Genomic DNA, 43,635 nt, shown 5'->3' with positions numbered 1-43,635 from the left:
CTTGGATTAACTTGATTACATCTTGGTCAGGATAAGCCTCATAGATATTTTCCACCTGCAATGCAGTTAGAACTTGTTTTAAGAAAGCTCTCTGTCCCTCTATTGTTGTAGGAAGTTCCTGCTTAATCGACTCTAACTGATACCCAAAACCATACTTAGGGTCTTTGTATTCTGTTAGTCTTGCCGTATAAGACGCTCCTATTTCTAATTCGGGCATTGAACCCTTAGCTGTGATGTTCCCATAAGAGTTAAGTCTTACCTTGTGAATATCCTCAAAATCTACTGTGAATGAGTAAATGCCAAATGATGAATCCTCATTGTAATACAATCTCTTTTCGGGTGTTACGGCTAACTCTAACACCTCTTCCATCTAACCTCTCCCTTCAAATTTCCATAATACTACGTTATTTTATCATTATTTTTTACACTTGTCAAAGTGTGGTTTATCCATTATTTATTACACCTGTATAAATAGGAAGGGAAGCAACCCGTCGGCTACTTCCCTTATAAGATGTTTAAAAATGTTAAGTTAAATATATCATTCAAGACGTACAAAGTCAATACGTTATAGGAGAAAAGTTATTCCCTTTTACTTTTTCGTTATTTTATACATTTAACGCATTGACAATGTATTATAGTTGTCCTATAATTAACTTATCGGACATAACGATGACACTTAGACGTAAGTGTAACGGAATAATAACTAGGAAAAATGGAGATGTTTAAAAATGACAGCAACAGTATTAGAACTACACACAGGACTTAAATCAGAAAACGAACGTATCACCAATTCAATCGAGACATTCTTAGAAGGTAAAGGTTTAAAGAGTGCAAACACGAAGACTACATACACTAAGTCAATCAGTCAATTCTTTGAAGATACAAGAGGTAAGAAGCTAGATGAACTTGTAATGACTGATTTAATATTCACATTCGAAGAAGTACAGAACTATCAAATCGCTTTAACTAAAGTGATGAAGGATAAAGAAGGCAAAGTAAGAAAGTATAAGAACAAAACGATTAACGGCAAGATTGATGCTGTAAGAAGTTTATATAAATACCTAATGTCTAACGACTATCCTGTTAAGCGTGCATGGTTTGATATTGACAACCTAACTGAGTTTGACTCTGATAGTTACTCAGTTATCACTTGGGAGGTTGCAGAACAATTCATCAATGCAGTTAAAGGACATAAAGACGGAGAAGTGAAGTCTCTACTAATCGAATTAGCAGTTGTAACAAGCTATAGATTGGATTCTATGCTTGAAATGACGTGGGATTGCTTTGGTGAGAAAAATGGCGTTAAATGCGTAAAAGTACTAGGAAAAGGACAAAAATGGGACGAAAAACCAATAAAAAAGGAACTTTTCGAGCGCTTTATGGAGTTAAAAAAACAGTCTGATTCTGATAGAGTATTCCCTTCGAATTTATACGCTAGAGCAGTAACAAGAATGATGGATAAGCTAAAAAAAGAATTGGGAATTGTTGATAAGAATCTAACGTTTCATAGCTTCAAGAAGTGTGGAATGTATGAGGTAAATGTTATTACTGGCGGAGATATTAAGGAGATTCAACGCCAAGGTAATCACTCTTCTGAGTTAACGCCTCTTAAATTCTATATGGAGCAGAGTAAAGACTTATCTCAGATGCCATGTCTACAGATTGGTGAGCAAGTTGATTTATCACCATTAGAGAGTTTAGATAAGGACGAATTAATTAAGTTGATTATGAATAGCGGTCGTGATGTACAAACAAAGTTAATGCAAACTTTTGAGGCAACAGAACAAAATTAAAGGGAGCTAATATCAGCTCCCCTTACCCTTTTATATGATAGAATCCACGTCTTGCTTTCTTGATTCTTTTGTCTTTAGTTAATACATTTAATAGGCTATCTCTCAATGAGGCTTGGTCTACACCTTTATATTGCTCAGTCAATACATTGAAAACATCATCAAGTAAAACAGCTTCCCCACCGTTTAACGTTAGTATGATTTGATACACTGATTCCGCAATTTCTTTTGGAGTTATTGTCGGACGCACTTCTTCTTTCACCTGTTCCATTACAACTTTAGCGTCCTCTTCATCCATTTCTCTTAGTCGTTCTATCATTTCTTTTCTACGGTCATCTAATCTCATCTTTTCTTTTTCTATGGCAATTAAACTCATCTTTATAGCCATTCTTTCATCAAACACTTCACTCATGTCGTCACCTCTGTTCATTATTATTGACACTTGTCATGTATGAGAACGTCAAATACACCCCTCAGACTTGTCAGATTGATTCCTAAGAGGAGTTTTTCTACTCTGAATATATTTAGCTATAACTCTCATACTAACTCCCTATGAGGCTAGTATACACTCTATATGAAGTTGGAGTTATCGGTCTGTGTATCTATCAATTCTTGACAAGTTTGTTTTAACGTATCTATAACCCTACGTAACACACATCCATACGTCCAAATAGTTTTGCACTCACCCCGACGAGAAACAACGTTACACGTTATTCTCGTGCGTCTGAGGTATACTCTGTAATGATTAAATCGTACAGAGTTACAAACAAACCTACTCCCCACTGACTCTATTATATTAAAAACCGACAACTTGAACAAGTCGTACCAGTTAATTTTTTAATAGGTTAACATTTGAGAACGACTATTAATAAAAAGATATACTTTATATATTATTATTAGTTATATATATAATATTTATTAAATAATTAATAGTAATATATATACATCTCTCTTTATTATATGTCAGTCTCAAATGTTAACCTATTAGATTTTAAATCTCTAAAAACAAAAATAAAGCAAGGGAAACCCTCACTTTATTACGAGATAGATATTTGGACAATGACGACTACTGTCAGCGATTGTCTCTCTTTTAACAGCTAAGTACCCTTTCGTTTCTAGCAGTGAAGTGTATTTTCTAATCGTCCTCCTGCTCATTTTTAATACTCCTGTCATATAATCGTATGTACTTTGCATGTATCCTTTTCTAATACCGTTCTGATATTTTATAAATCCGTAAATCAAGAAGCCTACACAGCCTAATTCTTTGTCTTGGACAATAGACTTGAACACTTCAAAATCAACAGAATGAGTATACTCTACTTGGTAGAAAGTACCGTCCAGTACCCCCTCTTCATACCGTGTATGTGCGAGTAAAGGCGATTTGACTTTTATGCCTCGATATGATATAATATTCTTATTCGGAATATTCTTACGAATGTCACTAGCAGTTTCGAAGTCAAAGAGATTACCTTCCTCGTCGAAGATAGCTCTGACAGGATACTCACTAGTGCTTTTTGTGTATCCGATGCTATCAAGAATACCATTATCCTTAATAATGCTGTTTACAGTTTTGTTGTCAGGGTTGTAGCCTAAAAACTCCTTAATCCTCCGTTGGCTTACAAATTCGTTGTTATCATCAAAATGCAAGCAGTACTTGTACAGGAAATTAATATACGTATAATATGAATAAGCAAACCCGAACTTACTAGCGTTCGTGAAATGGCTCGAAAAGTCCTTAAAAATTTCATTAGGTAAATACACAATCATGTTGACTAACACCAATCCTCTCGTTGTAATAGGTTAACATTTTGTACATTTTATACTAATGTAAAAAATAATGAATGTCAATATTTATTAATATAAAAATTAATGATATAATGTGATTGCAATACATTGCGTCGTTAGAAAGGATATTACACTATGAAATACACAGAGCGAGATACTGGTAAATCAGTTAACTTACACGAAGAACTTGGAATCGACATGTTGCAGGTATCAAATACTGTACTAACGTTCAACCAGTTCCATGAATTTAGTAACCTGCTGTTCCTCGGAATCATGAAAAAAATGCAAAAGATTCAATGCAAACTCCATTTGACCTGTGAAGGTGCAGAATTTGAATCAACTCATTTTGAAGCGAAAGAAGATAACGGACATCACTTATTCTTCGTCGGAGATGATTTAGTTTCTGCTCGTGAGATTAGTTCGATGGATATGTTCTATAACTTACATAAAGAGTTCGTGATTAGACTGTATTACCTCTCAAAGAGCGTCAAAAAATACATTCTATTGCGCTTCATTCCCATCAAATCAGTCCGTAAGCAGTTGATTGCAGAGTCAGACAACAGATTTAATAGCACTTTGGATATGTCAAAGCTGACTAATAATCCATTGAGAAAAGCGATTCGTGAGGCTCAAGTTGATGCAATCATAAAGCCACAACCAAAGCTAGATGGAAGTCGTAGAATGCCCGTCATGTTTAGAGGTTACTGGGCTACTGAATCTGAGCAGTTGAAGCCAAATAATTTTGAGCTAGATAAGGATACCCACATTGCAGAAGCGTTGATGCAATAGCGGAAATTGTTTATTACACCCCCCTCCCCTCGTCGATTTAGGCGTGGGGTATTGCTGTATCTAGAGATAATTGAGTCAGCCAATCGGACAAAAAATGATTTTGCGAAATTAATAGAATGCAAATATAAAATTATCAGCCATTTGGTTATCGAGTTAGCTAACAGTTGAAGCCAAAATCGAAGTGAATCAAAGTTTAATAGATTCGAAATTAATGCTTGTGAGAGCTGAGAAATAAAATGTAAGCCAAAATGATAGAATTGAATACGGAATTTAGCTAACGATGAAGCCTAAAATAAGGGAAATTTTAAGGAGTCATCGTTTTTATTTATGTATTATAAGATTGAAAGCAGATGAATCGGTTGGTTATCGGACAAAATTGAGGTTTGAGTTGAGAGCAAAATAATAGATAAATAAGCGGTTTAGCGATAGCGTTTCGATAGCATCCGAATATAGGGTAAAATCGGACAAAATAATAGGAATTGCAATGAAATTGGCTGACATCGAGTCACCACAGAAAAGTGGGTCTAGGTGATGTACAGTTGCGGGGCGGTTCTATTGGTGATGTCGGTTTGCGATTGTAAACTATCCCCCGTCCTATAACTTTACTTGTGGGACACTCGGCTTTATGGGTGTCGTGGTTCGGCTCGGTTGAGCTTGTTGGCGTCGCTCGTCCCCGTGGTCGTCGGCTCGTCGGCTCGGCTCGGTTGGTCGAGATTTTGCCCACGATATTGCAAGCGATTTGCCCACGGTTGGCGGTTGGGTTTGAGATTCGCCACGGGTTACGGTTGCATGTCGGTCATCGGTTGCAATATAACATATGTCCATCTGTCGAACACTATATCAGCAAATTTGCCACAATATGCCACGCTGACATTTGCTCTCTGAGGCGATTATCTCCTGCGGCACGTACTACCACCTTACTAACTCTCTCAGAATTGCCCACAGGGAATAGCGAAACTCCTAAAAATTTGCCACATAATACCATCACTATAATTATGTGTGTCTTGTGCATGTGTGGGTTGGTCGGCTCTGCCTTGCCTTGGTTGGGTTGGCTTGTCTCACCTGTTATGTGTACATGTCTTGTCATGTCCTTGTGTCTGTCGCTCTCTCTTGTCGTGTCGTGCCTTGTGCCGTTGGCTCGCTTGCTTGTGCGTGTGGTGTGCGTGCGTGTGTGCGTCATGCTGTCATGTGTTGGTGTGGTCGTCTTGGTGTGGTGTGCTTGTGTCATGTGTATGTAGTGTTATACATATGGTGTTATGATATGGTTATGTGGTGCGGTTCTCCTGTTGGTTTCTGTATGGGTAATAGGGTAGGTTATACAGTGGGCTTATATGATGGGCTTGTATGGGGATGTATCAATACAACAACGATAGATAAGGAGTAACAGTCTAACTCTATTCCCTTCCATTATCTCGGTTGTTATTGTCTCACTTATTCCATCTATCTATGAGCATAGCAAAAGAGACAGTGACACTCACATCACTATCCCTTTCCGATTCCTCTTATTCTCTTGTCAATCGCTCGTGTGGTGTCATACACATGTTAATGAATGTTCTATCACTGTATGATATGGAAACATCTACCCACATAGCAGAGGAGATATAAACCTTTATTCTCGGTTGGTCTTTCAACACTATATTATGATTGTTCCCGATGAAGATGATTTGCTCCATCTTGCAGTACTTGAATCCCTTCTCTTCATACGCTACTGTAAACCCGTTTGTTAAATATGCCGTTCCTTTTACTGCATTAAATAACCTACTATCTTTTAACACGTCTAACACCTTGTATAACGTCCTTTCACTCACTTCTATACCATTGGATTCCAACTCAGCTAAAGTGATGTTGTCATGTCCTTCTAGTGCGTCTGTCACTGCCTTGATTGCTTGTGTTGTTGTTGTGATTGGGCTTAATGTCGTCATGTTGTTCTGTCTCCTTTTATTTCCATCGGTTTATTTTCCTGTTTTTTAATTATCAGATATTTCACAAATCAAAAATGATTTATAACTTTATGTAATTCTTTTCCAATCTATCAAGGAAATCAATTTGCTTTTTCGTTTGGCTGATTTTACGATTAATTTTATAGTTGGTAATCAATCTTTTAATTCTAGAAATCATTTTCCATTTCTCCTTTTAGTTGGTCGGGACTCGTGAGAGTCCCAGTTTTTTGATTTTTATTTTCGATTAATTCCAAAAGTCAGATTTTACCCAACTACCATCTTCAGCTTGAACATATCCATCTTTATTTCTATTTTCATCATTCAAATCATTTTCACGAAAAATCTCATCTGAATTATCATTTTCAACTTTTTGAATATCGACAATTCTGTCAGTTGTGTTCAATAAATTCATAGCAACATTAATTTTGTCACCTAGTTTGTAAGTACCATTATTTTCTAAAACCATTGTGTCATTGGGGTTAAATTCATTTACTAGGAAAATATATTCATCATTGTTAAAATCGTTAATTCCCTTTTCATTTGCATCTGTTACAATGTAAGTATTTTGAACCGTTGACATGTTTTGCACATAAACTATTTCAATGTCATCATGGTTAAATTGTACTATTACATTTTGCCCAACCATCGGGATATGATAGTCCATTTCCTCAGCGTTCGCATAAACAAAATCAGTGTCATCATGAATGTTATCCAGTTTGTAATATCCGTCCTCTGTTTTCTCTCCGTTGTATTTAAATTCTTGCATGAAAATGAAATCCTTATTTGTATCATGAGTAGAACGTGCAACCGTTTTGCTTTCCTCTGCTTTTACATTACTGATAATTTCTAAATCCATTGATAGAAAACCTAATCCTAAAATTGCTCCGATAATTCCAATTCCAACCATTTTTTTGATAAACTTTTTCATTTTAATTTCTCCATTCGTTTTTTATTTTTCACTTGACTTTCATTATTTTTTACATTTGTTATTTTTAAAAGAAAGAAATAGTTTGAACCTTTCGAGCGTGAATCAAGATTAACTTTCCATTTACTACCATCATCATTTTAATTTCTTGTACTCGTGTAATTGTTAACATTTTTAAACATCTCCTATTTTTCATTATTTTTTATACCTGTCTCCTCTCGATTGAAAGGAGACAAGCGTCTTTATTAGTTGAATCTTGCTTTTAACTTTACAACCTCGGCTGTAAAATCATTTTCTAACTTGTTCAAGTCACTTCCAACTTTCGAAAATGATAAACCTTTCATTCGAGCGTTGTACCATTGTACTCCGTCCTTTACTGTTAATTCCGTGATGTAAATGTGTTCGTTCTCTCTTACTATTTCTTTAGTCATTTTCCATTTCCTCCTAGTTTGTTTGTCTCAACTACCTTACATTTAATATTTTACTAAAAAACTAGTACACTGTCAATGGATTTTCAAAAATAGTTTATTTATTTTTGTTTCTATTAATGATAACGCTGAGAAGCCTCAGATTCGCCTGTATGCGTTTCTATCCTTCTTATGTGTAATCACATTAGATAACAAACCAGGACAAAAAGCATACTTTTTTCAAAAAATCAAGACTTGTTTTTCATTATTTTTTACATTTATAAAGAATTTCTTTGGCGTGGTCAATCCACTCCGCCAAACACTCACAAGATATATTATCAATTTCAGAAAACTCTGTTTTGTTCTTGTTATAAGATTGCTGAATTTTACTAAATTGAATCATCACTAAATTTTTATCCAGTAATGACAATTCGCTCATATGGTACATTCTGACATCAACAGTCTTTTGCAGAGTCCAAACCGCTTCTAATTTATGGTTTGTTAATTGCTCTCTCACTTGATATAAGCCGTTTGCAAATTGTCCCAATTCGTAAATTTCATTATTATGTCGAACCGCTAAACGGTTTTCAAATTTGATAATTTTACGTTTTAAAATCTTCCCATTAATCAGGACGTTAATTACCATATTGCTAAAGATATTATTATTCACGTACTCTTTAATGAAAGAATAAATTCCATCTTTCTTAGTTTCGTCTACAATCCCCATTGCACGATAAGAAGTTTCAAAAAGTACTACACGATATTTGTTATCAAGGTTATAAGCGTTACCGCCTTTTTGTTCGCCTGTGATATCATCTTTAATTAGAACATACTCATTTTTTAAAACTGGCTTTTCGATTACTACTGTTAAATTATCTGTCATTTTTAAACATCCTATTCTATAAGTTATTTTTGGTTTGTCTCATCAGCATGTAAAGAACCACTTTACATGGACGGGACTCGAAAGTCCCGTTTCGACTTGTGGGAACGTCTTCCCTACATTTGTTATTATAAATGATAACAAATGTATATGTCAATCATTATTTTTTTCATTTGTATCAATCGGGAAAAATTCACCTTTTGTAATCTTGTTTCTAATTGCTTCAATACTAACTGGTACTAGAAGTGGAGAAAACAACCCAATCAGAATAATAAATGCATCCAAAATTTGATTTAACATTTTTAAACACCTTTTTCCTTTAGATTTTTGTAAGTCGTTTGTTCAACTACCTTACATTTAATATTTTACTAAAAAAGAAGTCCACTGTCAATGCATTTAATTAAAATATTTTATTATTTTTTACATTTGTTACGAATCTTTGATTGTAACACTTTTCCCGCTTTTTTCTAAAAAGTTTATAGATTCCCTCAAAGCGGTTTCGGCACTTTCATAGACTACACTTCCCAGTACAAGGCTTATGTATCCATCATGAGCATCGCCACCAATCCAATTTTCAGAACTGGAAATCTCATAATCATAACCGCCACACTCAAGAACAACCTCCATTCCATCTTCTAGCATTTCCACGGCTTCTTCAAATTCAATTGTCATTTTTCATTCTCCTTTTGCTAACCTAATGTTATTATAAATGATAACACATATTTTTGTCAATCATTATTTTTTATACTTGTTACTCATATGTACCGATTGTTAGTTTTAGCGTTTTTTTCTCCATATCAATTTCATATTCACTATAAGAGATTTCAGCCGTTAAATGATTGTCAAGGACAAAATCCTCATCTAAATCTTCATCATGTTCCCTAACTAGTTCTATGTAGTCTCTCTGCATTCTCTCCGCACTTCTAGTTGTATCCAAATCACCAAGCGAAATACTTCCACATACAGACGCTAACTCTCCGTAACTAGTTTCCAATTCTTTACCATTGATAATTACAGTCCCGTCTATAATTCCTTTGATTGCATTTCCACCAATTAAATGTGCTACTATCATTTTCATTTCCTCTTTTCTATATAATGGTTGTTTTGTTAACCTAATGTTATTATAAATGATAACTAATCTAAAAGTCAATCATTATTTTTTACACTTGTAATTTAAATTTCAAAACTTAATTGCTCCAACTCCATTGCATACATTCGAGCCGTTTGTTTTAGTACACATACCGCCTGTGACAATGAAATACTTTTAACGCCAATTCTACTAATATAGAATTTTAATTCTTTTGCTCGTTCATCCCAGTATTGTAATTTAATTCCGTTTAAATTACCGTCTCTTTCAAGACAAACTTTAATTTCCTCTTTTGTAGCAGGTAGCAAAGGAATTAAAGTTTTTAAACCGATTCCATTTACAACATTTGTGTAAAATTCTTCGTGGCTCATGATTTCCCCAGTTTCCTTGACCATCATAGAATTAACCTTGTTAAACTCTTTTAAATTCATTTTATTTTCCACCTTTTCATTTTTGTTTAATGTATCACTGATTCTTTCATTTATTTGGTCAAGAGCTTCCCAAAACCATTCAGTGCCTCGTAATTCTTTACGAGTTTCATTTTCTTTAGCTATCCAGTTTTTAATGAACGTAGTATCAGTAATTAGAGACCACTCTTTATTTAAAGTGCGTTCCACATATGCTTGAACCTCTTCTACAGTCTCGCCAATCTGTGAAGCGATTGACACCGTACCATCCGTACATTTAATTAAGAAAGAATATTTGTTTAATGTTTCAGCTTGTGTCAGTTCCATTTTAATTTCCACCTTTTTATTTTATTTTTGAATCTATAGTTATTATAAATGATAACAATTGCAGATGTCAATCATTATTTTTTACATTTGTGAAATCACTTTCTTTTCGGCTTGTCTCATCAGTATGAATAGAGCCACTATTTCACAGACTGGGAATTATTCCCCAGTTTCGACAGTTGATTTATGAATTTTGTACTTTGTAATATCTATCACTTTGTAGCCTGACTCTTCTAATCTCTCGCCTAAAGACTCCGACAGAGGGTAAACGGTTAATATATCACCTTGAACCTCGTCTGTGAAGTTCTCAGCACTCACAAAGCCTTGTATGTCGTTTTCATCAGGATTTATATAATCATATCCCGCCACCAAATCCAAATCATATGTAAAACCTAGTTCACTACTTTGTAGTTCACGAAACTGTGAAATTTTGTAAATATATTTTTCATCGTTAATTACATGCACTTGCGTTCTTAATTGTATCATTTTTGGTTTCCTCCTTTTATTCGTGCGTCTCCGTGTATTTTACTTCCATCCACGTATAATGTTCGGATAATTTTTCATGAATCTTTTTCGCCTCGGCTTGTGCCTGTTTTTCTTCTTCCTCTTTGTATACAATTACAACCATATCTTCTGATAAATCCCCATTACTATCTAAAAGGTTAACCATTAAATCAAAACCGCTTTCGCCTTCGTCTCCATTCCAATTGAAAAGCTCGACTTGCAATTTGCTCACTCTTGATTCATTAATCTTTTTCTTTACTTCTCTCAAATCCATATTACGTTCCATTTTTAAACATCTCCTCTGTTGTGTCTGTAGTTATTATAAATGATAACAAGATAGTGTGTCAACAATTATTTTTTACACTTATGAAATTTGCTTTCAAATTCAGAAAGCACTATTTATATAGGTGAATCAAATTTGTTCTTATATGTCTACTCACTTCTGCAATTCCTTCTGTGATATCTTCTAGAATTAATGTTCCATCTTCATCAATAGCCACGCTCATAGCATCTTCCCCAAACGTGTTATGCTCCAATAAATAGAATTTTCTTCCATAGAACGATGTCTCGTCAATCACGTACCATGTCCCTCTATGTCCTTTTACAACTACATTACTTTTATCAAATTTCATTCTCTTTCTCCTTCCCTTATACCTTCTTCGTTATTATAAATGATAACAAAACGATATGTCAACAACTAATTTCATCAGTGGTATCGCTTGTTTTCCGTTTGTTATTACGCCTCTAATACTACAGGAAAAGAAATCCACTGTCAATGGGTTTTGAGAAATATTTTTATTTTGGTGTTTTCAATCACGCATATATATAGAAGAAACTCGAAACTACCATATAAAGAGCATTTCGACTTACATTGTATTTTTTATTCATAATTATCTGACTATAATCGCAGCAAAAAACCAGTAAACAAAATCAAAATAGAGACAACAGGAAGAATGAGAGACAGAGCGATGACATAGGCGAGCGGTACGGCTCGTTCATTTTTGACACTCAGCTCGTATCCATTTCTATGATTTACAATGAAATCGTATTAAGTAATAGGCACGCACATATTCCCACCAATATATGCACCACAATACACATAGGCGCAGGTGCAAGCACCACATATACTCACTAACGCTAGCACACACTATGTATTGTGCATCTATCATAGGAGTACACACCTATATTTTTAGTGTGCATTATGTATCCATTTCTACAATTCATAATGAAAACGCATTAAGTAATAGGCGCTCAAATATTGCCACCAATATAATATATAATAGGCACATATATAACATACTATTATAGTAGTTGTATATAAATTACATAATAAGACATAGCATTATATAACTATATATAATGTAACATATTGTAATGGCATCTTATGTAAGAGATTAATATATAATAGAATGTATATTAATCTAGGACAGATTCATAGAAGAAGATAGAAATGTACATATAATAGGCGTCGCATAATGATGCATTTACACGTTACACATACAGTAATATGCAGGTGTCTTTGTGATGTCTCAGCTAAGCATGGCGCATTTCATATGCAAGGACATGCGAATCAGCAACGGAATGGCATACAGCTATATATACAGCGCTTAGAATACAAAACAAATTAACAGATTAATATAGAGAGAATTATATATACGTGTATTTGCGGTGCAGGTGCGACGACACATGGAATCGCTGAGGCAAAAATCACTTAGTTGCGAAGCATTTACAAGCCTCCCTAAGCCTCCCGAAACGTTGATGTTTTGCGACGTGTCGTTGACGGATTCTGTCATGCTCTATCGAGCTGTATGGCGTCACTATGATTGTATAAAAGAGTGATTTTACCTCAACATAGCATGGAAACCACAAATCAAAATTCGTTAATTTGCAACGGATTCTGAAATCAGAAATCAAATTCGGATTGCGAAATCAAAAAGAAATCCCGAAATCAGTTTCCGAAACCAAATTCAAAAACCAAATTCAAAAATGAACCTCCAAGAACAACAGCGAAACTCAAATGATTTTCAGACCTGTTCCCCACCTCCTCACGGCAAATCCATGAATCAAAACACATTTTGTAAATAATTTTCGTTTTATACAATCCACAAATCATAAAAGAAATCGAGAAATCATAAAAGAAAATTGAAAAAGAGAATCAAATTTAGAATCCCGAAAAGAAAATCATTCTCTATGCTTTCCTATACCTTTTAGCCTCACGAATCGAGTTTCTTCTATAAATAGGACTCCGTTGGAATCCACAAATCAAAAACAAATTATATAATATTATATAATGTAATATAAAATATTATAATAAATCCATTGACAGTGGATGGGTAAAAATGTATACTAATCCATGTAATCAACAAACGGGAGCTGATAAGCAACAAGAAACCCGAAAGCATAATTAATTTATTACTTGTCTTTAACTAGACAAATCTCAAAACAGAAACAAAAAATGATTTTAGGAATTAAGGGGATGTTTAAAAATGAAATTAGAATTTTCACGTCATGCACAGGAGCGTATCACAGAGCGTCATATTACACGAGGAGAAATTGTTTGTGCTGTATTATATGGAAATCGAGAAAAGGCAAACAAACGTTGGACATTCGAATATACATATAAAGATTTTGTTATTGTGGTTGCAGAACATGAAAATGGCAAAATGGTTGTGGTATCATGTGAGTATACACAAAAATTTACCAAATACGCTAAGAAATTCGCAAAACAAAACGGAATCGGATTCTACAAAGCTCTTAGACGCTTGAGAGAATCTAACTTTACACTAGCATCATAAGAAAAGAGGAAACGACATTGAAAACTAGTATAGAAACTATTGATTCCAGTCTTTTGTTTGACTGTGAAATGATGATGATTGCTACAGGAAAAAGCTTTAGTCAACTGGAAAAGCAGTACAAGAGTGATATAAGCGCTCATGAGCAGTATTTAGAAAGAAACATTGACACAGACGGGAATAAACTTTCTCAGGAGCTTAGAGAAACATATGTGGAGGCAATAGAAAGTTTTAATATAGCTTTAAAAACAGTGCAGAAATATATTGCATTTTTGAATGGCGAAATAGATGTTGCTATCTCTGAAAATGAAAGATGTAAAGGTATTAACTATCAACGAATACCTTTTTCTTACCATCAAGCTCAAATTAAAGAAATAATAACTTTAAATCTATCTGATAGCGTTAAAGTTATTAAAAAGCATTTCCCAAGCGAATACAATAAATATAAGTCACTACTTAAATCTTAAATATTAATTTTAGAGGTGTTTAAAAATGTTACCGAAGAAATATGACAAGTATGACCGTATAGAAGTAGATGAAAAAGATTTTGAAAGAATCTCAAAATGGGTTCACAACCATTACGAATCAGAGAATGGAGCTTTCCCACTAGAGAAAGGCATCTTGCAAATCAATGCACAATTTAACGGGTTGGACGCAACTTCGTTTAATGTGTTCGAGCTACATAAGAACTATATCAACATTGAAATATATGATAGTAAAGAAGACAAGCTATTAGAATTTGAAATTCGAAACACCAATGGTGAATTGAAGTATAAACTTAAAGACTCATTTAAAATGAAGAGTCCATCATTACAAACTCAGGCGGATTTTAGGAATAATCGTATGATGAGTTTTACAGCTAAGATGTTCATGCAAATCATGTACTTCATGGCTAACTTCATAGAAGAGAAGAGAGTTGTTCGTGAGATGAATCCTCAATACCAACCATCTAATCTATTAGAAGTTAAACCTAAAGCAACGCCTGTAAAAAGGTCTATGAGGACTATTGGACGAACAATATATAGGCTTACAGCTAATCGTGAAGTGTTAGAAAAACGCCCTTACGAGCGTCATACAGACGCTTGGACTCGTCGAGGTCATTTTAGATATCTCAAGAACGGTAATCGTGTTTGGATTGAACCAACCGTTGTTAAAGCAAAAGGCGTTAAGACAGCAGAAATTGAATCGGCTACTTATAAATTGTAGTTGTATAGTATCTTTGAATACTATTTCTATAAAGGATTTCAAGATAATATTTAAAGATACTATTTTAATAAAATCCATTGACAGTGGATTTATAATGTTATATGATATTATTAAATGTTATATATTATTATATAATCGTATATAACATAATGTATTGTAATGAATAGGAGATGTTTAAAATGAAAATTCGTGTCGTACAACTCAACGAGAACGAACGACCAGTAGTAGCAGAAATCGACGCATCACAAGAAATTTTCAGTAAAGGCTTAGAAGGCGCTATTGTCACGGATGATATCCATCTATGGTTCAAGAACGAAAAAGATGAAGAAGATGTTTTGAAAGATAATCTTATCTTTGCGTATGAAGACCTAGAGTGGGAAGTAATCTGTGGCAATGCATTTTTCGCATCATACATCGGAGGAAAAGACACCTTATCTTTGACTGATAAACAAATCACAGAAATACAAAACAGAATAACGCCAGTAATAACACGTACAGGCGAAACGTTATTCGCAATCCGTTTAGACCAATAAAGCATAATAGGAGATGTTTAAAAATGAAAATACGTGTCGTAAAAGTTAATATGGGTGAGAAGCCAAGAATCACAGAAATTGAAGATACTCTAGAGGCTTCAAAGGAAGTTGTCGGTGGCTACATAGAACGTGTTGCAATCGGAACTGAGATTGATTTATGGATTAATGAAGAAGGAAAACTAGATGACGAGTTAAAGGAAAATATCGTTCTAGTCACTAAAGGTCGTCCCTATGATGTCGTTCACGGCAATGTATTCTTCGCATCACATGATGACTCAGGCAATACAATCTCTCTAACCGACGAGCAAATAGAAGATTTAAAACGAAGAACAATGTCGGCAGTTACACCAACAGGTGAAGAACTAATGGCAATCATTGTAGACTAATCGAAATTTTAAATAGGAGATGAACAACTTATGTTAAATGAAGCGCAATCATTCAACGATACACGAACAAATGATTTCCGACACATTTCTGATAGAGATTTCAAATATCTTCAGTCGTTAATCCCCGTTATGGGCAAAGCAACACCTGTAGTAGATGGAACTGATTACGAGTTAGAAATGATGGGGATTTCCCCAACAAAACTAATCAATTACTTCGAAACAGATGAATTTGCTGATTTAATTTTCCGATGCTCAATAGGTGAGTTCGATACAGATAATGGCGATTTAGTAATTAAACACACTCAAGATGAAGAGTTTGTTGTAGGCGGAGTACAATATGAAATCACCGTCAAATATGTAGATAATGACGTCGTATTTGGATACTATCTCGACAAAGGTGACAAAAACTACTTTTTAAGCAAGTCTCTCAAGAGACGTGGAGAAATTCAATTCCTAGAAAAGTTCTTATTCCTCAACGATACATATGTTCAGACTGAGTTTTAAACCATCGAAGAGCTTCGGCTCTTCTTTTTTATTGAAATTATTTAAAATAATCCATTGACAGTGGATTTATAATGTATTATATTATAAGAGTAAGTTATGTGATATTAATTTATCGAACATTATATAATGTAATATAATATAATGTTATGTAAGTTAATATAAAATAATATTATAGGAGATGTTATAAAAATGGCTACTTTAAGAGAGAAATTGATTGATTCATTGCAAATCTCAGAAGACCATCCAAAAGTGGACGCACTAATATTTACAAGATTGGTCGGTATCGAATGCGCTGACTACTGTACACGATGTGGCGGTACTGGCAACTATTCATACAATCCGATGCACGGTTCTACTTGTTTCAAGTGTGACGGTAGAAAATATCAAATGCCAAAAATTACGAAAAAGCTTCTAGTGAAAGTTGAAGAGGCAATCGCAGAAGGGAAGTTACAGCATTACTTTGAAGAAACGCAGAAGAGACAGAAAATCAAGTTATTCATAAAAGAGATAACAAGATATGAAGTATATTCAGATACAATGTTCAAGGATGACGATTTTGGTAAATACTACGACGCAGGACAGAAAAAAGATAACTCATACGAACACCATGTATATGAGCTATGGACGAGTCATGATAAATTTATAGAAAGCATCAAAGAGAAGTGTCGATACTTCGGTAGAAATGTCCATCCAAGACTAGCTCAGAAGAAAGCTGAGATGGAGAAAGATATTTTTGATAACTACAAAGAATACTTTGAACGAATCAGAGAGAACTACAGTATCCTAACTGATAAAGATAGATTGATTACATATGCAACAAAGAAACAAGAACAACGAAAATCTGAGCAAAAAGAGTCGCTTATAAAGCTATTGAAAGAATCCGTGGAAGCAGAGGACTGGAAGATGGTGAACTTCTGCTCAGAGGGATTAATGAATATACAGGAGGGCAAGAAGCCCTTCTAGGCTTCATTAATAACAAATCAGCAGATTACTTGCAATCATTGGTAGGTATAGTATAAGATAACAATACAGAAATTAAAAATAATGAATAAGGGGATATCGTTATGTATATTAGAGAGTTTGAAGTAACAACGAACGCAACGTTCAAACACGGTTGGGAGTTATTTGGATATCAAAAAGAATTTATTGGTGCTGTCCAAAACGTAGAGGCGATGGCTATTGGCTTAGGTCGTCAATTCTTGTTTGATGATATGTTATTTAATGTTGTAGACATCGAGCGACTAGAGGGCGAAACTCGCTATCATTTAGATGAAGTACGACCTGCACCAATCAAACTGGAAGTTTAATTACAACTGTAAAAAATAATAAAAAGCAACATTCTATATGTTGCTTTTCCTAACCACCTGTGTTATCATTAATAGTAACAATATAAGGAGTTGACATTATGGGAAATCAAACAAATCAAGAGCAGATGATTGCAGAACAAAAAGAGCAATTCGCAAAAATTATTAAACAGCAAATGAAAAACCGCAATCTAACTGTTAGAGGTGTTGCAGAGCTAATTGAAAATTTCAGCTTCCCTCAATTAACTCGTATCACAGGCGGAAAGAACTATAATATTGACACTCTAATTAAAGTTCTAGATGTACTTGGACTTGAGTTAAACGTCACGTTGAAAGACATTGACAACAAAGATAGTAAGTAAGAAGGAGATATAAGATGTTCGAATGTGTTGAATGCAATAAAAGCCTTGAAGCTATGGCTTATGCAGAGATTGATGATATCAAAATATGTTTACCATGCTACTCAGAAGGGATTCCTCAACCTCCAAGAAGAAGCGACTTTGATTGGGAGAAGAAATCAAAGGAGCGCAAAGAAGCAATCAGGAATCGCAATGTAGAACTTCTAAGAAAGTACGGTTAATATATAAGGGGAAATGGGAGATGTTTAAAATGTTAGAATCACGTTATGACAAGACCGACGGGTTTTGGAAATACCATGATGAGAATGGTGGCTTTCAAATAAGACATGTAACTAAGAAGCAATTTGAAGAGGAAAAATCAGCTTTACACAAGCTATGCAAGCCTCTGTCAGAGGAATACATTAGACATTTTGGTCTTACAGAATATCATATATGTACCGATAGAGATAAAATTGTATCTCTCATCAAAGAATTACAAAAGCGTGGTTATGTATTCTCTATGAATGATGAAGAGCGTCAGACTATCATATTAGAGCGGACAGCTTATTCACACGCTATGCGTTGCAGGTATTATCATCAATTAAAAGTGAAATACGCCAAACCGTGGGGACAATATCAATTCTTATGGGAATCAAGTTTTTACTTTCCTAAGAACAGACGTGTAAAATTCGGCTCAAAGTACCTGCCTCTACGGAGATATACAGAATCTCCATTTGGGTTGGGAAGCACATGCAAATTATAAAATAAGATGTTTAAAAATGTTAGAGAGGAAGATTAAAATGGAATCAGCATCAAAATCAGCATTAGTATCACTCAGAGCAGATAATAAGATTTATATTATGGCGGACGAAGGGATGATTTCAGGCTTCGAGAACAAGCAAAAAGCATTGGATTTCTTCCAAAAGGGCTACAACCAGTCTCATAGAAGAGGATATGAAGCTAGTATGTCAGCGTGTATAAACTACATAACATTCCAACCTGCAATCCATGAGATTAGTGAGGATGAGCTACAAGGGCTAGTAGAGCAGGGAGTCATTGTGCCTGAGACATTTAAGAGTTATAGATTAAATCATATCTCAGGAATGATGACAGGTGCGCTATGTACAGGTGAAAACGCTGAAAAATGGCATGAGAGCGGAACATCACCACGATTAATTGAGGAACAATTCTAATGAGTGAATATGTTATTTATCTTTCCAGTGAAGAAACACCAAAAGATGTACATAACTCTTATGGATACTGGGGAGGAAAAATACTTTCTTCGGGTGGTATGCGCTACCCATCAATAGGTGTTTGCAGTGATAAAAAAGATGTGAAGAAATACAAATCAAAGAAGAGAGCCGAAAATATGGCTGAAAAGCTCGCAGACAGATGTTTCTATGTTCTATCTTGGGTAGTTGAAGAAATCGAATAACGGAGGGGTTTTTATGCGTAAACAGATGTATCAAAATTATATTGAAAAACTAAATGAAGAAAGAGTTGACAGTTCCTCTTTAACAGTGGAGCGTATTAAAAATCTAGGTACTAAAGAATGCCTTATCTGCTCTACAAGCACAGTAGAGTTAGGAATAATGCATAAGTTAACTATAACGGAGACCAGTGTTATCGAGAGCGAAAATGAATATATCGTTTTAGATGCATTTGGATATATAATATGGACAGATGACGCAAAAGGTACATTTGATTACATACAAGGATTTACTAAAGAGTAGAGGAGAGTTTTAAAATGAGTGAAGAAAAAGTATTTTTACATTGGACGAAAAGAGGATGGGATACACCAAAAATGTTTAGAGGTGTTCCATGCTGTGCAGAGTTTGAATCATTAGAAAAGCTAAAAAAGACTATGAGCAATTGTATTTACAATGGAGAGTGGGTTACAGACTCGAAAGGGAACGCTATCGACATAGATTTAGAGAGCATTTGTGCAGGTTAACTTTGGATAAAATATTTATTTGATTGAAGGGGGACACATTATGAAAAGATACAATATAACAATTGTTTACAGCAATGGGTTATCAAGAAGCACATCTAATAACTCTCTCAATAAAGAGGAAGCGATTAATACTGCTTTAAAAACTGACATGGATGCAGAAAATATAATCTCTATCACTATTGTAGAGCATGTGAGAGAAGATATATAAAGAGCCGTATGACAAAGGAGACTCAAATGAACGGGAATAAAGTGTACAAGGGAAGTGCTTTAAAAGCTTGGTTTTTGAGCAAACCGAACATCAGAAGGATATTGATTCCTAGCGGTGATAGTTTTCACATCATGAATCTAGATGAAATCATTGATACTGACTACTATTTAATTACACAAAGAGACTTCAACTCTATAACAATTGAAGAAGTCGAACTAATAACAGATTAAAGAATTAAGGGGAGATAATCTTGGAGAAGCATATCATTATTGAATTAAAAGATAAGACAAAGTACACAAATCTTGAAGGTTTAGGCAATAACCTAGAAACAGTTGAGGAAATCAAAGAACAACTAGATAAAACAGGGGAATATGTATTTCAACCCTTCGTAGGCGAACAAATTACTCTTAAAAAATCAGATATCAGAGCAATCCGTCACACTAAGAGCTATACATCTACTTCTTACAGTCCTTTTGGTAATTCATACAAGATTAGAACTCATTTCTTACCCGATGGTGCAGTTAATATTCATAAAAAGAACTCGCTAGGAAGAATTGATTCAACTCTAACACTTGATAGTAAGACTGCTTTGCAATTGGCTAGGGATATCTTAGAGAAAGAAGCCGAGAGGGAACAAATTTATAATATTAATCAAGATAAGCATGAGAATCTTCGTGATATTGATGAAATATTATCAATTGCTATCAGTCAAGACTGGGAAATTGATGCTACAAAGTCATATACAATGATTGGTTTCCAAAATGATAGATTTAAAGTAATGCTCCACACTATAGAAGGACATTACTCAATTCAAGATAAAGAAACGAACAAGGGGATTGTGCATGACGTGAATAGCATAGATGATGGTGGTTATCCCGAAATCTTCAACATGTTTTATAAGTAAGTCACACTAAAGATAGAAGTAAAATTCTATCTTTTATTTTTCTGAAATAGTCCATTGACAGTGGACTTTAAGTGGTGCTATAATGAGTACATAAGATGAAGAGGAGATGTTTAAAAATGAAAAACGAAATCAAAGCAGTAGAAGAAAGAATCGAATTAGCTAGTATGTTAAATGGGGTATTCAATGTTAGAATGAAGGGTAATTGGAGACCTCAAATAGAAGGTGCAAGCGTTATGACAGCGGAAAGTGTTGTTGAAGAGTTCTACGTTGAGTCAATTAGAACAGGAGAATACCACGGAAATAAAACAGCACTTCTAATCGGTACAGACTACCACAATAGAGAATTATCACTTCCTGTGAGTAGAATTATTGATGCTCACAAAGTAGATACGGATGAACAAACTAAATTAAAAACATTTAATATAGCTTTAGATGTACTAAAGGAAACATGCACCGAGGACGATGCAAATTATGCATTAGTCTTAAAAATGGCTAAAGAATTAGAGGATAAAGGGATTAAAGAATATATCCCAGTAAGAGCTTCATAAATATAACAATTAGAATAGAGGAGGGGAGACGTTCCCCTCTTAATATAAATAACAAATAGCATTAAGGAGCATATACGATGGACGATATTATTATGATGGCAAATCAGCAGATTACAGAAGACGACCTATATCCTCTAACAGAGGAAAACATAGCATTATTCAATGAAAAAGGATATAAATTACCGACTCGTGAGGAATTGAAACGAGATGCAGAGAGTCAAGATTTATCAATTGATGATTTCTATTTATGCGATAAGATTTTTGAACCATTCTGCTACTGCAAGTTTCCTGTATACTTCGGCACAACATCGTTAAAAGAAGTATTTGGTCTTCATGGCATGACGCCACTGAAAAAGCATATTGAATGGCTTGAGGCACATGCAAATAAATTGCTTCATGAGAAGAAGGATTACTTTGGATTCCTAACATTCACTAATACGCATGTTAAATTCATGTTCATGAATAAAATGTACTGGGATGTTCCAGTAGAAGACCGATACGAGTTATTCATCGAGTTTTACACTCATGAGGACTATGGACACCATTTAATTGATAGAAAGTTGATACAGGATGCAGTTAAGCACCAACAAACAGCATACAAAGATGAAATGCTATCTCGATTAAATGACACTCTATCAAATGTCGGTACAGATGAAATGATTACTATCTACAGAGGATGCGGTGATAAATCAACTGCTCCTACAGAATCTATGAGTTGGACACTAAGCCTTGATACAGCAATATTCTTCGCAATGCGTAGAGGATTAGATGGTGATATCTATGAAGCAAAAGTGAAGAAAGAACACGTTATCGACTATCTACAAGGAAGAAACGAAGAGGAGATTCTAGCATTCCCTCAGCATGTAGAAGATATCAAGCCTTATAATATGATTAAAACAAATGAAGAGATTCGAGCAATGCTAGATGATGAATATGCAGAAGAGTATCACTTATACAAGAATACATTCATCTTAGATAAATACTTTGACAATCCTGAGGGTATTCATGGTACTCTACACTGTAAACGTGTATTATTCCACGCATTATCACTGTCACGAGCGCTGAATCTAAACATGAGAGACAGAGGAATCCTATGCAATGTAGCTTGCTTCCATGATATCGGTCGTGAGAATGATGATGAAGACAGAGAACACGGAAAGCTAAGCGTATTAAAGCACCATGAAGAAATCTCAGGTAGTTTCCCGTATACGTGTATTGACGTAGTAAATAGAGAAGATACAAGTGAAGAATATGAATTACATCATATGACGGATGATGAAGTTGATATTATCGAATTTATCATGGAGTATCATTGTATTGGCGATGAAGAATCAAAAGATGCTTTACACAATCTAAACTGGGACAATGAGAAAACCGAGAGAGCATGGAATCTATATGTGATTTTTAAAGATGCTGACGGGCTAGACAGAGTTCGTATCAAAGATTTGGATACTAAATACCTAAGAACAGCAGAAGCAAAGAATCGTGTACTATTTGCATACGGGTTATTAAAAGGAATTAAATAATACAAGCACCTTCAAAAGAAAAGATAATCAATCCATTGACAATGTTTATTATGTAAAAATTATATACTTACAAAGAAAATAATTCCTCTTATGGGGTTTTATTTTTTTACCATGTAGTGCATTGACAGTGGACTATCAAGGTGCTATACTAAGTATAGAAATTGAGGAGGGGAAATGACATGGCTAGAAACAGATTAAAAGAGCTTGCTAAAGACCTAGTATTCGTAAATGACAACCTAGAAAAAGATAACGTTAATGAATTAGATATAACAGAGTTAAAGGCGCATCAAAATCAAATCATGGACGAACTTATAAAAGGTGGATACAGCACCGATTTGCTAGTTCAATACATGAAGGAATACAGAGAAGTTCCCGTTGGTGGTTTTAACGAATGGATTAACAGTTAATGGTGCAGGTGAGAGCAATCTCACCTAAAATTTTAACAAACAGTGCATTGACAGTGGATTTTAAATTTGCTATAATGAATATAGAAATTAAAGTATAAGGGAGAACGATTATAATGACAGAGCTTAAATTTGAAACAAGAGAAAAGAAAGTCGATGAATTAACTGAGTATCATGTGTTTGATGTAACAGGGGAGAACGAAATTTATGCAGGTTGTGTAAAGAATTTCAGATGGAACGCAAGCTTATCTGACGGTGGATTCAATAGACTTGAGCCATTCAATGCAAACAATGAAAGATTAGGTCATGGTGGTGGAGAAGAAACCGACGTTCAAGAGTTAATTGATTATGTTAAAAGCGTACACACAAGCAATGTTGAGATAGAAAACAAGATAGCAGAACAATGGGAAACTCAAAGGGAAGATGCTCTAAGATTAGGTACTACCGAGGAGAAGTTTAAGAGATATCACAATGTTAGAAACTACGTTGAAAGAGTAGTTAAAGCAGAAAAGGATTTAGTTCACTTAAAATATATTCTTGATGAAATAGTATCGGCTTATGAGTCAGAGGCAATTGCGTCTATTCGTACTGAGGGAGTAGAAATAGTATTCAAGGAAGCAATTGATAAGCGTGAAAAAGAAATTGCAGAGATTGAAAGAGACATAGAACAAGTTACAGGATGGATAAAAGAGTATTAAACCGAATAGAAGGAGTATTTTAAATGGTATTGTGGGGATTTCAAGAAGTAGATGGATGGCACTTTTCAAAGAAGTGGAATTATTATCAAAGAACAGAGGGGAGAGCAGTAGCTTATATACAGCAATATATTGGTTTCTACTGCCTCCAAGTGTATGAGCGTGGGTTATTGGGTATCTGTGATATCGAATATCGCACAGAGAGCTTCCAAGAAGCAGTAGATAAAGCTGTAGAGTTCTTAGAAACGTATAAGGACAAGAATAAGCATGATATGGCTAAAGACTATTGGAGTCCTCACAATACTCAAGGTTATTGGCAAACAAAGTATTAAAGAGAGAAGGAATTAAAATGGGAATGCGTAAATGTGATTCATGCAACGGTTGGTACAATCAGCAGGATAAGGAGAAGCATTGTTGGTCGTGCCAAGAACAAGGTAAGGATAGACCAGAAATGGTACATTTAGTTTATGAAGAAGAAAGTGTTGGACATTCAAAAGTAGTATTCGTTAGAAGAAATGAAGTTGATGCTAAGGCTGACGTTGATTTCCGTGTAAAGCAAAATATTAAATCTTGGTATGAAACGCATTTCTTGCGATAGGTTGATAATATAAGAGTTTTATACAATAGGGAGGAATATATAATGAATACAAATGAATGGAAAGTAGAATTTACGATAGGAGAAACAAAAATTAGTAGATTAGCAGATGTATCATCGTTAGAAGCTATTCAAGAAGAAGGGAAGAGAGTCATGGTAGTCAATAATGCTGTAAGCAAGATAAAAAAGGATACAGGCATAAATCTAAGAGATATTATAGAAGACGTTCATTCAAATGCTGTAATAAGATTAGTATAAAATTCTCATTTTATTTTAAAGGGGTTCTATAGGGGAGATATAGAAATAGCTATACATTCGATTTTCAAATAAGGGAGAGATACGCGTGGAGAAAAAAGACATTAATTTAATTATTTTGGTTTCAAATTTAAGCAAGTCTTTTATAATTATTTGGGACACAAAGGACGGAATTGAAGTGATGGGTGAAGATGAAATAATTAACGAATACATCGAAATTCGTTTTACAGAATTAGATGAATTTATGAAGTGGGGAAGAGAGTATTTAGCAAATATAGACATGAAATATAAGAGCTCTTAAAATAAAAGTCTGATTTCCTATAAGAAAGGAGGATTTACATGTTCCGAGTAGTATTTAAAAAAACTTCAAAATCAAAATTGGAAATTAAAGAAGGACTCACGATGTTAGAAATGGGTGAGTATTTAGAGAACAAGGAAGATTATTATGAATTAAAAATTTACCAATTCGTCAACGGCATGTATACAAATCCATTACCTTATAAAAATGGAAAACTTGTAAGAGATGAAGAAGAGGTAAAACCAGTTAAAACTCCTCCTTCTATTGGTGAATTGTTTGATACTATCTCAAAAGCTCCACCTTCAAGACAAGGGAATCCAATACAGCTACTCTATGATTTAACGGTAGGAGAAGACATCACTAAACCAAGACTAAAAGTGGTTGATGACCAAAAAGATAAAAACAAATTCTGATTTTAAATTAGGAGAGGTACAATGGCTAAGCTATCACGTAAATCGAAGGATATGGGTAAAGTAGTTGCTACTAAAACTATCAAATCAAACTTTGGTGAATCTACTTACAATGTATATGAAAATTCAGCTATGACTTGGAAAGAGGGAGTCGAAGCAGATTATGTGGGTGGACAAAGAGTAGTAGTTACAACAAAAGCAGTTAACTAAAAGGAGATGAATGAACATGGATAGCATTCAAATAATTAAAGGTAACACACTCAAGCAATGGCTCGAAGCAGATTACTATATAAAAGGTATACGAGCGAATAGAGGAGTAACAGAGTACGTAGTAGATGTAGAAGATATCGACGATGATAAATATTACCACTTTTATGATAAAGGTCATGATTACGTAGTCGTAGAAGAAGCCGTTATCGTTAAACGAGCTTACGAGGTAGATGTAACCGCAAGATAGGAGGGATATAATGGCAAGTCAAAAAGACTTTTACGAAGCAAAAGATGAAGTGTATAAAGCACTGGTCAAAGCAACACAAGATAAGTATTTAAGCACAGAAGAAATCCTGCTGTTAATGAATGAAATTCAAACAGAAATTCTTAGAAACGCTATTAAAAACAAATTTTGATAACGAGTGAACAAGGATGGTAACGGTTAAATGGATGTAATAGAAAGCACAAATAAAAACGAAATATCCTACATGATTTTAAAGGTGGGAGATGAATACTTTTGCGACGCATGGGAAGAGTGGGACGCGGACGTGGACAACTTCTCCTTCACAAGTAACATAGAGAGTGCATATAAGTTTTACGGTGGTCTATCGCCTAAATGGGGAAATGCTCCGAAATACTTATGCGATGACAAAGGAGAGATAATTGACACGCTAGAGCAAGCTCAGGCATACTTTGGTGGTGAAGTGCTAACAGTGACAAAGAAAGTAATTACAATTACAAGATTTGAAGTTAACAATCTACAAGAATAGGTTGTTTGTGGTAAAATATTGGAAAGGACAACTTACAAAATAAGGAGGAATTTTCATGTCAATTTACACTACTATGAATCTATTAGCAGGTAACGATAAAATAATGGCATACTATGGAAATGCTAAGTCCATTTGGGAATCAATTTGGGAAAAACCTGAGAGTGAATCCGTGGAGGGATTAGCAAATTTATTAACAAACGCACAATATCTATTCGAAAATGCATGTGGCGGACAGGACTTAGGTTATGAGGTTATGGCTCAAGCAGGTTTTGGTATGCTTTATGATGAGTTTCCTAATGTTGAGAACGAAATAAAGATGCAGAGATTAATACAGGCATTCAACGATAGTGGCTGTAGTAATGAACTAATAGCAAGAGCACAAGAAACAGCAAAAGTATATTCGTTTTAACAAGAATAGGAGATAATGCAGATGATTAAAGAAACAAGAGATGTAGTAGCGTATATAGTAGGACGATACATCGGTAAATTAAATAAAAGCAGTGTCTATTCTTATGAAGACAATAATTACATTAGTATTAGTGGTGATGTGAAAGATAGTCAAATAAATGTTTTCGACCACAGAACCAATAAACATATGAGCGGAAACGGTCGGAGTGGAGACTTCTCACTTTTCAACTACGCTACCTCAAAACATGTCAATATTAAATTTAATGGCGATAAGTTTTCGGGATACGATTACGATTCTTGTCAACATTTTAGTGGTGCAGTGAGAAAGAACTCTATTTCGCTTTATGATTACGAAACTTCTAGTTATTACGATTATTCTCTATAAGGAGCTATAAATGGATTTTCAACAGAACATCAAGAAGGCATTCTACAACAAGCCATTCAATAGAGAAGCTGTATTCAATCACTTTAGAGACTTCGGATATAATGAAGTCTCTAATGAGGATAGAGAAGGTTATCATCGCTTTCTCTTCATGCAGAGTGGCAAAAAGAAAACACTATTTATGAAATCAAATGATAAGGGCGTCGTTAAATACATAAAAGTGCAAGAGGGTAGAAGTCATCTGCCTAAAACTGATTCCAAAATATTTAGTAATCTGATTAAATTGATATTCGTATTCATGATAATAGGTTGTGGATACTGGTTTGTTTCTCACTTAGACTCAGATACTACGACGAAAGAAGATAACCCTTATAATCGAGATTATGATGGAGATGGAATCAAAGGAACAAAGAGCGATAATGATATCTATCGCAAACATTTTAAGTAAGAGGAGAGAGAATATGAGTTACGTGTTAAAAGTTTTTGGTAAGTATGTAGCAGAAGGTGTTGGATTCAACAAAGAACAAGGTGTATGGGACGTTACTCTAATCAGTAGCGAAGTAGATGCACAATCTTACAGAACAAAAGAGCGAGCAGAAACAGTAGCAGGATTTGTAGAGCAACACTATTTTGAAGAGGATGGGACACAGGTTGCATGTATTGTTGAAGAAAACTATGCTAAACATCGCATCACGGCTTTGAAATGGTCATTAGAGCAAGCTCAGACGCAGTTAAACCGTGCAGAGAGTAATTACAAAACTGGAACGAATACAAGAGCAGATGAAGACGAAATTGTAAAGCTGAGACTAGTTGTAGGCTCTCTAAAAGAATTAATGGACAAGGAATACTAATTAAGTATTCTTTATCCATTCAAAATAAATGCAAAAAATAATGAAAAATGTATTGAATGAAGTCTAATGTGATGATAGGATTATAGAGTCAATTAAGAATACAAAGAATGTTAATATAGAGGTGGAACAATGAAAGACAACATCATTCCTCTGTTCAAGATACAAGAAGAGGAAATAAGTGAAGTAGAACAAGCACAGAAAGTAATGCAAGAAGAAGCAGTAAAGCATAAATGGGAAACTGAACCCGACTTCAAACTTATCCATGAAGGAAACGGATTCCACGTTTTTGTTTTCAGAAACATGCAAATGGGTAACTTAAATGGATATGTAGGTGTAGATAGAACACATCCTTGGTTCGCTGAGGCAATGGATGGTAAAGCATCTAACCTTAGAGTTCATGGCGGTATCACTTTTGCAAGTAAAGGTGGATGGCACGAACATTTCAAAAAGAAATACTGGTACTTCGGATTCGATACGGCTCACTTCATGGACTTAGTACCTGCAATGGATGCTATGAGAAGAAACGTAACGTTTGCATTTGATAGTTTCATGCAACACGGAGAGTACAGAGACATGGAATACGTAACGGATGAAGTTAATAGCTTACTAGTACAATTAGAAGCTATTAAAGAGCGAAATAAGGGCTATAAACATAATTTCGTGAGAGAATATCGTAAGTTGAGCCGAGAGAAGAAGCGAAAACAGAATCTACATTCTAGTTTTGCTAAATAACTAAAACGGGAGGAATTTAATATGGATTATATGAAAGCCGATGAATTAAACAAGAAATGGAAAGAGGAGAACCCTAATAAAGAGTGTCCGCATCCTAGCTTCCAAAAAGAAGTCTTATTCGGTACAAGTACTGGTGACAAGATTTGTAATGAATGCTATGAGGTTTTCAGTCCTAATAGATTAGCCGAACTAAGAGGCAAGTAAGTTACTAGAGCATCTGATTAATTCAGATGCTCTTTTCTTTTATATCAACAAATAAATGCAAAAAATATTGAATAAGTACATTGACAGTGGATTATATTACTGGTATACTAAGAGTATCCTAAAGAGAGGAGGTAATAGAGTGACTAAAGTTGCTATAATACTAGGGATTATTGCTACTGCTCTTACGATTATCGAAAAGAGCATGACAATAATCGAAAAAGTAAAAAAGCCCAAAATCAATGCTACCGACCGCCAAGACGAGAGCCAAGACGTTAATAAACGTCAGTGATTTTGAGCCGAGGGGAGTTTACCTCCCCTTGTTTATACAAGTATAGCAACTTATCACTCAAGATACAATATGAAGACTTTCAAGAGGTATTCAGATGCATTGTTAACATCGTTTATTCTTTCTTACTTCTTGTTTTTCGAGAAGTTCTTTCAAGATGACTGGTTAAAAACAGTACTCAATATAGGATTAATTATTGTCTTGGTGCTAATCATCATAAATACTCTAATCAGCATTTATAAAGGAACAGGGAACTTTAAGCGATGAGAGTTTTTAATTGGATGTCTCAGGGCATTTCCTGCTCTGAGGTATCCAAATTTCAATCAACCTGTTAAATAAAATAGGGATTTTAAATCATGGAAGTGGTTAAAAATGGTGAATCTAGTATTATATAATATTATATAATGTAATATAATTTTATATTATATAAAAATCTATTGACTATGCACTCTAGTTTGATATAATTGGAGTTGTAGTTAACACATATACATAGGAGATGTTTAAAAATGGTGAAAATGTTATTTAAGGTTTCAAACGACAATGGTAATAGTGAGCAAGCATTAAAAGTAAATGGTGAGTTATTCACTCAACCAAATATCTATTCTATCGACCGTCCAAAAACAGTAGTTGAAGGAGACCCTTCATTATTCATTCCTGCTTTAATGGACAACTTATACGTAACAATCACATCAAGTGCAATTGACCGCAATGGAGATTACTTCATTGGGAAACGTGCTTACAACTCAGATTACGCACATTCTTTAACAATCACGAAGAGTGAAAAACATACATCAGATTTACCTATCATCAATACACTGGGCTTCCTAGCAGGCTTAGCAGTTAAGCAACGATATGAAGAGAAGCAAGCACTTCCTAAGAGTATTGAACTTAACGTAGACATGGTAACAGCTCTACCTATTAAAGAATACGACGCAACTACGGCAAAAGCCTTTGAAGAGCGTTTTATGAATAATACACACGAAGTAATGGTTCACGTTGGTACAACATTCGTAAAAGTATCAATCACTTTCGAATTTGTTTATGCATTACAAGAGGGTGCATGTGCAAACTACGCACTTATTCTTGATAACAAAGGTGGATGGAGAAACGATGATATTTTCGAAGAGTTAAAATGGGAATATCAATTAGAAAGCTTCACAGGTGAAGATGTGTTCAATATGAAAATGACTTGTGGAACTGATATCGGAGAGGGAACAACTGACGTTGGAATCCTAAAAGGATATAAACAAATTGATGATTTAAGTGGTGGAGATGATTTAGGAGTTGGCTATGCAATCACTAAAGCTCTTCCAGTATTCAAGAAGGCAATGAGATTCCCTGCTTTAACACGACATGAATACATGGAAATCGTAAAAGATTCAGATGATGCATTCCATGTAGAAGCAGTTGCTACACTGAAAGACAATTCATCAGACCAAGCAACGCTAATTCATAAATTTGTTGAGCAATTAGTTGTTCATGGAGCTAGAAAACAACCTCGATTAATCTCTGTATTCGGTGGTGGTTCTATCACGCTGAAAGACAAGCTATATAGCCCACTTAAAGCAGTTGCAGATGATTGCCGTGGTAAAATCTTATGGATTCCTGAGAAGTATGCTACAACAATCAACGTAGAAGGTATGGATGTATTCTTAAATGTATTACTTCCACAACTTAAAGAACAACACATGGCTAAGAAAGAGAAGCAGAAGGCGTAAATTACGTCTTTTGCTTTTGACTAACAGGAGGGTATTACAATTATGAGTGCAACTAAAAAGGATAAACAAGTCGGTTCAACTATCATCTATAAGTTCGGAGTAGACGACCAAAAATTCGTTGATTGGTACAATAACCAAGATAACTTCTCAGATTCATTCCGATTTGTTTTAGATTATTTCATGCAAAAGTTCGGGGATATAGACGTTAAAAAACTTAAACTTATGATAGAGATGGGAATGGTCGATTTGGACAATCCTACACCTGTGCAAATACCAACTCCTGTCGCAAAAACACAAGTAACACCAGTACAAACACAATCTGAACCTGCTCAAGAGGTTGTAGAAGAAATAGCCTCAACAATTGAAGCAAAGACTGTGGAAGTTACAGAACCACCTCAAGAGCCTGTACAAGAGCCTGTACAAGAGCCTGTACAAGAGGTTGCAGAGGAAGTTACAGAAGTAGAAGAAGAGAAGGTTAGCAGTTTAGATGTGCCAAAAGTTATTAAAGAGAAGCGTCAAGATGCTCAACCTAAACGAATAATTGTAGAAGAAAAACCAGTTGAAGTGAAGAAAGAAGCACCAGTAAGTAAGCCTGCTGTAATGCCTTCACTTGGTGATTTGAATAGATAAAGGGGAGATTATTATAATCTCTCTTTTTTTATCCATAATCCATTGACAGTGGATTATAGGATTGCTATACTATGAAAGTGCTAGAGATACGATTTGACAGGTAAAATCAAATGGTTACAAATTTCATTATGATTCTACAAATCTTCTGTTGCACAAATGTAATAAATAATGTAAACTTGATTCAAGGCTTATTTTTTAATTTATAATGTGAACGATATGCACATTAGAGGTGGTGAGAACATGACACATGTAGCGAACAGCATCATGCAAATGAAGGAATTGAACGCTAATGAAAAGCTGATTCTATTAGCTTTATGTGTAGAAGGTAATGGTACTAAAGTATCAGTGGCACAAGACATCATAGCTGAAAGGTGTTCATTGACTCGTCGCAGTGTTATTAAATTCATCCAATCATTAGAGGACAAGGGGTTCTTAAAGGTTTCACGCTCTGAATATAAGCGTGAGGGAAACATATATGAGCTTCACGTAGCACTATGATTGATGTGAGGAGCAAAAAAGACCATGAAAAAACCCATTCTCAAAGTTGAAATGGCGACCAACCAAAACTTTATGAATGGGTATTGGAGAGAGTTGTTTCTACGAAGCATCCCAAAAATGGAGCTTCACTCAAATGAGTAGATACAACACTCGTTAGCATTAGATTTGTATGTTTATAATATCATAAACAATGGGATAAGTAAATATGAGTGAAGCTCCTAGACAGCACATTTAGGAGGAAACACAGATGGAAAATAACAAAGATTTATATGCAGGATATAAAAACGAACGATATCTCCACTACAGAGAGGTTCATACAGGACAATTCACAACTCAAAATACTAGAAATGGCTCAAGACGTGTACCAATTAGAGAGCAACGTATTGTAGAGTTCGAAGAGATTAAAGCATTGAATCTTAACTCAATTGGTGAATGTGTTCCTACATTAGATGCAGAAGACTTCACTATGATTCAAAACTATCTGTTAGACTTTTGGGGAGCTGTATTAGGTGCAGATTGCATTCAAGTGTATATCCATCTAAGACGTCATGCTTACGGCAAAAAAGACTTCTGCTTCCCTGACATAGACACTATTGCATTGAAGATGAAGAAGAGTAAGAACTTTGTAAAAGGATGTCTAAAGACTCTAGAAGAGCATAACTTCATTGTCATCTTTAACAGACGTGATACAAAGGATAACAATCGCTCTGTGAGTCCTCTATTCAAGATTAGAAGGTTTGTTCCTTTATTAACCAATGAACTTTATGAAGAATTGCCTGCTAAACTAAAAAAAGACCATGATACATATATGGAAGATTATAAGGATATTGACATTGCGACTAATGAGCTAAAAAACAGTAAAGTAATCGAAGGGTTAATTGAAAACGCTGAGTTATTTAGAAGCAAATCTCAGATTCGTGAAGCCAAAGAAAAGATTGCAGAAGAAAATAAAGCAACATACATAAGAGAAAAAATTGCTCCTGAGTACATCGAAGCAGGAGAGCAGATTCTCACATCTCTTCAAAGCAGAATTTCTAAACCATCATTCGATGTTTGGTTTAAGGATGCTGTACTTGCATTAGATTCAGAGAAAAAATCAGTCTACGTGTTATGCGCCCATGACTTTGCTAAAACACACGTTCAAGATAAGTTTAAGACAATTATCGCTGAAGAAGTTGGAAAGCAAATCGGATTCAACGTAGAAGATACAACATACATATTCAAAACACACGATGAATATATCGTAGAAATTTAAGCAAGGGGATTTTCCTCTTGCTTTTTTATTTTTTCAGAAAAATAATTCTTCCGCCTATCACAGCATGATACACTGCCTATCACCACATGATACACGAAACGATTTCCGCCTATCACCGTGTGATACACTGCCTATCACAGTATGATAGGCGACGCATATCACCACATGATAGGCGACTTATCCACAGATTTTTTAAAATTATCCACGTTTTTCGCCTATCAGGAGATGATACACGAAATTTCCGCCTATCACAGCATGATAGTACCCACCTATCACCACATGATACACGACCGCCTATCACACGGTGATAGTATAATAAGACAATATTCTTTTAAAAAAACAAATCTTTTAAAAAGACCTTAATAATTAATTAATATATAGGCTTCGCCTGCATTTAAAAATCATCTTCAAATCATCCATTCAAAACCAATACATTGAATATACAATTACTCAGATTGACCATAGACTTTATTGATTGTTATAATGTATTTAACAAATATTACATTACAGCAGGAGAATTAAATTAATGAAGAGATACTTACACTTTATATTTATAGCAATCGGAGTTATTTCATGCCTAATAATGATGAATGTTGGAAATGCCAATTTAAACGTAGCAGATGAGATGAAAGAATCTTATTATGAGTTAGAGTTCTATAACGAAGTATATAAAGGAATAGCAAGGTCATATAGCTTATATGGATATACAATGATATTCTCAGGATTGCTTGTAGGAGCATTATTCTTGGCTCTAGGACTTATTCTAAAGAAATTAAATGAAATTATAGCCTTTAAAAAAATGGACGCTCAAATAGCCTCTCAGACACCTCAAACAGAAACAGCATCTAACTCTCAAAAATAGGTTAATATTTACTAATATATTTCATATGTAAAGGCAATTATTAAGACAGTATTACACTGTCTTATTTTTTTGTTACTTTAAATTTTTATTACTTGAATGCGAAGGTCTCATGTGATATATATATCTAAGTCGGTAATATAAAAAATAATTAAAATCAAACATATAGTGTAAATAATAATAAATTAACATCAAAAACCGACGATAATGCATTGACAGTGTACATATTATAAATGTATACTATTTATAGACGTAAAAACATAGGATGTTAAAGCAACACACACAATCTATATCGCTAAATTAACATCTATAATATATCTTGAATACACATTCAGTGTATAAATCTACTGTTAATATCTTGACAAATGGAAAAAATAAGGAAACTTGGTATTGGCAATGGATTTTAGATATGGTATAATTTAACTGTTGACTAGAGTCAGCGAACATACACACACACATACATACATAGACTACGAAGATAGTCAGCTTAGACCAACTCAAACAGTTGAGTCACAAGCAAGATAAGGAACATAAAAGTTACAAAGCTATAAAGGAGAAGTGGTACGAAATGGATGAGCTAAAGAATGGTGAAAATGTAAAAGACTTATTTTTAACTAATTATAATAACGATACAACTAAATCATACTACAATAGAATCTTCACTAAAGCCGAAATAATGGAAGAAACTTTAAATAAAGATTTATATGATTTTACACTAGAAGAAATTGAAGAGCTTTTAATTCAATTACGTGGAAGCGCACAAGCAACAGAAGTTTACGGTCGTGTTATTTCAGCGTATATGAAGTGGGCAGTAGAAAATAACTACAAACAAACTAAAAATCCTCTATTAGATGTTAGCGCTAAATGGTTTGAAAATATCAGTGAAAATGTAAAGAACTTATATATAACTAAAAAACAATTATTAAAAATCGAATCAGATTGTTATAACTATCAAGACTCAGCAATAATTAGGTTATTATTTGAAGGAATTTGTGGAGAAAAAGCTATTGAAATTAGAGAACTAAAAAAGTCAGACGTAGAACAGGCTTTAGAGTTTATGCAAGAAAAGGGTCTTAATAGTGATATAGAAGATACAAAAGTACCTTTAAATATTGGCGGAGCTTTCACAGAAGTTGATGCTCGTACTATACTCATGTTAGAACAAGCTATGCAAGAGAAGAGATATTGGAAGAAAAACGGAGATATGGAACAAAGAGAGAATATCCGTGCTGTTACTGAATTAGTTGATAATGAATATGTATTCCGTCCTTCTATAACAAGAACAGGAAGTTATCATCAAGCTATTAAAGAATCTGTTATTTATAGACGTGTTAATTTAATTGGTGAAGTTCTAGGATATCCTCAATTAAAAACTAAAAGTATAATAAAAAGTGGTCAATTATATATGGCTAAGAAAATTATGGAAGAAAAAGGCGAGTACTACCTAAGCACAGAAGATTATAAAAATATAGCGATTAGATTTGATATTAATAATTTCTATCCAATGAAAAAATATTGTAATGTTAAAAACATAAAAGAATTATATGGTGACTTTTTAGGACAAGACAAGTAAGGAGCGATTCGAATAATGGGTTATAAAGTTGAACATAAACTCGAAGCAAGGATGAATAAAGATAAATTCAAAATGTATTTAGAAAGAAAAAATATGAATGCAAAGCAATTGTGGGAGAAAATTGTTGATGAGTATGGCATTCATATCAAATACAGGGGATTCATTGCTCTAATTAATAAACAAAACCTGTGGAAGTTAACCTATGCATATGTAATCTGCGAAGCCTTAGAGATAGATATTAAAGATATCTTCGAATTAAAGCCGACAGCGGAGGAAGGTGAAGAATGATGGAGCAACCATGTCGAACCGCTGTTATTGCTGAGACACCTTTAGCAAAAGTATAGCTAAAGGTGTCTCGTCTTACAACAGAAGTTATAAATAATGAAAAAGTATTTAACAAATGGATAAAATATGCATAAAATCGTTGCAAAATCCTTCATTGAATGTTAATATCATTAAGGTCTATATAAGGTTTTTAACAAATGTTGTTATATTTGGTTGATGTCGGACGTCGCTCATCTCAGTTTCAAAGGAACGGTGAATGCATCTATATGCCAAATTACATAATTTTGGCTGTTGGGTTACAGCCATGAAAATTGTTATACGTACATATTAGGTAATAATGTTTTATTATTCGACTAATTAAACGTAGTGGTCAGAAAATTTAATAATGGAAGGAAGTCGATACAATGCAGGATTTGAAAGAATTTTCGCTCATCTTAGGACTAACTCACACAGAGGAGAAAGATTTTTCAGTCTTGTTTGATGACGAAGACGATATAAAATATTTCACCAGTGAAGTATTGGATATCGAAAAACAGAAATGGGAACATCTCTTCGACATGCGAATGTATAAACTACGCAACGCAAGCATTTCTTTCGAGGATTTTGAAGTCCTCTATGGTGAAGACCCTCACATCTCTCTAGTAAAATTATTCCGATTTGACTTGAATGCAGATGATTTCGCTTTGTTCCAAAGTATTGTAAAGAAGAATAACTTATCTCCAAAGGATATCTTCTTATTACATAAGAAAGACGTTCATGCGAGAGCAATGAAATTGGCAAAAATGTTGCCGTAAGATAAAAGCCAATTTGACAATGCTTACAAATGAATGATATAATGAATGCAGTTGTTAAGGAAAAGCCCTTTAAACGTAATAAATAATGAAAAGTTATTTATTGTGTGGAGGGCTTCTTTCAACCTCTAATATAAATTAGAGGTTTTTGTTTTCTTTACAAGTGTAAAAAATAATGAATTTAAGGAGTGCAGTATATGGCGAAGAAGAAAGAAGAAGTAGTATTAGAACAAACTAAGAGTGCAATCAAATTACAAGGGGTTGTATCTCGTATGGATAGCGACCATGCTTTCAAAGAAGGAGAAACAGGCTCAGGAAAGCCTTACAAGAGCTTACGTTTTACAGTAATCACAAAAGATGCTGAGGGCGAAAAGAATGAAGTACCTGTTGAATTATTCGGTATGGAGCAAGATGAAGTATACGCTTACAATATGAAGAAGAAAGAAGGAAAGCGCTTCCCATTTGAAAGCCGTGACAACTTACCTGACGGTTATCACTTATTCGGTGTTCGAGTTGGCTTACAACGTGACGAAGATGGAAAGGTTATTGCTGAAAATCTACATCCTTATGATGCAGTTGAAGAAATCTTCAATGAGCTTCAAGATGGAATGCACATCTACTTGAACGGTGAGATTGAAATCTCTGAGTACGAGAAAGATGGCGAGAAGAAAGAGCAAAAACGTTTTGTCATGAAATCTCTAGGATTACTAAAGAAAGACATTGATTTCGAGGCAGAAAATTTCGAAGAGACAGCAGTATTTGAGCAAGAAATGGTATTCGTGGACATGGAAGTTGACCGTGAAACGAAGAAGGCTAAGGTAATTGGTCGTACAATCGGATATGGCGGTAAGTTTGCTAATGGTTCATTCATCATTGATGGCAATGACAAGGACTTAGAAGGTCTTATCAAAGCGTTTAAGAAGCTTAAATTCGGTGCATTCATGAAAGTTTACGGTAAAGTAGTAAACCGAGTGGAGTTCGTAGAGGCTGAGGAAACAGATGCAAAACCAGTAGATAAGAAGAACCCGTTTGCTACAGTAGGTAAAGAGAAGCATAAATCTCTTGAGAAACGTACTTCACGAGAGTACACAAACGAACTTCAAATCGAAGGTGTAGAAGCTGAATCATTTGTTACTGCAAAATACAAAGAAGAAGACTTCGTTCTACCAGTAGAAGAAGAAAAAGCTGAGGAAGCTAACGATGACAATCCATTTGCTGACACTGGCGATGACAAAGAAGACGGAGACGACCTGTGGTAAGCCGTTAACTTATACTTACAAGTGTAAAAAATAATGAATTACATACGTGGAGGGGAGAAGTATGTCCTTTTCTTCTCCACAAATATAAAAAATAATTGAAAAGAGAGCGTGATTGAATGTCATTTTTACATGCATTAAACCCGAATAAAGTCAAAGCAGAATTAGAACAATATCTCATGTGTTTGTTTGCACCAAGTAAGTTTGGTAAAACAACATTTCTATATGATTTAGCTAAGAAGTATTACGGTGGAGATTTAAGTAAGATGTTACTACTTGGTACAGAAGTAGGTTATAAAGCTTTAAATGGAATCCATGCACTTCCAATCTCTGTTTTCGAGTATGTAGATGAAGTAGATGAAGATGAGGACGAAGAAACAAAAGAAGAGAAGACTGACAATGATGCAAGGGGATTCGTTGAGGTTATTGATGAGTTAATTGAGAACCGTAAGACAATTCCGTACAAGCTAATTGTTATTGATACAATTACAGCTCTTGAGGACTTAGCGGAAAAGCATATCATCAAAAGACAGAAGATTAAGTCTACTGCGAAAATTGAGGATATTTCTGATATCGCATACGGTAAGGGCTACAACTTAGTTGCAGATGCAATTTATGAGCAAATCGACCGTTTAAAGAAAGCAGGATTCGGAGTATTCATCATCGGTCACAGTAAAACAAAGAAAGTCGAGCAACGTGATGGTTCTTCTTATGATTTAACTACACTTAACTGTTTAGGTAAAACATCAGACATTATCCTTCGTGAAAGTGACTTAATCATCTATGGTGACTTAGTAACAACAGCTAAGAAAGGTATCGCTAAATCAGACCGTTACTTACGATTCCGTTCAGAAGGTAATGTAATCTGTGGTTCACGTTTCCGTCATATGCCTGACAAAATCAATAACAGCGTTGATGAGTTCTTAGAAGCATTTGAGAATGCAGTTCTAAAGGAATATGATAACGATGAAAAAGCTGTAGAGAAAGCAAAAGTTGAGCAACAAGCGGAGACTGAGCGCCAAGCTGAGAAGTTCGCTAAAACTCAAAAGGCTGAAATGACAGCAGAAGAAATGCACGCTTGGTTGAAAGAGAGCATTGGTACTTTGAAACCAGTTCAAAAGCGTAAATTAAAAGGAATCTTTGAGAAGACTCTAGGTACTACTGACTACACAAGTGTAGAAGATGTAGACGTATTAAAACAAGGTGTGGAAGCTGTTAAGGAATTAATCGGCTGATAATGCCCACCTTTAGCAAGAAAAAGCTCTTTATTATTTTAACTACTCTGCTAGCGGTTGTCGTAATTGGCACTGCTAGCAAACTTTCATATGATTATTATAATTCCACACAGCAACAGATTCAATCATATCAAGAGAAGTTAACTGAGAGTGATTCCAAAATTCAAAAAATCGAGGGAGAACTATCGTCTTCAAAAGAGAAGGTTGAAGGGTTAGAGAAGGAAAAAACAGACTTAGACAACATGAAGAATGACTTAGAACAGCAAAAGTCTAACCTTGAAGAAGAAATCAAGCAAAGAGATGCTAAGATTTCTGAACTCGAATCGGACAAGCAAAAATTACAGGATAAAGTTAGCTCACTAGAAAAAGTGAGCTATACTCCTATTCAGAATAAATCCGAAGAGAAACCCAAAGAAGTAAAGAAACAAGAGCCTGCACAAGCTCCCGTAATGCAGTCAGCTCCAACACCTCAAAAAGAAGAGAGTGAGTCTAGTGGTAATTGGATGAATTTTGTTATCACAGCTTACACAAATCATCCGTCAGAGAACGGTGGGACATATGGTGGTAAAGTATTGACGAAAAGCGGTCACGACATCACGAATACGATTCATCACAATGGACAACGAATCATTGCTGTAGACCCATCTGTAATTCCGTTAGGTTCAACTGTAGAAATAGAAGGATATGGACGTTTCATTGCGATTGATACAGGCGGAGCTATTAAAGGGAATAGGATTGATATTCTAGTCGGTAGTGCAAGTGAAATGAACAGCATCGGTAAACGTGGTGCGAAGGTTCGTATTATTAAATAGAAGAAAAGGGGAATACATATGCTTATTATTTTGGAGGGGAATGAGCTAAATTTTAAAACAACCATTGCTGAGAAGCTAGCTGAGAGGCTTAAATATGGCGTTGTTAAAGGGAACTCATTCTTAATTGCACAGCTTCCTGCTCAGGGTTTATTCCAGTATGTAAAAGGAATTGCTGACCACGCTGACAATCTAATTGTTGATAGATATTACATGTCAAATCTCGTATACACAGAGTTGTATGATGGCTACTCACGATTAGGTGAAAAGGAAGTTAAATACCTTGAAGAACAACTGAAAGAGAAGGCTCTAGTGGTTTACCTTCATGCAAGCCCCGAAACGCTTATTAAGCGAAAACAGGAGCGTGAAGAGAAGGAAATAGCGGACAATATGTTTGATACGATTAACAAAGGATTTGAGCGTATTATCGTAGGTTCTGAGTTAGATGTATTGAGTCTAAGCACGGAAGAGCTTACAAGTGATTTTATTGTAGATATCATTATCACAAATATTCGCCACAAAGAGGCGTACCAACTGAATAAATAATAAGTACCAAGGAGATAAGTGTAAAAAATAATGAACTTATCTCCTTTTTCTATGCATTGGTAGTTGACATGCATTTTCCTATTTGATATGATACAAGTGTAAAAAATAATGAATAGAGGAAAATGACAGTGCAAATAGATGAACTACAAGTTATAGAAGAACAAGATTTAACATTACCCGAAAATGGATATAAATTAGTAGCTGAAACGATACATAAATATTTTACTTACTATCCTTATTACGAGAAGACACATGGATACACATTCGATGATTTAATGCAATTTGGAATCATTGGGTGGATGAAATCATTAGATGCTCATGACGAATCAAAAGGTAAACTTTCAACAATAGCTGTTAGATATATTCGAACTGAAATCTATAATGCAGTGCGAAGTACATATAAAGGTGTTCGAGTGAGTTACGAGGTTACACGGATTGCGAAATATATGCGTAAGCATCGGGGGAAGAAAACCCTGCAAGAAGTTCAGAAGAAATTTGATGCGTCGGATGAAGTTATGAAAAGAGCTTTGTCATTTATGGATATGACAGTGATGAGCCTTGAAATAAAAGTGGGCGAGAGCAATAGAGGAGAGAGTAGAAAGTTAATTGACATGATTAGTGATGAGAACGCTCATCATGATATGGAATTAGCAGGTCTCAAAACAGGACTCTCCAAGCGATTAGCTGTCGTATCTGAAACTCAAAGAACTTGCATCTTACTTCGGTTACAAGGGTACACCCCAACGGAGATTGGGAAGATGTTGGGAAAGAGTACTGCAACTGTATCAATGCAAATTCATCATGGTACAACAAAAATTAATAAAGTGTTCAATCACTCGATTGAAAATGTCGCATAAAGAGGTGAAATAAATGCAAGTAAAAATAGAAATGGAGAACTGTGAACAGTGTCCCTTTGCTCAGGTATCGAAGGTGTACACACGAGATTCATGGGAGAACGTTAGAAAGGTGCATTGCACAAAACTAAATAAGGATGTACATGAATATCTAGATTGGTACGATAAATCACCAATTCCAAATGAGTGTCCTATCAAATGTTAGTCTCGTTAAAGAAGAGCGCTATGGAAGAGAAATTAAAGGATATAAATTTAGATATAGTCATCCTAGAGTCTGACCTAGCCAATGTGTGTCAGGATGATGTTGTAGAGTTTATAGAATCTAAATTAGCGACACTGTATCTAAAGAAGGCTGAACTAGAACTAAAATTAAGAACAGACACTAAATGAGGAGTGTTAAAAATGAAATTAAAAGTAAATGATGAAGTTGTAATTATAGATGAGAATGGAAACAAACTAGCAGAAGGAGTAATTGCGAATATTAATGATTTTCGTGAGCCTAGCATGAAATATGCAGTTGACGTTGATGGATATGAAGATGTGTTATTTTTCGGAGAATCGCAATTAACACCAATCAATAAATAAAATTACCCTTTATGAAGGAGAAATAACATTGGAACAATTTAAGATTATAGATGAACATGACAAGGTTTTAGCTGTAGGTATTACGCTGAAATCAAACATCACATTGTTGGAGTGGACTAGCGCCATAAAGACATTATCATTCTATGACAATATCGAACAAGTAAAAGAATTTGTTTGCAATAGAGATAAAGGTACAAAGTTAGTGCCATTAAAAGCAAAAGGCAAGGATAGATTGCGAGAATACTATCTGCAAAGAAATGAAGATTTCAGTGGAGTCAGTGGTACTGGAATTGTAGCGGAAGGTGTTGTTATGCCTAGTGGCAAGTGTATTCATGAGTGGTCACAGTCATATGTCGTCTCTCATAACATTTATCCAAATGTGCAGTCAGTACAGCATATTCATGGTCATGAAGGTAGGACAATAGTTAAATTCGTTGGAGAGGAAGAATGATTATATGGAACACTTTATTAATCAATGGCACTGTGACGAAGAGGCTTGCAATAGGATTTTCTATACCGATTTAGAGGAGTCTCCTGAGAATTGTCCTTTCTGTCAGAGTTGCGATTTATCAGACTCCAAAGTGTTGAAAGCAGAGCCTCTAGTTAAATAAAAGAGATATTTTACTTAATAAATCGGGAAAAATCAGATCCAAAAATAGCAGTAAATCAAAGGCTTTTGAGGGGTGTCCAATATGAATATTTTCGGTTTTATCAATTTTTCCTTATTAATCGTCCTTATCGTTTTGATAGTGAAATTATTCAAGGAGAATCGAGATGCGTAAGAAAGATATTCTATTTAAATTAAAGAAGGAAATCAAAAAGGCTGAGGAAAGACAGTTACCTAATGCCAAGAAGGATAGTGGGCATATCAGAGGTTTAAAGAATGCTATCAGGATAATTCAAGAACATAAATAGGAGAGATGGATAAGTGTTGATACCATATACTCTTGTAGCAATTATAGCAATCTCAGGCTCTTTATGGTTGGGTATGTTTGCACACCTTATGTACATTGCTTTCAAGGAAACGAAAGAAATGGAGTACAGAATCAGTCAATGGATAAATAAACAAGCGGAGTGATTGATAATGTTTGAAAATTTAACAACAAGACAAACTTGGATGTTAATTAATGATAAACAGGCGATAGTACACACCTTTAGTAACTTTAATCTATTGGAAATGCTTGAAATAAAAAAGGTTAA

72 protein-coding genes (1 of these 72 only partly in view) are annotated in these 43,635 nt (G+C 34.7%); 58 read left to right on the top strand and 14 right to left on the bottom strand.

Translation table 11 applies throughout. From position 1 onward, the window contains the following. A partial coding sequence (locus AC1Q8N_RS26850; RefSeq protein ID WP_493521490.1) for a YrrC family ATP-dependent DNA helicase occupies positions 1 to 370 on the bottom strand: 370 nt, incomplete at its 3' end. Between the two features lie 358 nt (positions 371 to 728). On the opposite strand from AC1Q8N_RS26850, the gene AC1Q8N_RS26845 reads away from it, so the two are divergent. Further along, complete coding sequence (locus AC1Q8N_RS26845) at positions 729 to 1,793, top strand: tyrosine-type recombinase/integrase (RefSeq protein WP_098640083.1); 1,065 nt, start codon at positions 729 to 731, stop codon at positions 1,791 to 1,793. Between the two features lie 22 nt (positions 1,794 to 1,815). Here the strand turns inward: AC1Q8N_RS26845 and AC1Q8N_RS26840 are convergent, their stop codons facing one another. Next, on the bottom strand, positions 1,816 to 2,202 hold the full coding sequence (locus tag AC1Q8N_RS26840; protein WP_098640084.1) for a hypothetical protein: 387 nt from the start codon (positions 2,200 to 2,202) through the stop codon (positions 1,816 to 1,818). A 617-nt stretch (positions 2,203 to 2,819) separates the two neighbouring features. Then, positions 2,820 to 3,437, bottom strand: coding sequence for a hypothetical protein (locus AC1Q8N_RS26835; RefSeq protein ID WP_141533780.1), 618 nt, complete (start codon positions 3,435 to 3,437; stop codon positions 2,820 to 2,822). A 273-nt stretch (positions 3,438 to 3,710) separates the two neighbouring features. On the opposite strand from AC1Q8N_RS26835, the gene AC1Q8N_RS26830 reads away from it, so the two are divergent. Further along, complete coding sequence (locus tag AC1Q8N_RS26830; protein ID WP_098640085.1) at positions 3,711 to 4,364, top strand: hypothetical protein; 654 nt, start codon at positions 3,711 to 3,713, stop codon at positions 4,362 to 4,364. A gap of 1,075 nt (positions 4,365 to 5,439) precedes the next feature. Beyond that, entirely contained in the window at positions 5,440 to 5,748 is a 309-nt protein-coding gene (locus AC1Q8N_RS26825; protein WP_493521489.1) for a hypothetical protein, read from the top strand. 118 nt (positions 5,749 to 5,866) lie between these two features. Here the strand turns inward: AC1Q8N_RS26825 and AC1Q8N_RS26820 are convergent, their stop codons facing one another. From AC1Q8N_RS26820 to AC1Q8N_RS26770, 11 genes are all read right to left on the bottom strand, one after another. Continuing rightward, on the bottom strand, positions 5,867 to 6,286 hold the full coding sequence (locus AC1Q8N_RS26820; RefSeq protein ID WP_098392919.1) for a hypothetical protein: 420 nt from the start codon (positions 6,284 to 6,286) through the stop codon (positions 5,867 to 5,869). Positions 6,287 to 6,548: 262 nt separating this feature from the next. Next, entirely contained in the window at positions 6,549 to 7,232 is a 684-nt protein-coding gene (locus AC1Q8N_RS26815) for a hypothetical protein (RefSeq protein WP_493521488.1), read from the bottom strand. A 242-nt stretch (positions 7,233 to 7,474) separates the two neighbouring features. Further along, complete coding sequence (locus tag AC1Q8N_RS26810) at positions 7,475 to 7,660, bottom strand: hypothetical protein (RefSeq protein WP_098392917.1); 186 nt, start codon at positions 7,658 to 7,660, stop codon at positions 7,475 to 7,477. 241 nt (positions 7,661 to 7,901) lie between these two features. Then, a complete protein-coding gene (locus AC1Q8N_RS26805; protein WP_098392916.1) occupies positions 7,902 to 8,519 on the bottom strand; it encodes a hypothetical protein in 618 nt (205 codons plus the stop codon). Positions 8,520 to 8,669: 150 nt separating this feature from the next. Continuing rightward, positions 8,670 to 8,816 (bottom strand): hypothetical protein, encoded by a 147-nt coding sequence (locus AC1Q8N_RS26800; RefSeq protein WP_176523184.1) that lies wholly within the window; start codon positions 8,814 to 8,816, stop codon positions 8,670 to 8,672. Between the two features lie 129 nt (positions 8,817 to 8,945). Next, positions 8,946 to 9,188 carry a hypothetical protein gene (locus tag AC1Q8N_RS26795; protein WP_493521487.1) on the bottom strand — a complete coding sequence of 81 codons (243 nt, stop codon included), beginning with the start codon at positions 9,186 to 9,188 and terminating at the stop codon, positions 8,946 to 8,948. A 79-nt stretch (positions 9,189 to 9,267) separates the two neighbouring features. Further along, complete coding sequence (locus tag AC1Q8N_RS26790; protein WP_493521486.1) at positions 9,268 to 9,588, bottom strand: hypothetical protein; 321 nt, start codon at positions 9,586 to 9,588, stop codon at positions 9,268 to 9,270. A gap of 101 nt (positions 9,589 to 9,689) precedes the next feature. Then, complete coding sequence (locus AC1Q8N_RS26785) at positions 9,690 to 10,337, bottom strand: hypothetical protein (protein ID WP_493521485.1); 648 nt, start codon at positions 10,335 to 10,337, stop codon at positions 9,690 to 9,692. A 156-nt stretch (positions 10,338 to 10,493) separates the two neighbouring features. Continuing rightward, on the bottom strand, positions 10,494 to 10,820 hold the full coding sequence (locus tag AC1Q8N_RS26780; RefSeq protein WP_493521484.1) for a hypothetical protein: 327 nt from the start codon (positions 10,818 to 10,820) through the stop codon (positions 10,494 to 10,496). Positions 10,821 to 10,836: 16 nt separating this feature from the next. Then, a complete protein-coding gene (locus AC1Q8N_RS26775) occupies positions 10,837 to 11,124 on the bottom strand; it encodes a hypothetical protein (RefSeq protein WP_493521483.1) in 288 nt (95 codons plus the stop codon). A gap of 109 nt (positions 11,125 to 11,233) precedes the next feature. Continuing rightward, positions 11,234 to 11,470 (bottom strand): hypothetical protein, encoded by a 237-nt coding sequence (locus tag AC1Q8N_RS26770; RefSeq protein ID WP_098392911.1) that lies wholly within the window; start codon positions 11,468 to 11,470, stop codon positions 11,234 to 11,236. A gap of 1,854 nt (positions 11,471 to 13,324) precedes the next feature. On the opposite strand from AC1Q8N_RS26770, the gene AC1Q8N_RS26765 reads away from it, so the two are divergent. The 55 genes from AC1Q8N_RS26765 to AC1Q8N_RS26495 all read left to right on the top strand — a co-directional run. Then, positions 13,325 to 13,633, top strand: a complete 309-nt coding sequence (locus tag AC1Q8N_RS26765; RefSeq protein ID WP_098392910.1) for a DUF4258 domain-containing protein — start codon at positions 13,325 to 13,327, stop codon at positions 13,631 to 13,633. Between the two features lie 17 nt (positions 13,634 to 13,650). Next, the gene (locus AC1Q8N_RS26760; RefSeq protein ID WP_098640093.1) at positions 13,651 to 14,097 is read left to right on the top strand and encodes a hypothetical protein; all 447 of its coding nucleotides are present in this window, start codon (positions 13,651 to 13,653) and stop codon (positions 14,095 to 14,097) included. Between the two features lie 25 nt (positions 14,098 to 14,122). Next, entirely contained in the window at positions 14,123 to 14,836 is a 714-nt protein-coding gene (locus tag AC1Q8N_RS26755; protein WP_098640094.1) for a hypothetical protein, read from the top strand. Between the two features lie 179 nt (positions 14,837 to 15,015). Further along, a complete protein-coding gene (locus AC1Q8N_RS26750) occupies positions 15,016 to 15,369 on the top strand; it encodes a hypothetical protein (RefSeq protein ID WP_098640095.1) in 354 nt (117 codons plus the stop codon). 23 nt (positions 15,370 to 15,392) lie between these two features. After that, positions 15,393 to 15,755 carry a DUF3846 domain-containing protein gene (locus AC1Q8N_RS26745; protein ID WP_098640096.1) on the top strand — a complete coding sequence of 121 codons (363 nt, stop codon included), beginning with the start codon at positions 15,393 to 15,395 and terminating at the stop codon, positions 15,753 to 15,755. A 30-nt stretch (positions 15,756 to 15,785) separates the two neighbouring features. Next, the gene (locus tag AC1Q8N_RS26740) at positions 15,786 to 16,259 is read left to right on the top strand and encodes a hypothetical protein (protein WP_098640097.1); all 474 of its coding nucleotides are present in this window, start codon (positions 15,786 to 15,788) and stop codon (positions 16,257 to 16,259) included. A gap of 189 nt (positions 16,260 to 16,448) precedes the next feature. Next, positions 16,449 to 17,222, top strand: a complete 774-nt coding sequence (locus AC1Q8N_RS26735) for a hypothetical protein (protein WP_493521482.1) — start codon at positions 16,449 to 16,451, stop codon at positions 17,220 to 17,222. Positions 17,223 to 17,323: 101 nt separating this feature from the next. After that, positions 17,324 to 17,566 carry a hypothetical protein gene (locus AC1Q8N_RS26730; protein ID WP_098392903.1) on the top strand — a complete coding sequence of 81 codons (243 nt, stop codon included), beginning with the start codon at positions 17,324 to 17,326 and terminating at the stop codon, positions 17,564 to 17,566. 98 nt (positions 17,567 to 17,664) lie between these two features. Next, on the top strand, positions 17,665 to 17,925 hold the full coding sequence (locus AC1Q8N_RS26725; protein ID WP_098392902.1) for a helix-turn-helix domain-containing protein: 261 nt from the start codon (positions 17,665 to 17,667) through the stop codon (positions 17,923 to 17,925). 14 nt (positions 17,926 to 17,939) lie between these two features. Next, complete coding sequence (locus tag AC1Q8N_RS26720; protein WP_098640099.1) at positions 17,940 to 18,143, top strand: hypothetical protein; 204 nt, start codon at positions 17,940 to 17,942, stop codon at positions 18,141 to 18,143. A gap of 20 nt (positions 18,144 to 18,163) precedes the next feature. Next, positions 18,164 to 18,664: a hypothetical protein gene (locus AC1Q8N_RS26715; protein ID WP_098640100.1), complete on the top strand. Its 501-nt coding sequence runs from the start codon at positions 18,164 to 18,166 to the stop codon at positions 18,662 to 18,664. Positions 18,665 to 18,701: 37 nt separating this feature from the next. After that, complete coding sequence (locus tag AC1Q8N_RS26710; RefSeq protein WP_098392899.1) at positions 18,702 to 19,094, top strand: hypothetical protein; 393 nt, start codon at positions 18,702 to 18,704, stop codon at positions 19,092 to 19,094. Then, complete coding sequence (locus tag AC1Q8N_RS26705) at positions 19,094 to 19,336, top strand: hypothetical protein (protein ID WP_098392898.1); 243 nt, start codon at positions 19,094 to 19,096, stop codon at positions 19,334 to 19,336. The genes AC1Q8N_RS26710 and AC1Q8N_RS26705 overlap by 1 nt, the downstream gene beginning before the upstream one ends. A 13-nt stretch (positions 19,337 to 19,349) precedes the next feature. After that, positions 19,350 to 19,634: a hypothetical protein gene (locus tag AC1Q8N_RS26700; protein WP_098640101.1), complete on the top strand. Its 285-nt coding sequence runs from the start codon at positions 19,350 to 19,352 to the stop codon at positions 19,632 to 19,634. 14 nt (positions 19,635 to 19,648) lie between these two features. Then, a complete protein-coding gene (locus AC1Q8N_RS26695) occupies positions 19,649 to 19,855 on the top strand; it encodes a hypothetical protein (RefSeq protein WP_098640102.1) in 207 nt (68 codons plus the stop codon). Positions 19,856 to 19,895: 40 nt separating this feature from the next. Then, positions 19,896 to 20,063, top strand: coding sequence for a hypothetical protein (locus tag AC1Q8N_RS26690; protein WP_176523182.1), 168 nt, complete (start codon positions 19,896 to 19,898; stop codon positions 20,061 to 20,063). A 250-nt stretch (positions 20,064 to 20,313) separates the two neighbouring features. Further along, positions 20,314 to 20,967 (top strand): hypothetical protein, encoded by a 654-nt coding sequence (locus AC1Q8N_RS26685; RefSeq protein ID WP_098392894.1) that lies wholly within the window; start codon positions 20,314 to 20,316, stop codon positions 20,965 to 20,967. A 116-nt stretch (positions 20,968 to 21,083) separates the two neighbouring features. Beyond that, positions 21,084 to 21,515 (top strand): hypothetical protein, encoded by a 432-nt coding sequence (locus AC1Q8N_RS26680; RefSeq protein WP_098392893.1) that lies wholly within the window; start codon positions 21,084 to 21,086, stop codon positions 21,513 to 21,515. Between the two features lie 77 nt (positions 21,516 to 21,592). Further along, positions 21,593 to 23,041, top strand: a complete 1,449-nt coding sequence (locus AC1Q8N_RS26675; protein ID WP_098392892.1) for a hypothetical protein — start codon at positions 21,593 to 21,595, stop codon at positions 23,039 to 23,041. A 179-nt stretch (positions 23,042 to 23,220) separates the two neighbouring features. Continuing rightward, the gene (locus tag AC1Q8N_RS26670; RefSeq protein ID WP_098392891.1) at positions 23,221 to 23,448 is read left to right on the top strand and encodes a hypothetical protein; all 228 of its coding nucleotides are present in this window, start codon (positions 23,221 to 23,223) and stop codon (positions 23,446 to 23,448) included. Between the two features lie 113 nt (positions 23,449 to 23,561). Next, the gene (locus tag AC1Q8N_RS26665) at positions 23,562 to 24,143 is read left to right on the top strand and encodes a hypothetical protein (protein ID WP_098392890.1); all 582 of its coding nucleotides are present in this window, start codon (positions 23,562 to 23,564) and stop codon (positions 24,141 to 24,143) included. A 23-nt stretch (positions 24,144 to 24,166) separates the two neighbouring features. Continuing rightward, entirely contained in the window at positions 24,167 to 24,472 is a 306-nt protein-coding gene (locus AC1Q8N_RS26660; RefSeq protein ID WP_098392889.1) for a hypothetical protein, read from the top strand. A gap of 17 nt (positions 24,473 to 24,489) precedes the next feature. Next, positions 24,490 to 24,738 carry a hypothetical protein gene (locus AC1Q8N_RS26655; RefSeq protein ID WP_098392888.1) on the top strand — a complete coding sequence of 83 codons (249 nt, stop codon included), beginning with the start codon at positions 24,490 to 24,492 and terminating at the stop codon, positions 24,736 to 24,738. Between the two features lie 42 nt (positions 24,739 to 24,780). Beyond that, positions 24,781 to 24,993: a hypothetical protein gene (locus AC1Q8N_RS26650; protein ID WP_098392887.1), complete on the top strand. Its 213-nt coding sequence runs from the start codon at positions 24,781 to 24,783 to the stop codon at positions 24,991 to 24,993. Between the two features lie 85 nt (positions 24,994 to 25,078). Continuing rightward, on the top strand, positions 25,079 to 25,291 hold the full coding sequence (locus AC1Q8N_RS26645) for a hypothetical protein (RefSeq protein ID WP_098640103.1): 213 nt from the start codon (positions 25,079 to 25,081) through the stop codon (positions 25,289 to 25,291). 38 nt (positions 25,292 to 25,329) lie between these two features. After that, a complete protein-coding gene (locus tag AC1Q8N_RS26640; RefSeq protein ID WP_493521481.1) occupies positions 25,330 to 25,701 on the top strand; it encodes a hypothetical protein in 372 nt (123 codons plus the stop codon). Between the two features lie 21 nt (positions 25,702 to 25,722). Further along, positions 25,723 to 25,908 carry a hypothetical protein gene (locus tag AC1Q8N_RS26635; RefSeq protein WP_493521480.1) on the top strand — a complete coding sequence of 62 codons (186 nt, stop codon included), beginning with the start codon at positions 25,723 to 25,725 and terminating at the stop codon, positions 25,906 to 25,908. Between the two features lie 16 nt (positions 25,909 to 25,924). Then, positions 25,925 to 26,155 (top strand): hypothetical protein, encoded by a 231-nt coding sequence (locus tag AC1Q8N_RS26630; RefSeq protein WP_493521479.1) that lies wholly within the window; start codon positions 25,925 to 25,927, stop codon positions 26,153 to 26,155. A 10-nt stretch (positions 26,156 to 26,165) separates the two neighbouring features. After that, positions 26,166 to 26,324 carry a hypothetical protein gene (locus AC1Q8N_RS26625; protein ID WP_493521478.1) on the top strand — a complete coding sequence of 53 codons (159 nt, stop codon included), beginning with the start codon at positions 26,166 to 26,168 and terminating at the stop codon, positions 26,322 to 26,324. A 30-nt stretch (positions 26,325 to 26,354) separates the two neighbouring features. After that, positions 26,355 to 26,678 carry a hypothetical protein gene (locus AC1Q8N_RS26620; RefSeq protein ID WP_493521477.1) on the top strand — a complete coding sequence of 108 codons (324 nt, stop codon included), beginning with the start codon at positions 26,355 to 26,357 and terminating at the stop codon, positions 26,676 to 26,678. A 55-nt stretch (positions 26,679 to 26,733) separates the two neighbouring features. Then, the gene (locus AC1Q8N_RS26615) at positions 26,734 to 27,087 is read left to right on the top strand and encodes a hypothetical protein (protein WP_493521476.1); all 354 of its coding nucleotides are present in this window, start codon (positions 26,734 to 26,736) and stop codon (positions 27,085 to 27,087) included. 21 nt (positions 27,088 to 27,108) lie between these two features. Then, complete coding sequence (locus AC1Q8N_RS26610; protein ID WP_493521475.1) at positions 27,109 to 27,471, top strand: hypothetical protein; 363 nt, start codon at positions 27,109 to 27,111, stop codon at positions 27,469 to 27,471. Positions 27,472 to 27,481: 10 nt separating this feature from the next. Further along, positions 27,482 to 27,916, top strand: coding sequence for a hypothetical protein (locus AC1Q8N_RS26605; protein ID WP_493521474.1), 435 nt, complete (start codon positions 27,482 to 27,484; stop codon positions 27,914 to 27,916). A gap of 13 nt (positions 27,917 to 27,929) precedes the next feature. Then, on the top strand, positions 27,930 to 28,319 hold the full coding sequence (locus tag AC1Q8N_RS26600; protein ID WP_493521473.1) for a hypothetical protein: 390 nt from the start codon (positions 27,930 to 27,932) through the stop codon (positions 28,317 to 28,319). A gap of 129 nt (positions 28,320 to 28,448) precedes the next feature. Continuing rightward, positions 28,449 to 29,051, top strand: coding sequence for a hypothetical protein (locus AC1Q8N_RS26595; protein WP_098640111.1), 603 nt, complete (start codon positions 28,449 to 28,451; stop codon positions 29,049 to 29,051). Between the two features lie 21 nt (positions 29,052 to 29,072). Then, positions 29,073 to 29,255 carry a hypothetical protein gene (locus AC1Q8N_RS26590; RefSeq protein ID WP_016094905.1) on the top strand — a complete coding sequence of 61 codons (183 nt, stop codon included), beginning with the start codon at positions 29,073 to 29,075 and terminating at the stop codon, positions 29,253 to 29,255. A gap of 139 nt (positions 29,256 to 29,394) precedes the next feature. Then, positions 29,395 to 29,544: a hypothetical protein gene (locus tag AC1Q8N_RS26585; protein ID WP_016094904.1), complete on the top strand. Its 150-nt coding sequence runs from the start codon at positions 29,395 to 29,397 to the stop codon at positions 29,542 to 29,544. 503 nt (positions 29,545 to 30,047) lie between these two features. After that, positions 30,048 to 31,259, top strand: a complete 1,212-nt coding sequence (locus AC1Q8N_RS26580; protein WP_098640112.1) for a ParM/StbA family protein — start codon at positions 30,048 to 30,050, stop codon at positions 31,257 to 31,259. A 42-nt stretch (positions 31,260 to 31,301) separates the two neighbouring features. After that, positions 31,302 to 31,889, top strand: a complete 588-nt coding sequence (locus AC1Q8N_RS26575) for a hypothetical protein (RefSeq protein WP_493521472.1) — start codon at positions 31,302 to 31,304, stop codon at positions 31,887 to 31,889. A gap of 240 nt (positions 31,890 to 32,129) precedes the next feature. Next, the gene (locus AC1Q8N_RS26570; protein WP_098392876.1) at positions 32,130 to 32,387 is read left to right on the top strand and encodes a helix-turn-helix domain-containing protein; all 258 of its coding nucleotides are present in this window, start codon (positions 32,130 to 32,132) and stop codon (positions 32,385 to 32,387) included. Positions 32,388 to 32,634: 247 nt separating this feature from the next. Next, positions 32,635 to 33,642 (top strand): helix-turn-helix domain-containing protein, encoded by a 1,008-nt coding sequence (locus AC1Q8N_RS26565; RefSeq protein WP_098392875.1) that lies wholly within the window; start codon positions 32,635 to 32,637, stop codon positions 33,640 to 33,642. A 526-nt stretch (positions 33,643 to 34,168) separates the two neighbouring features. Next, complete coding sequence (locus AC1Q8N_RS26560; RefSeq protein ID WP_098392874.1) at positions 34,169 to 34,504, top strand: hypothetical protein; 336 nt, start codon at positions 34,169 to 34,171, stop codon at positions 34,502 to 34,504. Positions 34,505 to 35,069: 565 nt separating this feature from the next. After that, positions 35,070 to 36,074, top strand: a complete 1,005-nt coding sequence (locus AC1Q8N_RS26555) for a phage lytic cycle repressor MrpR family protein (RefSeq protein WP_098392873.1) — start codon at positions 35,070 to 35,072, stop codon at positions 36,072 to 36,074. Positions 36,075 to 36,089: 15 nt separating this feature from the next. Next, complete coding sequence (locus AC1Q8N_RS26550) at positions 36,090 to 36,362, top strand: helix-turn-helix domain-containing protein (RefSeq protein ID WP_098392872.1); 273 nt, start codon at positions 36,090 to 36,092, stop codon at positions 36,360 to 36,362. 401 nt (positions 36,363 to 36,763) lie between these two features. Continuing rightward, positions 36,764 to 37,153, top strand: a complete 390-nt coding sequence (locus AC1Q8N_RS26545) for a hypothetical protein (RefSeq protein ID WP_098392871.1) — start codon at positions 36,764 to 36,766, stop codon at positions 37,151 to 37,153. Between the two features lie 194 nt (positions 37,154 to 37,347). Continuing rightward, positions 37,348 to 38,409: a hypothetical protein gene (locus AC1Q8N_RS26540; protein WP_098392870.1), complete on the top strand. Its 1,062-nt coding sequence runs from the start codon at positions 37,348 to 37,350 to the stop codon at positions 38,407 to 38,409. Positions 38,410 to 38,525: 116 nt separating this feature from the next. Continuing rightward, the gene (locus AC1Q8N_RS26535; protein WP_098392869.1) at positions 38,526 to 39,641 is read left to right on the top strand and encodes an AAA family ATPase; all 1,116 of its coding nucleotides are present in this window, start codon (positions 38,526 to 38,528) and stop codon (positions 39,639 to 39,641) included. 2 nt (positions 39,642 to 39,643) lie between these two features. Next, positions 39,644 to 40,453, top strand: a complete 810-nt coding sequence (locus AC1Q8N_RS26530; RefSeq protein WP_098392868.1) for a 3D domain-containing protein — start codon at positions 39,644 to 39,646, stop codon at positions 40,451 to 40,453. A gap of 18 nt (positions 40,454 to 40,471) precedes the next feature. Then, positions 40,472 to 40,996: a hypothetical protein gene (locus AC1Q8N_RS26525; RefSeq protein WP_493521471.1), complete on the top strand. Its 525-nt coding sequence runs from the start codon at positions 40,472 to 40,474 to the stop codon at positions 40,994 to 40,996. 122 nt (positions 40,997 to 41,118) lie between these two features. Then, positions 41,119 to 41,853 (top strand): sigma-70 family RNA polymerase sigma factor, encoded by a 735-nt coding sequence (locus AC1Q8N_RS26520; RefSeq protein ID WP_098392866.1) that lies wholly within the window; start codon positions 41,119 to 41,121, stop codon positions 41,851 to 41,853. A 399-nt stretch (positions 41,854 to 42,252) separates the two neighbouring features. Continuing rightward, positions 42,253 to 42,435 carry a hypothetical protein gene (locus AC1Q8N_RS26515; RefSeq protein WP_098392863.1) on the top strand — a complete coding sequence of 61 codons (183 nt, stop codon included), beginning with the start codon at positions 42,253 to 42,255 and terminating at the stop codon, positions 42,433 to 42,435. A gap of 28 nt (positions 42,436 to 42,463) precedes the next feature. Continuing rightward, complete coding sequence (locus AC1Q8N_RS26510; RefSeq protein ID WP_098392862.1) at positions 42,464 to 42,886, top strand: hypothetical protein; 423 nt, start codon at positions 42,464 to 42,466, stop codon at positions 42,884 to 42,886. A 323-nt stretch (positions 42,887 to 43,209) separates the two neighbouring features. Continuing rightward, a complete protein-coding gene (locus AC1Q8N_RS26505) occupies positions 43,210 to 43,350 on the top strand; it encodes a hypothetical protein (protein ID WP_176523181.1) in 141 nt (46 codons plus the stop codon). A 13-nt stretch (positions 43,351 to 43,363) separates the two neighbouring features. After that, positions 43,364 to 43,513, top strand: a complete 150-nt coding sequence (locus tag AC1Q8N_RS26500; RefSeq protein WP_176523180.1) for a hypothetical protein — start codon at positions 43,364 to 43,366, stop codon at positions 43,511 to 43,513. Between the two features lie 6 nt (positions 43,514 to 43,519). Next, positions 43,520 to 43,635, top strand: partial view of a hypothetical protein gene (locus AC1Q8N_RS26495; protein WP_176523179.1) — the 5' portion only. The gene runs 52 nt beyond the window's last position; 116 of the gene's 168 nt are visible here — the first part of the coding sequence; its start codon is at positions 43,520 to 43,522; the stop codon falls past the right edge of the window.

The sequence above is a fragment of the Bacillus sp. GW823-FHT06B01 genome (assembly GCF_058952315.1).
This window is presented reverse-complemented; position numbering and strand designations above follow the sequence as displayed.

Excerpts from the sequence above, each read along its gene's own strand:
- AC1Q8N_RS26620 (WP_493521477.1), top strand. The coding sequence starts at position 26,355 with ATGGATGTAATAGAAAGCACAAATAAAAACGAAATATCCTACATGATT.
- AC1Q8N_RS26650 (WP_098392887.1), top strand. The coding sequence starts at position 24,781 with ATGAATACAAATGAATGGAAAGTAGAATTTACGATAGGAGAAACAAAA.
- AC1Q8N_RS26805 (WP_098392916.1), bottom strand. The coding sequence starts at position 8,519 with ATGACAGATAATTTAACAGTAGTAATCGAAAAGCCAGTTTTAAAAAAT.
- AC1Q8N_RS26775 (WP_493521483.1), bottom strand. The coding sequence starts at position 11,124 with ATGGAACGTAATATGGATTTGAGAGAAGTAAAGAAAAAGATTAATGAA.
- AC1Q8N_RS26710 (WP_098392899.1), top strand. The coding sequence starts at position 18,702 with ATGGAATCAGCATCAAAATCAGCATTAGTATCACTCAGAGCAGATAAT.
- AC1Q8N_RS26825 (WP_493521489.1), top strand. The coding sequence starts at position 5,440 with ATGTCTTGTCATGTCCTTGTGTCTGTCGCTCTCTCTTGTCGTGTCGTG.
- AC1Q8N_RS26690 (WP_176523182.1), top strand. The coding sequence starts at position 19,896 with ATGAAAAGATACAATATAACAATTGTTTACAGCAATGGGTTATCAAGA.
- AC1Q8N_RS26695 (WP_098640102.1), top strand. The coding sequence starts at position 19,649 with ATGAGTGAAGAAAAAGTATTTTTACATTGGACGAAAAGAGGATGGGAT.
- AC1Q8N_RS26545 (WP_098392871.1), top strand. The coding sequence starts at position 36,764 with ATGCAGGATTTGAAAGAATTTTCGCTCATCTTAGGACTAACTCACACA.
- AC1Q8N_RS26525 (WP_493521471.1), top strand. The coding sequence starts at position 40,472 with ATGCTTATTATTTTGGAGGGGAATGAGCTAAATTTTAAAACAACCATT.
- AC1Q8N_RS26795 (WP_493521487.1), bottom strand. The coding sequence starts at position 9,188 with ATGACAATTGAATTTGAAGAAGCCGTGGAAATGCTAGAAGATGGAATG.
- AC1Q8N_RS26535 (WP_098392869.1), top strand. The coding sequence starts at position 38,526 with ATGTCATTTTTACATGCATTAAACCCGAATAAAGTCAAAGCAGAATTA.
- AC1Q8N_RS26800 (WP_176523184.1), bottom strand. The coding sequence starts at position 8,816 with ATGTTAAATCAAATTTTGGATGCATTTATTATTCTGATTGGGTTGTTT.
- AC1Q8N_RS26605 (WP_493521474.1), top strand. The coding sequence starts at position 27,482 with ATGGATTTTCAACAGAACATCAAGAAGGCATTCTACAACAAGCCATTC.
- AC1Q8N_RS26755 (WP_098640094.1), top strand. The coding sequence starts at position 14,123 with ATGTTACCGAAGAAATATGACAAGTATGACCGTATAGAAGTAGATGAA.
- AC1Q8N_RS26705 (WP_098392898.1), top strand. The coding sequence starts at position 19,094 with ATGAGTGAATATGTTATTTATCTTTCCAGTGAAGAAACACCAAAAGAT.
- AC1Q8N_RS26750 (WP_098640095.1), top strand. The coding sequence starts at position 15,016 with ATGAAAATTCGTGTCGTACAACTCAACGAGAACGAACGACCAGTAGTA.
- AC1Q8N_RS26810 (WP_098392917.1), bottom strand. The coding sequence starts at position 7,660 with ATGACTAAAGAAATAGTAAGAGAGAACGAACACATTTACATCACGGAA.
- AC1Q8N_RS26515 (WP_098392863.1), top strand. The coding sequence starts at position 42,253 with ATGAAATTAAAAGTAAATGATGAAGTTGTAATTATAGATGAGAATGGA.
- AC1Q8N_RS26600 (WP_493521473.1), top strand. The coding sequence starts at position 27,930 with ATGAGTTACGTGTTAAAAGTTTTTGGTAAGTATGTAGCAGAAGGTGTT.
- AC1Q8N_RS26660 (WP_098392889.1), top strand. The coding sequence starts at position 24,167 with ATGGTATTGTGGGGATTTCAAGAAGTAGATGGATGGCACTTTTCAAAG.
- AC1Q8N_RS26560 (WP_098392874.1), top strand. The coding sequence starts at position 34,169 with ATGAAGAGATACTTACACTTTATATTTATAGCAATCGGAGTTATTTCA.
- AC1Q8N_RS26590 (WP_016094905.1), top strand. The coding sequence starts at position 29,073 with ATGGATTATATGAAAGCCGATGAATTAAACAAGAAATGGAAAGAGGAG.
- AC1Q8N_RS26630 (WP_493521479.1), top strand. The coding sequence starts at position 25,925 with ATGGATAGCATTCAAATAATTAAAGGTAACACACTCAAGCAATGGCTC.
- AC1Q8N_RS26720 (WP_098640099.1), top strand. The coding sequence starts at position 17,940 with ATGTTCGAATGTGTTGAATGCAATAAAAGCCTTGAAGCTATGGCTTAT.
- AC1Q8N_RS26675 (WP_098392892.1), top strand. The coding sequence starts at position 21,593 with ATGGACGATATTATTATGATGGCAAATCAGCAGATTACAGAAGACGAC.
- AC1Q8N_RS26840 (WP_098640084.1), bottom strand. The coding sequence starts at position 2,202 with ATGAGTGAAGTGTTTGATGAAAGAATGGCTATAAAGATGAGTTTAATT.
- AC1Q8N_RS26530 (WP_098392868.1), top strand. The coding sequence starts at position 39,644 with ATGCCCACCTTTAGCAAGAAAAAGCTCTTTATTATTTTAACTACTCTG.
- AC1Q8N_RS26680 (WP_098392893.1), top strand. The coding sequence starts at position 21,084 with ATGAAAAACGAAATCAAAGCAGTAGAAGAAAGAATCGAATTAGCTAGT.
- AC1Q8N_RS26595 (WP_098640111.1), top strand. The coding sequence starts at position 28,449 with ATGAAAGACAACATCATTCCTCTGTTCAAGATACAAGAAGAGGAAATA.
- AC1Q8N_RS26725 (WP_098392902.1), top strand. The coding sequence starts at position 17,665 with ATGGGAAATCAAACAAATCAAGAGCAGATGATTGCAGAACAAAAAGAG.
- AC1Q8N_RS26555 (WP_098392873.1), top strand. The coding sequence starts at position 35,070 with ATGGATGAGCTAAAGAATGGTGAAAATGTAAAAGACTTATTTTTAACT.
- AC1Q8N_RS26655 (WP_098392888.1), top strand. The coding sequence starts at position 24,490 with ATGGGAATGCGTAAATGTGATTCATGCAACGGTTGGTACAATCAGCAG.
- AC1Q8N_RS26845 (WP_098640083.1), top strand. The coding sequence starts at position 729 with ATGACAGCAACAGTATTAGAACTACACACAGGACTTAAATCAGAAAAC.
- AC1Q8N_RS26815 (WP_493521488.1), bottom strand. The coding sequence starts at position 7,232 with ATGAAAAAGTTTATCAAAAAAATGGTTGGAATTGGAATTATCGGAGCA.
- AC1Q8N_RS26615 (WP_493521476.1), top strand. The coding sequence starts at position 26,734 with ATGTCAATTTACACTACTATGAATCTATTAGCAGGTAACGATAAAATA.
- AC1Q8N_RS26520 (WP_098392866.1), top strand. The coding sequence starts at position 41,119 with ATGACAGTGCAAATAGATGAACTACAAGTTATAGAAGAACAAGATTTA.
- AC1Q8N_RS26640 (WP_493521481.1), top strand. The coding sequence starts at position 25,330 with ATGTTCCGAGTAGTATTTAAAAAAACTTCAAAATCAAAATTGGAAATT.
- AC1Q8N_RS26570 (WP_098392876.1), top strand. The coding sequence starts at position 32,130 with ATGACACATGTAGCGAACAGCATCATGCAAATGAAGGAATTGAACGCT.
- AC1Q8N_RS26700 (WP_098640101.1), top strand. The coding sequence starts at position 19,350 with ATGCGTAAACAGATGTATCAAAATTATATTGAAAAACTAAATGAAGAA.
- AC1Q8N_RS26730 (WP_098392903.1), top strand. The coding sequence starts at position 17,324 with ATGTATATTAGAGAGTTTGAAGTAACAACGAACGCAACGTTCAAACAC.
- AC1Q8N_RS26665 (WP_098392890.1), top strand. The coding sequence starts at position 23,562 with ATGACAGAGCTTAAATTTGAAACAAGAGAAAAGAAAGTCGATGAATTA.
- AC1Q8N_RS26780 (WP_493521484.1), bottom strand. The coding sequence starts at position 10,820 with ATGATACAATTAAGAACGCAAGTGCATGTAATTAACGATGAAAAATAT.
- AC1Q8N_RS26550 (WP_098392872.1), top strand. The coding sequence starts at position 36,090 with ATGGGTTATAAAGTTGAACATAAACTCGAAGCAAGGATGAATAAAGAT.
- AC1Q8N_RS26740 (WP_098640097.1), top strand. The coding sequence starts at position 15,786 with ATGTTAAATGAAGCGCAATCATTCAACGATACACGAACAAATGATTTC.
- AC1Q8N_RS26820 (WP_098392919.1), bottom strand. The coding sequence starts at position 6,286 with ATGACGACATTAAGCCCAATCACAACAACAACACAAGCAATCAAGGCA.
- AC1Q8N_RS26790 (WP_493521486.1), bottom strand. The coding sequence starts at position 9,588 with ATGATAGTAGCACATTTAATTGGTGGAAATGCAATCAAAGGAATTATA.
- AC1Q8N_RS26575 (WP_493521472.1), top strand. The coding sequence starts at position 31,302 with ATGAGTGCAACTAAAAAGGATAAACAAGTCGGTTCAACTATCATCTAT.
- AC1Q8N_RS26565 (WP_098392875.1), top strand. The coding sequence starts at position 32,635 with ATGGAAAATAACAAAGATTTATATGCAGGATATAAAAACGAACGATAT.
- AC1Q8N_RS26830 (WP_098640085.1), top strand. The coding sequence starts at position 3,711 with ATGAAATACACAGAGCGAGATACTGGTAAATCAGTTAACTTACACGAA.
- AC1Q8N_RS26735 (WP_493521482.1), top strand. The coding sequence starts at position 16,449 with ATGGCTACTTTAAGAGAGAAATTGATTGATTCATTGCAAATCTCAGAA.
- AC1Q8N_RS26785 (WP_493521485.1), bottom strand. The coding sequence starts at position 10,337 with ATGGAACTGACACAAGCTGAAACATTAAACAAATATTCTTTCTTAATT.
- AC1Q8N_RS26770 (WP_098392911.1), bottom strand. The coding sequence starts at position 11,470 with ATGAAATTTGATAAAAGTAATGTAGTTGTAAAAGGACATAGAGGGACA.
- AC1Q8N_RS26635 (WP_493521480.1), top strand. The coding sequence starts at position 25,723 with ATGGCTAAGCTATCACGTAAATCGAAGGATATGGGTAAAGTAGTTGCT.
- AC1Q8N_RS26625 (WP_493521478.1), top strand. The coding sequence starts at position 26,166 with ATGGCAAGTCAAAAAGACTTTTACGAAGCAAAAGATGAAGTGTATAAA.
- AC1Q8N_RS26670 (WP_098392891.1), top strand. The coding sequence starts at position 23,221 with ATGGCTAGAAACAGATTAAAAGAGCTTGCTAAAGACCTAGTATTCGTA.
- AC1Q8N_RS26505 (WP_176523181.1), top strand. The coding sequence starts at position 43,210 with ATGCGTAAGAAAGATATTCTATTTAAATTAAAGAAGGAAATCAAAAAG.
- AC1Q8N_RS26540 (WP_098392870.1), top strand. The coding sequence starts at position 37,348 with ATGGCGAAGAAGAAAGAAGAAGTAGTATTAGAACAAACTAAGAGTGCA.
- AC1Q8N_RS26765 (WP_098392910.1), top strand. The coding sequence starts at position 13,325 with ATGAAATTAGAATTTTCACGTCATGCACAGGAGCGTATCACAGAGCGT.
- AC1Q8N_RS26580 (WP_098640112.1), top strand. The coding sequence starts at position 30,048 with ATGGTGAAAATGTTATTTAAGGTTTCAAACGACAATGGTAATAGTGAG.
- AC1Q8N_RS26610 (WP_493521475.1), top strand. The coding sequence starts at position 27,109 with ATGATTAAAGAAACAAGAGATGTAGTAGCGTATATAGTAGGACGATAC.
- AC1Q8N_RS26745 (WP_098640096.1), top strand. The coding sequence starts at position 15,393 with ATGAAAATACGTGTCGTAAAAGTTAATATGGGTGAGAAGCCAAGAATC.
- AC1Q8N_RS26715 (WP_098640100.1), top strand. The coding sequence starts at position 18,164 with ATGTTTAAAATGTTAGAATCACGTTATGACAAGACCGACGGGTTTTGG.